This is a genomic window from Herbaspirillum autotrophicum, assembly GCF_001189915.1.
GTDB lineage: Bacteria > Pseudomonadota > Gammaproteobacteria > Burkholderiales > Burkholderiaceae_D > Herbaspirillum > Herbaspirillum autotrophicum.
This window is the reverse complement of the sequence record NZ_LFLS01000018.1, coordinates 1-56542: the sequence shown is the minus strand read 5'-3', so window position 1 is coordinate 56542 and position 56542 is coordinate 1. Positions and strand designations below refer to the sequence as shown.

The window sequence follows — 56542 nt, the reverse complement described above, 5'->3', positions numbered from 1 at the left end:
GCGAGCCGGAACAGAAAGATTTTGGTTGCGTGATGATGCTGAAACGATAATTTCCTCAGGGCATTCGGTGGTGCAGCAATAAATGGCGGACGCTCTTGCAATTCTCTGTATATACTCCACATACCATCTATATAGATGGTATGTGGATGTCATCAAGGGGATGACATTGTGCGCAGCAAGGGAAAACAGGGCATGTCAGTAACTGAACTCAAACCGCGTGTCGGCGACAGCGAAAAGATCACGATCAACCTCGGCGTGGTAGATCTCGGGCAAATCGATTTGCTGGTGCAGGAAGGTTTCTATGCCAACCGCACCGATCTGATTCGCACCGCGATTCGCAATCAACTGGCGATTCATGCCGAAGTGGTCAAGCACGTCATCATCCGCAAGAGTCTGGCGCTGGGGCTGGAAACCTATTCGCGGCAGCAACTGGAAGCGCTGCAAGTCAACGGTGAGCGGCTGCAGATTCAGGTGGTCGGCCTGGCCACGATTGCCGCTGACGTCACCCCGGAACTGGCGGCGGCAGTGATCGATTCAGTCACGGTGCTCGGCGCCTTTCACGCCAGTGCAGCAGTAAAAGCGGCGCTGGCCGGCCGCATCCATTAGCGAGCAGCTATTCAATCAAAGGAAATTCATGTCCAGGTTCGATGATTTACAGGCACGCATGGCGGAAATTACCCGCCAGCTCGGTTCGGATGGCGCCGGCAAAGCGACGCAAGCCATTCAGGATGCACTGGGTGCGGCCGGCTTGACCGGATCACCCGGCAACAGCAAGGCCGCATCCGCTGGCGCAAGCAGCGCCATGGCGCAACCGGCCTTCGTCAGCGAGTTGTTGTCGCGGCTCGGCGTGACATACAAAGATCCCGGCACACCGGCATCTGCTGCGGACCAGATGGATGCACCGGAGACGGACACGCAAGGCAGATTTGTTGCCGGTACTTATGGCAACGCCGCCGGCAGCCGTCGTTACAAGGTATACATCCCCGCCAGTTATCAGGGTCAGGCCATGCCGCTGATGGTCATGTTGCATGGCTGCACCCAGGATGCCGACGATTTCGCGCGCGGCACGCAAATGAACCTGCTGGCTGAAGAACAGGGTTTTCTGGTGGTGTATCCGACGCAGGACAGCGCCGCCAATACGTCAAAATGCTGGAACTGGTTCAAGGCCATCGATCAGACGCGCGGGCAAGGCGAGCCTTCGCTGATTGCCGGCATCACCAATGAAGTGATCGACCAATACGGACTCGACCGCGATGCCGTGTTTGTTGCCGGTTTGTCGGCCGGCGGCGCGATGGCGGTGATCATGGGCAGTACCTATCCCGATCTGTATCGCGCAGTGGGGGTGCACTCCGGTCTGCCTTATGCTGCGGCCAGCGACCTGTCGTCGGCATTGAGCGCCATGCGCGGTGCTGCGCGCCGGCCGGATGCCGGCAGACGGAATCCGAATGCGGCATTGCAAGCGATCCCGGTCATCGTGTTCCATGGTGATCGTGATACCACGGTCAGCCCGGCCAATGGCTCCCGGGTCATCGATGACTTCGTTGCCGACTTTCAGCACAGCGGCGAAGAAAATGGTGTGTCCGACGTCGTGACGACCGTCATTGAAGAAGGGAAAGCCGACAGCGGCCACGGATTTTCGCGCACCTCGCTGCATGCGGATGGCCGGCCGGTGCTGGCCGAACATTGGCTGATTCATGGCGCCGGACATGCATGGGCCGGCGGCAGTGCAAAGGGGTCTTGGACTGACGCCAAAGGGCCGGATGCTTCGCGGGAAATGCTGCGGTTTTTCAGCACGCAGAGGGCGGCCGGAAAATAGTCCCGGGATTGCGGCGGCAAACGATCGCATCACGGACAACGGACGCGCGTGCACCTGGCCGGCGTCCGTCTGCGTTCCGATTCGCTCACGGCAAATCGAATGGCATGATCATGCCCGTGCTTTCAACCAGCCGGCCGGTATCCCAGTTTTTCCCGGCAAGGATCATGCGGGTATGCAGCTCTTCGCGGGTCTGGTTGCTGACTTCCGGTCCCAGATAGGACAAGGTCTTGTCGCGCAAATCGACGTAGATCAATGCGTAGCGTTGACTCAGTGACTGCCATAAGGCGTGGGCGGCGGGTGACTGGCGGGCACCGCTGAGCAGGCAGTTGCCGGCATCCAGCCACCAGCGATAGATGGCGCTGGCGATGCCGCGCCGCTGATACGCCGGATCATATTTGGAATGCGGTGCGCGCAGGTAACGGTCTTGGCGCCGGTTCAGTTCAATCAGGCGATTGAAGACGGTGTAGCCGGCCAGACATTGGCGTTGCAGATCTTCGACATAGATATAGTGTTCGCCGTCCGCTTCGCGGTAACGAAATACCAGCCCGGGCAAATCGATATCCAGCAAAGGCAGGTCATACAAGATATCGCCGGGCTGCCGCAGCCGGCGATTGAGGGTATCGAGTTCTCGTTCCAGATCAGGCTGCGGCAGTTGGACATCAATGCGCAGTTCGAGAATGCGCAGCAGCCATGGCGGGAAAGTGAAGGGATTGATCAGGCTTGGGTACATCATCAGCTCCGGACAAATAGCAAACAGTGAGGGTTCAGGAATGGCAAGCGGCATGCGGCGGAAATACCGCCATCAGGCCAGGCAGGCACCACCCCACCAGCCGCTCATCAGACGTTCGGGTTTGGCGCGCGCGTACACCTGGGCACTGGCTTCCCAGGCATCAAACTGAACGATCAATCCGGCATAGACGCCATAACCTTCTCCGGCGTGGATTTCTTCCTGTGTCTGAATGCTTTCACCAGCCTTGATGGCGCCGTTGGCGACAATCGTCTGCTGCGCCTTGATGCCCCAATTTGCTTCCAGATGCTTTTCGCAAAAAATCTCGGCGCCCGATTCGATACCGTTGCCGGCACGGATGTCATCGTGGCCGGTGATCGAGGCACCGGCACGGATACTCTTGTCACATCGCAGAGCACCCTTGACCGTTATCTCTTGTCCGACGAAGGCATTGCCCGCCAGCGTCAGCGCGCCGCCGCACAACAGGTCCCATTCGCTGCGCAAATCACCGCCGCCGCGAATCGCGTCTTGTACTTCGATACCCCAGCCGACCTTGATATCGCCGCCGGCTTCCAGCGTGCCATCGCAACGGATATTGCCGCCGGCCCTGATCTCTTCGCCGGCAATGATCGATTGCCCGGCGCGTATGCCGCCACCGGCATGGATGGCGCGTCCGGCTCTGACTATCGAAGCGACTTCGATATTGCCCTGCACCTCCAGCGTGCCGGCAAACACGATTGCTTCGGCATCAATGGCGTCGACACGCAAGACGCCATCGGTAGGACCGAACTGGGTCAGCAACCAGCAGGCGTCATCGACCCGGCCGGCACTCACCAGGGCGTCGAGCAGCGGTTGATAATCGCTGCCGTCGGCGTGGTGTCGCAGAAACCAGCGGAAGCCATCGGCGCACGGACGCTTGTCCTTGACGAAACTTTTGGTCAGGTCCATGAGGACCTCGCGCCGGCAACCAAACCCGATTGATTGTTGTCAGCGGGCAGCGCCGTGTGGCGGTGGCCGAAAGCGGATGCTCGGACGTGCCCGTGCCCGGCAAGACTGTGCTTGCCGCAAATGATTGAATGCATGAAAAATCCCGAAGCGCAGCCATCACCCGCAGGGAGTCGGCCACTATCGCGCCTGGCTTAAGCCCGGCGATAAGTGAATTGCGCTAATGGAAAAAAGGATATCGCCGGGCTCAGGAATCTGCTGCCGGCTGGAGGGCGTGCTCAGCGCCCATCAACCTGAGCACGTGCGAAAACAGAACGGTCGCAGTGGACAGTCCGGTTGCTGCAGTGGCAAAGGAGGGAACGTGGATTGACATGGGCGTAAGTGTAGGCGATCTGCGGGGAGTGGTCAAACCTGAGCGGCCACGGCGAAGGAGTGGTTCACAATGGCTTGAGCAATGCGACCAGGAAATCAATCAATGCGCGCACCTTGGGATTGAATTGCGGGTCGGTCAGGAATACGGCGTGGACCCCGGCATCGGCACCAGCGTGTCGGGGAAGCAGGCGCACCAGCGATTTTTCTTCCAGTGCATCACGCACCATCACGGAAGACATGAACGCAATTCCACTGCCGGCTTTCGCGAACTCCAGCACCGCATCGCCGTTATTGGCGCGCAGCATACCTTTGGGTTTGACGGAAAAGTCCTTTTCCCCGGGATTGGCAAAGCGCCATTGTTCGCCGTCGCGATTGACGGTGAGGACAATGCAACTATGCTGTTTCAGTTCATCCAGCTTTTTGGGTGAGCCGCGCCGCGCGATGTAATCGGGACTGGCCACCAGAATCCGGCGATTGGACGCCAGTTTGCGTGCGCGCAAGGCCGAGTCTTCCAGCTTGCCAACGCGAATCGCGAGATCAATGCCAGCTTCGGCCAGATCGACGAAATCGTCGGTCATCATTAAATCCAGCGACAAGTTCGGATGCTGCTCCATGAACCGCGGCAAGGCCGGTGCGATGTAGCGCCGGCCGAACGACACCGGCGTGCTGATGCGCAACTCGCCGCGTATTTCATCGCGCATGCGCCCCAGTTCCTGACCTGCGACTTCGAGGCGATTGAAGGCTTCGCGGGCCGCCGCGAGATAGCTTGTCCCGGCTTGCGTGAGCGACATGGTGCGGGTAGTGCGAAAAAACAATTGCACGCCAAGGGTATGCTCAAGCAGCTTGATCTGGCGGCTCACGGCCGACGGCGTGACCCGTAAATCTTGCGCGGCGCGCGCAAAACTCTGGTGCGCAGCGACGCGCACAAACGCGTGTATCAGTTCAAATGGCAGATCGTTCATTCATTCCTCCAGAGAATGAGTGTAGTGCATTCATTCCGATCATCCAAGCATCTGCTCTGCCAGACTGCCTTACCTCAACCATTGGGATGACGCCATGACTGCACCGACACTGTTCCATGTGGATGCCTTTACGCGCACGCGGTTTCGCGGCAATCCGGCGGGCGTCGTGCTCGATGCCGATGGCATGTCGGCGAATGACATGCAAGATCTGGCGCGCGAACTAAAACATTCGGAAACCGCTTTCGTGCTGCGCGCCGATGCTGCCGACCATGATCTCCGCATACGCTATTTCACACCAACCACCGAAGTGCCGCTGTGCGGACATGCCACCATTGCCGCCCACTTCGCCCGCGCCGTTACCCTGCAGCTCGACGACCAGCGCTTGCGCCAGAAAACCGGTGCCGGCATTCAAGTCGTGCAGATAATGCGCAATGATGAAGACAGGTTGCGCATTCTGATGCATCAGGGACGGCCGGTTTTTGAAACGCCGTTTCACGGTGCGTTGCGTGAGCGCATCATTGCAGCGCTCGGTCTCGTCCACACCGACATTCCTGATGCATTGCCGTTACAGGTGGTATCGACCGGCCACAGCAAAGTGATGGTGCCGCTGAAACCAGAAGTTGCTCTGGATGGATTGCGGCCGGATATGTCGGCGCTGATTCGCCTGAGTCACGAAATTGGCTGTAATGGTTACTTTGTATTTCAACAGCCGGTTGCTGGTGTCGCCGTCACGGACGGGCGCATGTTTGCACCGGCAATCGGCATCGCGGAAGATCCGGTAACCGGTAATGCCAACGGCCCGCTCGGTGCCTATCTGGTTCGTCATCGCTTGCTGCCGCACGATGGTCGCAACTTGCGCTTTGAAGGCCGTCAGGGGCGGGCACTGCGGCGCGATGGCGTCGTGCATGTTGCAGTCGGGATCGACAATCATGCGCCGGCAACAGTATCGATTGCCGGTGATGCCTGTATTCTGTTTTCTGCCGTGTTGAACCGATAACGATTGTTGCTGACAGTTTGCGCTGCGGCCTGAGAGCAAGCGTGTCTATGCGAATGCAGGCACGGATCGGCATGGTCTGGCAACGGCATAGAGAGTACTGATTTGTGCGTTGTCGATTTCGAAGCTCAGTGTCAGCACAATTTGGCCGCGCCATGCCAGGGTGGCGCCCCAGCCGCCATTGATGCTTGCAGTAGTCACCGTTATTGCCGACAGATCCAGCGCAGCGATGGTATCGATAAAGCGGCCGGCTGCTTGCGTGACGCCGAGGCCGGCGACCGGTGCGCTGCGGCGGCCGCCGTCGCCAATGACCATGGCATCCGCCGCCAGCAAGCGCAGCATCGCCGGTTTGTCCTGGCTGCGTATTGCGCACAAAAAATCCTGCACCAGACGTTCACACACTTGTTCACCGGTGATGCGACGGGCAGGGCCGGATTGCACCCGCTCCTTGCCGCGCCGGACCAGTTGCCGGCAATGCGCCGGCGTTTTGTCGAGCGTGCGCGCGATTTCTTCGTATTGGCAATCGAACACTTCATGCAGCAGCAACGCCGCCCGTTCATCCGGATTCAGCCGCTCCAGCAATAACAACACGCCGTAAGAGAGATCGGACAGTCGCGACACCGTATCCTCTGCCGAAGGCGCGCAGTCATCCAGCCACGGTTCGGGCAACCAATGCGTATTCTCCACCAGACGCTCGCGTTGCAGTTGCCGCAAGCGGTCTATCGACAAGCGTGTGGCTACCGTGGTCAGCCATGCAACCGGTGTCTGCAATTGCCGGCAATCGGTTGCATGCCAGCGCATCCAGGTTTCCTGCACCACATCTTCGGCTTCCGACACACTGCCCAGCATGCGATAGGCAATCGATACCAGGCGACGTCGCGAGGCCTCGAACAGCGCGGTGGCGGCGGTGGGTGTGGTTGTCATTATTGCTCTCCTTGTCTGCCGCGATCCGGCGTTCAGTCCCTGATGCGAATAGTCTGGTGCGACCGCTCAAGTGCCGGTCGCCTTTGTGCCTGACGTTTGCGCAATGGCAAATGTGACAGAACACGAAAAATATTTTTCCGATGTCACAAGCGGACCGCACCCGGCGTCAAGTCCTGACTATGCCATCAGATAAAAGGATACCGACATGAATATATTCAACCCCCGCGCGCTGGATCTGATTCCGACCGTGGTCGAGCAATCCGGCCGCTCCGAGCGCGCTTACGACATTTACTCGCGGTTGCTGCGCGAACGCATCATCTTTCTGGTGGGGCCGGTCACTGACCAGTCAGCGAATCTGATTGTGGCGCAGCTGTTGTTTCTGGAATCCGAAAATCCTGACAAGGATATCTCGCTTTACATCAATTCGCCGGGCGGCTCGGTATATGCCGGCCTCGCCATTTACGACACCATGCAATTCATCCGGCCGCAGGTCGCCACCTTGTGCACCGGCTTCGCCGCCAGCATGGGATCTTTTCTGCTGGCCGCAGGAGCCATTGGCAAGCGCTCGGCGTTGCCGAATGCGCGCATCATGATTCACCAGCCGTCGGGTGGTTCGCAAGGCACGGCAGCCGATGTCGAGATTCAGGCGCGCGAAATCCTGTACCTGCGCGAACGCTTGAACGGGATTCTCGCCGAGTGCTCCGGTCAGCCGATAGAGCAGATCGCGAAAGACTCGGAGCGCGACAATTTCATGTCGGCGCAAGGCGCAAAAGAATACGGATTGATCGATGAAGTAGTGTCACGCAAGATGCGTGAAGATTGAGTGCGGCGGCCGCCGGCGAGGCAAACCGGCGATAATGCGCAATTGCCGTGCGGGCAGAGGCGTTGGGCTTGCAGACAATGCTGGCCCGGCACGACACCAATGATTCATAAATTCAAACTGACTTCATGATCAATCTGATTTACCGCAAGGCCGTGCCGGAAGACGCCGCCATGTGCATTGATATAAGAGGCCGTACCCGGGAAAACGCGTTTTCGGCAGAGGCGCTGCAGGAACTGGGAATCACGGTCGAATCCTGGGCCGAGGGCATTCGGGACGGCAGTTTTCCGGGATACGTCGCGCTCGCCGCTGGCCAGATGGCCGGCTATTGCTTTGGTGAGCGCGACAGCGGTGAAATCATCGTGCTGGCGATGCTGCCTGCGCATGAAGGAGCTGGCGCCGGCAAGGCATTGCTGCAACTGGTAGTCGACGATTTCAGGACGCGTGGTTTCACATCGCTGTTCCTCGGCTGTTCGACCGACCCGCAGGCACGCTCCTATGGTTTCTACCGGCACCTGGGCTGGACATCGACCGGCGCGCTCGAGGCCGGCGGCGATGAAATTCTTGCACTGACGCTGGGCTGAACCGCTCAGCCCGCGGCCGGTGCCTGCTGCGCCAGTATCGCGGCCAGCAAACCGGGAAAGCGGCTTTCGATGTCGGCCCGGCGCAGGGTGTTCATATGGATGGTGCCGGTATTTTCGGTTAACACCAGTCCCGATTCACGCAATACCTTGAAATGATGGGACACGGTGGACTTCGGCCGGCCGCCGTCCAGTTCGCCGCAACTGGCGGCTTCTACGCGTGCCAGATGGCGCACGATATCGAGCCGGATCGAGTCGCTCAGGGCATACAGGACGCGTTCGAGGGCCAATTCACTGGCAGCAGGGTGTTTATAGGGGCGCATGAGCAGCATCATACACCTTGGGTTATACTCGTCCCATTGTTCGAATATATTCGAACTAACGAATAACTCCCTTCATCTGCAAAAGGTCCCTCATGTCCGCTCTGTTCCAACCATTCAAACTGAAAGAAGTCACACTGCGCAACCGCATCGCGGTCCCGCCGATGTGCCAATACATGGCCGTCGACGGCCTGCCCAACGACTGGCATTTGTCGCACTACGCCAGCATGGCGCGCGGCGGTGCCGGCCTGGTCATCGTCGAAGCGACTGCCGTGGCACCTGAAGGACGCATCACACCGGGATGTACCGGAATCTGGAATGATGCCCAGGCGCAAGCATTCGTGCCTGTGGTCCAGGCGATCAAAGCTGCCGGGGCGGTGCCGGGAATCCAGATCGCGCATGCCGGCCGCAAGGCCAGCGCCAATCTGCCATGGGAAGGTGATGACCATATTGCAGCCGGTGATGCGCGCGGCTGGCAAACCATTGCGCCGTCGGCAATTGCTTACGGTGCCGGTTTGCCGAAGCAGCCCGAGGCGATGACGCTGGACGATATCGCCCGCGTGCGGCAAAACTTCGTCGATGCCGCCCGTCGTGCCAGCGAAGCTGGCTTCGAATGGCTGGAATTGCATTTCGCCCATGGCTATCTGGCACAGAGTTTCTTTTCCGCCCATTCCAACCAGCGCGACGACATGTACGGAGGCAGTCTGGAAAACCGCAGCCGTTTCCTGTTGGAAACCTTGCAGGCGGTGCGTGCGGTGTGGCCCGAACATCTGCCGCTGACGGTGCGCTTTGGCGTGATCGAGTACGACGGCCGCGACGAGCAGACACTGCTGGAATCGATTGGTCTGGTACGCGGTTTCAAGGCCGCCGGCATGGACATGATCAGCGTCAGCGTCGGTTTCACGATTCCCAAGACAGCGATTCCATGGGGCCCGGCCTTCCTTGGCCCGATCGCTGAACGGGTACGCCGCGAAGCCGACGTGCCGGTATCATCCGCATGGGGTTTCGGCACGCCGGCAATCGCCGAGCAGGTCGTCAGCGATCAGCAACTGGATGTGGTCATGGTAGGCAAGGCGCATCTGTCCAATCCGCACTGGAGTTACTTCGCCGCCCGGGAATTGGGTGTCGAGCGTGCATCGTGGACCATGCCGGCTCCCTACGCGCACTGGCTTGAGCGTTACTGATAGCAATCGTCATCGCAGGCACTCGCAACAGGTTGCTTGCCGGCAGCGCCGGGACCGATAATGCAATCCGTCCCGGTGCGATTTGGTGCATGTTGTCACCGGCGTTCCTCTGCGCCGGCACAGGCGTGACCAGATCTTATCAAGATCTGTTCTAATTGACGCGGGCATGTCTCGTCAGTCGTACCGTCGCCATCTGACGTTGCAGCGCCGTCACGCATCCGCACATCGTCATCGCCCGGTAACAATGCACCAGCATGATGTAATCGTTTACATAAACGACTGCAGTCGCCCCCGACATCGTGCCCTCCTCCATCAAACAAGTTGCCTTGCAAGCCGGTGTCTCCACCGCGACGGTATCGCGCTTGCTCAATACCCCGGAAGCGGTCAGCGCCGAGACCGCCGGCAAGATCAATCAGGCAATTGCCAAGCTCGGCTTTCGGCCCAATTTCAATGGCCGCAATTTGCGCGCCGGACATTCGCGCACCGTCGGCGTGGTGGTGCCGACGCTGTCCAACATCGTCTTTGCACAGTGTCTGCAAGGGATTGAACTGGCGGCCCGGGCGCTGGATTATTCCGTCATGTTCACGGCCACCGAATATTGCCAGGAAGATGAGGCGGCGGCGGTTGACCTGCTGCTCAGCCATCGCGTCGATGGCGTGATCCTGACCGTGGCCGATGCCAGCACCAGCGCCACGCTGGACGTGCTCGACAAGGAGCAGATTCCTTATGTGCTGACTTACAACCAACCGCAGCAAACTGCGCGCTTATCGGTGTCGGTCGATAACCGCGCCGCGGCGCGTGATGCCGTGACCCATCTGATTGCGCTGGGGCATACGCGGATTCAGATGCTGACCGGTTATTTCCACGCCTCGGACCGGGCCATTCAGCGTTATCACGGGTATCTCGACGCCATGCGCGCCCACGGCCTGACGCCGATGACGCCGATTGAAGTAGCGCGCCATACCGGCGTCGCCACCGATTATTTGCAATGTTTCGCCGATCTGCAACAGTTGCCGAGCGCCTTGTTCTGCTCCAACGACTTGCTCGCGCTGGCAGCCATGCGCGACTTGCGCGCACAGGGATTGCGCGTGCCGGACGATATTTCCGTGATGGGCTTCGACGGCATTCCGCTCGGTGAACTGATGTCGCCGGTGTTGGCCAGCGTCGTCCAGCCATCCGAACAAATCGGTGCTGTCGCTTTGCGCACCCTGGTTGCCGCCATCGGCCACGCACCGCAAGCCGATGCTGACGGCGGGCCTGCTTCCTGTGTTCTGGAACATGCCATTCGCCCCGGCGGATCGGTTCAAAAGCTGTCGCTTTGATGTTGTCTTCCCTCCCGAATCAACCCCGCTATTTGCATAGCAACTGAAAGGAAATCACATGCGTTTATCCCGCACCCTCCAGACGATGATGGCCGGCGCTGCTCTCGTGGCGTCGTTCGGCGTCGCCGCACAAAACGTGATCTGCTACAACTGTCCGCCGGAATGGGCCGACTGGGCGACCCAGATCAAGACCATCAAGGAAAAAACCGGCATCACGGTGCCGCCGGACAACAAGAACAGCGGCCAGGCGCTGGCCCAACTGATGGCAGAAAAGGCCAGCCCGGTGGCCGACTTCACCTATGTCGGCGTGACCTTCGGCATTGAAGCCAAGAAGAACGACATCATCACGCCCTACAAGCCAGCCGGCTGGAATGAGATACCGGCCGGTCTGAAAGATGCGGACGGTTACTGGACCACCATCCATTCCGGCACCATGGGTTTGATGGTCAATGTCGACGCACTGAAGGGCAAGCCGGTGCCGCATTCGTGGGCCGATTTGCTGAAGCCGGAATACAAGGGCCTGATCGGTTATCTCGATCCTGCCAGCGCATTCGTTGGCTATGTCGGTGCGGTCGCCGTCAATCAGGCATTGGGTGGCACGCTCGACAATTTCACGCCGGGCATCAACTACTTCAAGGCATTGCAAAAGAATCAGCCTATCGTGCCCAAGCAAACGTCCTACGCGCGTCTGATCTCGGGTGAAATCCCGATCCTGCTCGGTTACGACTTTGATGCTTACCGCGCCAAATACAAAGACAAGGCCAATGTCGCATTCGTGATCCCGGCCGAAGGCAGCGTCACCGTTCCCTATGTCGTCAGCCTCGTGAAGAATGGTCCGAATCAGGCCAATGCCAAGAAGGTGCTGGACTTCCTGTTGTCGAATGAAGGCCAGGCCATCTGGGCCAACGCTTACCTGCGTCCGGTACGGGCCTCGGCCATTTCGAAAGAAGCCGAAGCACGCTTCTTGCCCGCCGCAGATTACGCCCGCGCCAAACCGGTCGACTACGGCAAGATGGCGAATGCGCAGCGTCAGTTCAGCGAACGTTACCTGTCTGAAGTGAAATAAGCATGTCTGCTCCTGCGCCAATTCCAGATCGCCACGGCCGCGCTGGCCGCAACAGACCGGGCAGTCGCGTCTGGTTGTTTGCGGTGCCGGGCATGACGCTGTTCGCTGCATTCTGGTTGCTGCCGATGCTGCGTCTGGTCGGCGTCGGCGCCAGCGGTCCGAGCGGGGCGATGGCCTATCTGGCCGTCGTCACCAATCGTCACTATCTGTGGAGTCTGGTGTCGACATTGTTGTTGTCGGCGGCGGTCACGGTAGTGACGCTGGCGATTTCATCGCTGGTCGGCTTGTTCCTGCAACGCAACCGCTTTCCCGGAAAATCGCTGTTGCTGGCGATGCTGACATTTCCGCTGGCATTTCCGGGCGTGGTGGTCGGCTTCATGGTCATCATGCTGGCCGGCCGCCAAGGTCTGATTGGCGCGCTGACGGACAAGCTGTTCGGCGAGTCGCTGGTGTTTGCGTATTCGCTGGCCGGCTTGTTTCTGGGATATCTGTACTTCTCGATTCCACGCGTGATCCTGACGGTGATCGCGGCCGCTGAAAAACTCGATCCGGCACTGGAAGAAGCAGCGCGTTCGCTCGGCGCCAATCCGCTGCGGGTATTTTTCGACATCGTGGTGCCGGCGCTGACGCCGGCTCTGATTTCATCCGGGGCGATCTGCTTTGCCACCAGCATCGGTGCGTTCGGCACGGCATTTACGCTGGCCACCAATATCGATGTCTTGCCGATGGCGATTTACAACGAGTTCACCAGCTACGCCAATTTTGCGATGGCGGCATCCTTGTCCATCGTGCTCGGCATCATTACCTGGATCGCGCTGGCGCTGGCGCGTTCATTGTCGGGCAACAGCGTGCCGGCAACGGCATGAGAAGGGAGCCATCGTGAAGCAATCCATGCGTTTCCATTTGCAACTGGCATTCACCTTGCTGGTGTGCGCCTTCCTGATCGTGCCGGTGGTGCTGTCGATGCTGGCCGGTGTGACCGAGAATTTTTTCGTCGGTTTGTCCAGCGGTTTCACCTTGCGCTGGGTGCAGCAGGTGTGGGACACCTATCAGATGACCATCTGGCGCTCAATCATCATTGCGCTGGCATGTCTGCTGGTGACACTGCTGGTTGGTGTGCCGCTGGCGTACATGCTGGCACGCTACAAGGGGGGCAACAGCCGTCTGGCGCGGGTACTCGAAGAATTGCTGATGATGCCGGTGGCGGTGCCCGGTCTGGCTACGGCGCTGGCGCTGATCATGGCGTACGGGCAGTACCGGGCATTTCGCGGCAGCCTGTTGTTCATTCTGGTCGGACACGTCTTGTTTACCTTGCCATTCATGGTGCGGCCGGTGCTGGCAGTGATGCAATCGTCGCAACTGGCAGTGCTGGAAGAAGCCGCCGCCAGCCTTGGCGCCGGCATGTCGCAGCGCTTCTTCGGCGTGGTGATTCCGAATGTGATGTCCGGCATTCTCGCCGGCGCCTTGATGGTGGTGACGCTGTCCATCGGTGAATTCAACATTACCTGGATGCTGCATACACCACTGACCATGACCTTGCCGGTGGGTCTGGCCGACAGCTACGCCTCGATGCGTCTGGAAGTCGGTTCGGCCTACACCCTGATTTTTCTGTTCATGATTATTCCTCTGCTGATCGCCATGCAATGGGTGACACAGACCACCCGCACGCGAGTCCGCTTATGAGTTCTTCTTTCCCTTCTCCGACACCGCTGAAGCCGCTGTCGATCAAGCTGATGCAGTGCGCGAAAACCTTTGGCAGCGGTGCACCGGCGCTGGAACCGCTCGACCTCGAAATCCATCCCGGGGAAACGCTGGTGTTGCTGGGCCCCTCCGGCTGCGGCAAGACCACCACCTTGCGCTTGATTGCCGGCCTGGAATTTCCCGACGCCGGTGGCCGCGTCATGTTCGGCGATGAAGATGTCACCGACCTGCCGATTGAAAAACGCGGCGTCGGCATGGTATTTCAGAACTACGCCTTGTTCCCAAACATGACCGTCGGCGAGAACATCGCCTATGGCTTGAAGATTCGCAAGATGGCGCCGGCGCAGCGGCTGGCCAAGATCGACACCTTGCTGGAGATGGTGCATCTGCAAGGTTTGGGGCATCGGCGCATTGATCAATTGTCGGGCGGCCAGAAGCAGCGTGTCGCGTTGGCGCGGGCGCTGGCAGTGGAGCCCAGGGTGCTGCTGCTGGATGAACCTTTGACGGCGCTGGATGCCAAGCTGCGCGAAACGTTGCGCGCCGATCTCAACCAGTTGTTGCGCAAGCTTGGCATCACCGCCATCTATGTGACGCATGATCAGGGCGAGGCGCTGGCGCTCGGTGATCGCGTGGTGGTGATGGAGCGCGGCAAGATCGCGCAGATCGGCAGTCCGCAGGAAATTTACTATAATCCGGCCAATGCGTTTGTCGCAGATTTCATCGGCACCATGAACCGCGTGACAGGCATCGCGCACGGCGCGCAGATGCAATTCCCGGCAGGCACGCTGCCATTGACGACGACCCGCACCGGCCACACCGTGACGGCCATGTTTCGGCCGGAAGACGTCGAGATCGTGCCACTGGAAACTGCCGGCGCGGACTTGTCCGGTGAAGTCGTGGCAACATTTTTCATGGGCGACCGCACGCGGCTGCAAGTCGATATCGACGGTGACCTGCCGCTGATCGTCGAGACCCGCCGCCGTGGCGTCTGGCATGCCGGTGAACGGATTGGTTTGCGGGTGCCGGAACATGCGCTGATGCAGTCGCCGTCGCCATCGCCCGCGCAAAAGGGGGCCGCATGATTCTTTGTCAGATTTCCGATTTGCATATCAAGGCGGCCGGCAAGAAATCCTACAAGGTGGTCGATACCGCAGAAAGCCTGCGCCGTTGCATTGAACACGTGAATCGCCTCAGGCAACGTCCGGACGCCGTGGTGTTCACGGGCGATCTGGTCGATTTCGGCACGGCAGAAGAATATGCCATGTTGCGCACCTTGCTGGCACCGCTGACCATCCCGTACTACCTGCTGCCCGGCAATCACGATGAACGGCGGGCATTGCGCGCGGCATTTCCGGATCATCCGTATTTGCTGCAAAACGGCAACGACGATGCGCGTATCGAATATGTGATTGAAGATCACGCGTTGCGCATCGTCGCACTCGATACCGTGATTCCGCGCTCCAGTAACGGCGAACTGAGTGCCGCCAGCATGGTGTGGCTGGACCGGGTGCTGAGCGCGCAACCGCAGCGGCCGACAGTGATCGTGATGCATCATCCGCCGTTCAAGACGGCCATCGGACACATGGATGACATCGGCCTGATCAACCCGCAGTTGCTGGCGCCGGTGGTAACACGGCATCCCCAGGTAGAACGGGTATTGTGCGGCCATCTGCACCGTCCCATCCATGTCCGTTTCGGCGGCACGATTGCGTCAACCTGTCCGGGCGTATCGCATCAGGTCGCGCTCGATCTGGATCCGCAAGCGCCATCGCAATTCATGCTGGAGCCGCCGGGATTCCAGCTGCATCTGTGGGATGCGGACGCCGGACTGATCAGCCACACGGCTTATGTCGGTGAATTTGACGGACCGTACCCGTTTTATGAGGGCGACCAGCTTATCGACTGATCGACGGTGCCAACAAGTATGTCGTGATCAGAGAAAGCGGGCTGCCGAGAACGGTGCCAGCGTATTGGTATCGGGTTGTCCGCGCAGGGCGTCAGCGATCAGGCGACCGCTGTGCACTGAGCCGGTGAGGCCCAGGTGGCCATGGCCAAAAGCGCACCACAAGCCGGGATGACCGGGGGTCTCGCCGAGTACCGGCATCGAATCGGGCAGACAGGGACGGTGCCCCATCCAGATGGAAGGGGCACTGACATCCAGCGCCGGCAAGCCGGCCTTGATATGCGTGGCGAGCAGGTTGGCGCGCTGGTCATTGGGTGGCCGTTTCAAGCCGCCAAATTCAACCGTCCCGGCTGCACGCAAACCGGATTCCATTGGCGTGATGAACACCTTGCGATCCGCCAGAACCACCGTACGTGAAATGCTGACGGCAGGATTGGCAAACTGAGCGTGGTAGCCGCGCTGGCTTTCCAGCGGGATGTTGATGCCGAGGGGACGCAGCAATTGCGTCGACCATGCGCCTGCCGCGACCACGATATTGCCTGCCGCATGTGGACCGCTGGCGGTATGTACGGTCCATGCGTCGTTGGCGTCAGGACCCAGTCGCAGCACTTTCTCCCGCACAAATTCGACCCCTTGCTGGCGCAGGGAAACGGCAATCGCGCTGGCATAAAGAAACGGCTCGGCGACCCAACCCTGGTCAGGCAAGAAATAGCCATAGTCATATGCGCTGCTGACAGCGGGTTCCAGCTTGCGTATGTCGGCGCCGCCGACTGCCAGTGTTTCCAAACCGTACCGGCGTTTGAGATCCCAGCCGGCCTGGTCTTTTTGCAGTACTGCCTGATCGGGATACAAATGCAGCTGACCGGTACTTTTCAGCAGCCTGCTGCATCCGATTTCCTGTGCCAGCTCAGCATGCATTTTTCCTGAGTCATTCAGCAAGCCATGCAATGCGGAGGCGATTTCGACCACGCGTTGCGGCTTGGATGCCGCAATGAACTTCAGCAGCCAGGGTGCTGCCGCAAACAGATAACCGAGCGGAAGATGTAGCGGACCGGTGGTGTCCAGCAACATGCCGAACGCCGAATTCAGTGCGCCGGGCATCGCCAGCGGTGCCACCGAACCGGAAGAAATCGCACCGGCATTGCCGAAACTGCATTGCGATCCCGGTTCTTCCGGATCAATGACCTTGACGTCGAAACCGGCCTTGCGCGCGTAATGGGCGACGCACAGGCCGACGATACCGGCACCGATGACGACCACGGTTTCTGCTTGTACGCGATTGTTCTTGCTCATTGCCATTCCCAATGTTCAAACAAGGCATTATGGTCACACATCTTGCTGCGGTCAGACGGATTTAATGCGATTCGGCTCAACTGAACTGCAATCACAAGTCGCCTCATGTTCAGGCTTGATCTGTGATGAACCGGCTTGCGTGGTTAATCTTGCATCACGTTTTACATGCATGCGCCTGACTGCGCATCCATCAGTTTCCCACCGGAAATGCGACTGCTGTTGCCAATACGCCGATAGATTTTTTAAATCGCAAATAGAGAATATTATCTGTAAAATATTCTCATGTTGAGATTTTAACGGCGGAGCGCAATGGACTTTTCGAGCCTGGAAATATTTTGTACGGTTGCCGAAGAAGGCAGCGTTACGCGTGCTGCGCAGCGATTGAACCGGGTTCAATCGAATGTCACCACGCGGGTTCAGCAACTTGAGGAGCAACTGAACGTTGCGCTGTTTCAGCGCGAAGGCAAACGTATGGAACTGACCGCCGAAGGTCAGCGGTTCATCGATTATGCCCAGCGTCTGTTGTCATTGGCGCAAGAGGCGATGCAATCGGTCAACACCGCACAACCGATTGGTCAACTGAAAATCGGCGCCATGGAGGCAACTGCTGCCAGCCGTTTGCCGCTGCCGTTGGCGGCGTTTCATGCCAACTGGCCGGATGTTGTGCTGGAAATCTCTACCGGCACTTCCCGGCAACTTCTGGATGAGGTTGCGCATCATCGATTGGACTGCGCGCTGGTGGCAATCGCGCCGGGTGAGTTGCCGGCAACGCTGGCCGACAATCTGAGCGGGGTGGCGATCTGGAGCGAGCAACTGATGCTGCTGGAACCGAAAAATGCAGGCGGCGGAAAAGCTCTCAGTCTGGCGGCCTTCGGGCCGGGATGTACCTACCGGGCGGCAGGTGAAGAGTGGTTCCGGCAACAGGCGCCGAAAGGCGTGCAGGTCATCGAAGCACATTCTTACCACGCCATCATGGCCTGTGTTGCCACCGGTACCTGCGCCGCCGTCATGCCGCAGTCCGTGCTGGATTTGTACAAGAACATGAAAGCGCGCTTCAAGGCCAGCCCGTTGCAGAAGATGGATACCTGGCTGGTGTGGAGGGGGCAGTACAAATCGGCCGCACTCGATGCCCTGCGCGATGTATGTGCCGCGCACGGCTAACCAGACAAGAGATGAACATGGTCCCCGCAACGTCCGCCAAGATCAGCCACCGTGCATCCGGTGCCCGTCACCCTCTGCACAAAGAAGCCATTTATGCCGCGTTTGCGCTGGCAGCAGGCATGGGATTCGGCCGCTTTGCCTTCACCGGCATGGCACCGGTCATGTTGAGCGAAGGCCAGTTGAGCATCGCCGACGGCTCGCTGGCAGCATCGGCAAACTACATCGGCTATTTGATTGGTGCGCTGGTTGCCGGTGCTGTAAAACGGGAGCAATCGGCAATGTGGTGCCGCATCGCGTTGCTCGGCACGGTAGTGTGCACTGCGCTGCTGATCTTGCCGATGCGTCCATGGGAAATCATTGCCATCCGCATGATTGCCGGCGGCTTCAGTGCACTGGCGCTGGTGAGTGCCGCGATGTGGCTGTTCCATCAAATGAAACATGCCGCAGGAGCGCCGCTGCTGTTCGCCGGCGTCGGCGCCGGCATTCTGGTCTCGGCGGAAATCATCGCCATCGGCAAACACTATGAAATGCACAGTGCGCCGTTATGGGGCTGGATTGCCGTGGGGGCGCTGCTTTGCACGATCCCGGCCTGGTTTGCGATGCACCCGAAAAAAATCACGCTGCTTACCGCCGCCGCCACTGCGCACCGGCATCCGGCACGCGACCTCGGTGCCTGGCGTCTCATTTTCATCTATGGCCTGGCGGGATACGGCTACATCATTACCGCCACTTTTCTGCCGCTGCTGATGAAGAATTCTCTCGGCACGGTCGATCCGATTCAAGTGTGGGCCGCCTTCGGTCTTGGTGCCATTCCTTCATGCATTTACTGGAACAGGCTGCACCTGACGCACGGTGCCAACCGCGCCATGGCGGCCAACCTGTTGATGCAAGCCATTGGCGTGATATTGCCGGTCATCGCGCCCAACATTTACGGCTATCTGGGGAGCGCGCTGCTGGTCGGCGGCAGCTTCATGGGCACCGTCACGATTGCCATGCCGGCGGCACAACGGGTGGCGCACACGGTCCGTTTCAATTTGCTGGCGTTCCTGACCGCCGCCTATGGCGTGGGGCAAATTCTGGGGCCGGTGGTGTCGGGCATATTGGTGGGGCAGTTGCATTCATTCACAGTGCCATTGCTGAGCGCAACCGTGGCGTTGCTGATCGCCGTCGTTGCCTGCCTGATCTGAGCGGAAGACCGGCACAGGGCTGGCTTTCGGCCTGCCGGTGCGTGGCAGTACCATTTCCTTTGTTATCCTGCTAGTATACGATCCATATACGTTTCATATACATTTCATTCAGGCAGATATCCAATGGGAATCGTCAAAATCACTGAGCAGATGCATGCAAATCTGCGCCTCACCAGCGGCGCCATGAGCCGTTCAATCAACTCGCAAGCCGAGCACTGGCTGCGCGTCGGCATGATGGCAGAACTGAATCCCGGCCTTTGTTACAGCGAGATTTGTCAAAAGCTGATCGAAGCCGAACAGCAGGCCGGAAGCGTCAATCAGGAACTCACGCTGTCACTTGAAAAAGCATGATGAGCGCCGAAGTCGAGATCAAGTCGCCTGCCGATATCGCCATGCTGAGGACGTCCGGGGCGCTGGCGGCCAAGGTCCTGAACATGATTGGCGAGCATGTCAAACCAGGCATCACCACCAATGAACTGGACCGGCTGTGTCACGATTACATCGTCGATGTGCTGGAAGCGGTGCCAATCAATATCGGTTATCGCGGCTATCCCAAAACGGTTTGTACCTCGGTCAATCATGTCATTTGCCACGGCATACCGTCCGACAAGCCATTGAAGAACGGCGATATCGTCAACATCGATGTCGGCCTGACGAAGGATGGCTGGCATGGCGATACCAGCCGCATGTATTTTGTGGGGCCGCCGGACATCCTGGCCAGGCGCCTGGTGAATACGACATACGAAGCGATGCGCGCCGGAATTCTGGCCGTCAGGCCGGGCGCGACGTTTGGCGATATCGGTTACGCGATTCAATCGGTTGCGCACAGGGAAGGTTTCAGCGTGGTCCGTGAGTATTGCGGTCACGGCATCGGCAAGGTGTACCACGAGGAACTGCAGGTGCTGCACTACGGCCAGCCGGGCCAGGGCATGAAGCTGCAAACCGGGATGGTGTTCACGATCGAGCCAATGATCAACGCCGGCAAACGCCATTCAAAAGAAATGCCGGACGGCTGGACCGTCGTCACCAAGGACCACTCGCTGTCTGCGCAATGGGAGCACATGGTGGCAGTGACAGAAACCGGGTTTGAAGTACTGACGCTGTGGCCGGACGGCTTCGGAGAATATGCGCCGTTGGTGGTTTGATGTGAATGTCCGGAGGATGGCTATTTCTGTTTCTGGCCGGTTGCGGGCAATGTCATATATCCGCCGCACGTGATCTGTTTTTCCTGAGTTCTACCGCCATTAGTTCTGCTTTGAGGAGCCGTGCAGCAGTTTTCTTAGCTTTCAGCGTCGCATCCGCTTCCGCGGAATTTGGAAGCAGGCGATCCTTTAGGACCGTATGCCACGCGCCACGGTCAGGATCCGGACATCCACACACTGTTGTCCGTACTGGATGAGACGTGCCATTGCGTTTCTGAACCGCATTTGTCCGATATTGACTTCCGTTGCCGGGAGAGGCGCCATAGGCACTGATGCTGCATTAAAATGACGCTGAACTCGATTCATCGGACCGATTCAGCGTTTTTACACGGCCTCGGCCGAAAGCAGACGCCAACCTGACTTCCATCCGTGCGGAATCCGGCACCCATCATTCGATGCGGTACAGGCTGCCAAAGTCGCCTCCATTCACTGACGTGCCGTCATCGCCGCCTGGCATCGGCAGACCTTGTCGCCATCCGGCTGCCAAGACCTGCACGTCACGCACAGGATCGGACGCCTTGGCCCTCTCGTTGCGGATGCGACAGGTTTCAGAATCTGTGGCGAACAACCCGCGTGCGAAGACCCGGCCCTGTTCCGCCAGCCTTGCGGTTTTGGGGGTGCGAATTGTCGCAAACGCCTGGAATATCTCTTCCAAGCCTTCACTTGCACCATCCAGGCACCGCGCCAAATGCCACGCATCCTCCAGCGCCTGGCAGGCTCCTTGCCCCGACGTCGGCAACGGCGCGTGTGCGGCATCCCCGACCAACAGTACATTCGCCCGACTCCATGTATGCAGGGGCTCCAGGTCATGCACCGCAATCAGCCGGATTGCATTCTCGGGCGTGGCACGGATGATGCGTGAGACCGTTTCAGGCCATTCCGCGAACAGATTCTCGACCTCCTTGTGCATATCTGCGGTGGGCGTGGCCTCATTTAGGGGGCGTGCCTGCGCCGCAGCCCAATACACCAGTCCGGGTCGAATCGCCACGCAACCAAAGCGCTCGCCCACCCCCCAGAAGTCCTGAATCGAAATATCGTCCACCAGCGCATGCGGCGCCTGCGCCACGCCGACCCAGTTCACAAAGCCTTGATAGATTGGTGTGTTGTCACCCGCGACAAACTTGCGAGCTACTGACTCCATGCGGCCGTCGGCGCCAATGAGCAGATCCGGGCGGATGCTCGCACCATTTTCGAAATGGGCCACGGCTCTGCCATGAGCATCCAGCTCAATGGCCACCGCCCGGCGCCCGAACTCCACCGGAATCCCCGCCCGTGCCGCATGGTCCAGCAACACCTCCTGCAAGTGCCTGCGCAACACCGTGTAGGTTGGGTATCCCATGGTCCGGTCCAACAAACCAATATCGAGGCCCCCCAGTGCATTTCCCGCAGCATCCTGGCGACGCATTGTCAGCGGTCGACCGCCAATGGCCTCAATGTCTTGCTGCAGTCCCAGTTCTTTCAGCACAAAGCTGGCATTGGGCCAGAGCGTCACGCCGGCCCCCATGGTTGCCGGCACCGCACGGCGCTCATAGACCCGAGGGTTGTAACCCTGCTTGCGCAATGCCAGTGCCACGCTCAGGCCCGCAATGCCGCCGCCAAGTATTCCGATTTCCATGCTGAAGCTCTCCTTGTTCATATTGCGCCCGGTGCACGGCACACCGCGTCATATTGGGCAAAAGAACATCTTAAATTTCATCACTACAGAGAACTAGCATGCAAAAATGGGACATTTTCATACCTCAAACGGGATAATCAATGCGCGATGCACTCGATCTGAATACTGTCCGTGTCTATGTGGCAGTTGTTGATGAGCAGAGCTTTGCTGGCGCGTCGCGTCTATTGGCCATGCCTTCCTCCAACGTCAGCCGCCACGTCGCCGCACTGGAGCGCAGACTCGGTACACGTCTGCTGGAGCGAAGCACCCGCCACCTGCACATGACCGAAGCCGGTCGGCTGCTCTACGAACGAACCAAGCCCTTGCTCGACACCCTGCTCTCCACGCAGGAAGAGCTTAGTGCGGTACAGCGCGAACTGCGTGGTCCTCTGAAGATGTGCATGCCTGGGGAAGCACCAAGACTGCTGGCTCCCATCCTCGCCGAATTCTGTAGCCTCCATCCAGGCATCGAGCTCGAATGCGATACGCGGATGACCGGGTTGGAGGTACTTCGAGAGGACGTCGACCTTTCCATCGTCTTCCACCGGGGCCACCAGGAGGACAGTGCTTTCATCACCCGCGAACTCGCCACACTGCCCAGCATCGTGGTTGCCGCCCCCTCCTTGCTGGCAAGGACCGGCATGCCACGCCATGTGCGCGAACTGAAGTCTCTGCCTTGCATCACCACCCTCAGTGCGCTGAAGGGCCAGCCCTGGCAGTTTCAGGACGCCGCGGGAAAAATCGTCAAGGTGCCGGTCCGCAGCCGCTATCGCGTCAACAGCGGAGAACTGGCCGTGGCAGGCGCACGGCAAGGCATCGGCTTCGCAATTGTGGCGGCCTATCCCTGCCAGGAAGACCTTGCTATGGGCCGATTGCAGGAGGTGCCACTGGACCTGTGCCCCGCGCCACTGCAATTGCTGGGGGCATACAGCCATCGCCATTCCGTGACTGCGCGTGTCCGGGCGCTGCTGGAATTGATACAAGTGCGATTGGCTGAATCGTTTAACCCTCCCAAGGACCCCAGACCTTGTGGGGCGGTCTAGGATCGAAGTGGGGCGCTGGGCTTAAAGTGGAGCCCTTCGGAGCGCAAGCAGTCGTTCGGTATGCCTTTCTCAAAGTCAACGTTTGGCCGGAAACAGACTGTGAGTTGCTTTAACGTAAAGAGTGTAGTGGCCGCGTATCCGAATACTTGGCTACAAAGGCGTGTTGCGCGTCATCCGGCAAATTAATAAGGATTGTCGCGCTGCTATCCCAGCAAACAATTTCGAACAGTGCGCCTTCCAAATGAGGTGCAATGTCTGCTCCGCTCCAGTAATTCCGATTGTCTGACACCGATGGTGCGGCAAGACAGACAGGGCGAAAATCTTTGGGCAACGCACTGAAGACTGCATAGATAAATTGGATATCCCGTGCTTGTATGAGAGCTGCAAGTTCTTCACCGGACATCCATCGATCTTCAGGTGAAAATTCATCCGGTGTCAAATTGGTTTCGACATCGCTGATATACCAATCAAAATCCGAAACAAGGATTTCCGCCGCGAAAAATATTTCCCTCATATTTGTGAAGAATTGCACTTGATCGGTATTTTCCAGGATCAGATTCATGAATTGCATCCAAATGATTACGGAAATATATCGGTCCGCTTCTGGCCGAGGCCGTGTAAAAACGCTGAATCGGTCCGATGAATCGAGTTCAGCGTCATTTTAATGCAGCATCGCTGCCTATACCGCCTCTCCCGGCAACGGAGGCCAATGTTCGTGGATTGATGAGAAGACGGGCTTCCAACGTATTTTGGACGCTAAAATCGCCTATGCGCTCATCACTTTCATCAATGCCCCCACACCCAATATATTGATCATCCGTTTCATGTTGTAAGCCAGGACATGTAAGCTCATCTCGGTGCTCACTCGTGCCTTGGTTCTGGTCAGGAAGTGCGTAGCGCCCATCCAGGCCTTGATGTTGCCGAACGGATGTTCAACCGTCCTTCTGCGTATTCGCATCGCCTCCGGAGTTCGTTCCAACCGCTCCTGCATGGCGTCCAGTGCCTCTTCATGTTCCCAACGTGTCACGCGCCGTTGACAGAGGACGACGAACTGACGGCAGACATTGGAGATGGTACGACCGTTGTCTTTGCGGAAGTTGGCGATGGTCTTGAAGTCCGGCGTCAAATGTCCGGTCAGCCACCTCAGTTCAACATTACGCTGTGCTTCACGTTCCAGGCGACGGCTTGATTGAAGTCGATTGAGGTAGCGATAGATATAAATCTTGAGAAGCACTTCCGGATGATAAGCGGGACGTCCGGTTTGTGCAGGCATCGTCCCTTCGAAACCCATTTGCGCCAGATCCAGTTCATTGACGGAGACATCGACTACTCGAACCGGGTGACTGTCGGCGACGTAGTCCTCCAGTTGTTCGGGCAACAAGATACGTTGATGGCGATCCTGGCCTTCAATGAAGCGTTTCATAGGCACCTCGAACAGAATGATCTGTTCGTGTGACCTGAATCTCTGCAAATCGTTTACTTCAGATTAGAATTAAGGCTGCCGGCGTTTTTACACGGCCTCGGCCAATTGCGGCCGTAGCATCTCTATATTTTCTCTCGAGTCCATTGCTCCTTCTGTGACGTGCGTCGCGCGCACCATCCAAACGGAAGGTCAGCAAGCTCCACAATGGAGGAATCAATACCTTCCCGGAAAATCTGATATCTCACTTTGCGCATATGACAGTGTGAGGTAATTCCGTATTCTCCAGACGTCACGTTGCACTGCTGCGGCGAGAACCTCAATCTGGAGACAACAATGCCTATATTTCTCAACGAAGTCTGGCTTGGCGACATCAAGCCGCACTTGATCGAAGAAGCGATCACCTTCTTCGGCAATCTCAGCGCCGGCACCAAGCCGGACAACCTGCCACCGGATCTGCGCATGCTCGCCGGGCCCTGGCTCTCGGCGGAAGAGCCGAAGGTAATGTTCATCTTTGAAATCGACGACCCGTCCACGATGTTCGATGCCTATGCCGAGCGCGTGGTGAGCGGTCTGTTCGCCCGTCGCAAGCTGACTCTGCTGTCTGACTGGGACCAATTGAAGGCCTATACGGATCGCGTGACGAGCGTCTGAATCACATCAAGACAAGGAACAAAGAAAATGCCAAAATTTTTCAATGAGGTATGGTTGCGCGACATGTCGCCCAAGACGATGCAGGGCGTGGTGGATTTCCTGGGCAAATTGCGCGTGGGCGTGCGTCCGCACAATCTTCCCGGTGACCTGCAATTGCTCGCCGGTCCGTGGTTGTCCAACGAAGAGGCGAAAGTGTATTTCATCTTCGAGATCGACGATCCCACCGAAACGTTTGAGGCTTTCGCTGAACGCGTGGCGGACGGACTGTTCATCAAACGCCGGCTGACCCTCATTCAGGACTGGGATGGTGCCAGGAATTTTTCCAGATACCTCAGCAACAGATCGGTGAAAACGGCATAAAGCCGCGCCGCAAACAATAAAATCCACAGGAGACAAATGATGGAAAAGATAAACACGGGGCGCCGCCAGGCGCTCAGACAAGGTGTCGCGATGGCGGCGGTCGTCGCTCCGGGCATGATGTTCAGTTCATCCGCGCGGAGTGCGGAAAAGACCTACAACTACAAGCTTGGCATCGCGCTGGCGCCGACCCATCCCACCGCCGCCAATCTCATTGCGGCCACCGCCGAGATCGCGCGCGCCTCGAACGGACGCTTGAATATCCACGTGTTTCCCAACAGCCAGTTGGGCGGCGATACCGACATGATCTCCCAGGTTCGTTCCGGTGCCATCGACTTCGTCAGTACAGCGGGACTGATCTGGGGCACGCTGGTGCCTGCCGCCTCCATCAGCGGCATCGGTTTCGCTTTTCCCAGCTACGACCACGTCTGGAAAGCAATGGACGGTGAATTGGGCGCGCACATCCGGAGCGCCTTCTCGAAGATCAACCTGATGCCAATGCCCAAGATCTGGGATCACGGCTTTCGCCACGTCACCAGCAGCGACCGCCAGATCAATACGCCGCAAGACTTGAGCGGTTTCAAGATCCGGGTGCCGTTGAGCCCGGCGCTGACGTCACTGTTCAAGGCGTTTGGCGCGGCGCCGGCCGGCATCAATATGGCAGAAGTCTATACCTCACTGCAGACCAGGATCGTCAACGGGCAGGAAAACCCGCTGACCATCCTGTCAACGCAGAAGCTGTATGAAGTCCAGAAATATTGTTCGCTCACCTCGCATGTCTGGGACGGCTTCTGGCTGGTTGCCAACCTGCGCTCGTGGAACGCGTTGCCCGAGGATTTGCGACAACTTGCCAGCAAAGTATTTGATCAGTACGCCGTCAAACAGCGGCAGGACGTGAATGTATTGAATACGACCCTGCGCAAAGAGCTGGAGGGGCGCGGCATGGTCTTCAACCAACCCGACGTGAAAATCTTCCGCGAGCAACTGAGCAAGGTGGGATTCTACAAAGACTGGCAAAAGAAGTTTCCGGCGGAGACATGGCCGCTGCTTGAAAAGTACGCCGGTCAGCTCAGCTAGCAACGTTCGTCTTTCCCCCGTAATCGATTGATGGCGGGCGGCTTCGGGCCGCTGCCATGGATCCCCATATTCAAAAAAAACAGGAGACATCATGACTTACCTCAAGCGCCTCACTTCGCTCGTAATGCTGGGTTTCGCTTTCGCTTGCGTGGTCCCGCCCGGGAATGCCGTGCAGAACGCCCCGGCCAAGTACATGAAAACGCCCACCGGCTACCTGATGGTGCTGCGCCATGGCGACAACGTACTGCAAAACCTGGAACAACTGGCACAGGCGGAAAACATCCCCAGCGCCAGCTTCGTTGGTATCGGCTTCATGTCTGAGGCAACGTTCGGATTCTACGATTTCGGCCGCAAGCAATTCGATCCCAAGACCTTCCGCAACGTCGAGATGGCCAACATGACCGGCTCCATTGCCTGGAAAGAAGGAAAGCCGTCGATTCACGTGCATGGCGTGGTGACGGACGGCACCTTCAACGGCGCCGGCGGCCACGTCCTGGGGCTGACGGTAGGAACCGGATCCTGCGAGATCACCATCACCGTACATCCTGCACGGCTGGAACGTTTTGTCGATCCGGAGATTCAGGCCAACGTCCTTGGATTACCGCAACAATGACGGGAGCAGACCATGTCCATTCCTATCCAAAACGCCGATCTGCCTGTCATGATCCGGCCTTCTGAAGCTCTGCTCAAGGACGGCGCGTTCGGCCGGGCGCTGCGCTGGGCGGACAAGGTCTTGGGGCTCCTGACAGAGATCCCGGCGGCGCTGCTGGTACTCACCGAAATCGGTGTGCTGGCAAGCGGTGTCGTGAGTCGCTATGTGTTGCACACGCCCTTGATCTGGGTCGATGAATTTGCTTCGCTGCTGTTCGTCTGGCTCATCATGCTGGGATCGGCGATTGCGTTCCGGCGCGGTTCCCACATGCGCATGACGGCAATCGTGGATCTGGCCGGGGAAAAATGGCGCGGTGTCTTCGAGCTGGTTGCCACGGTTGCTGCTTTGACGTGGCTGGCCCTGATGGCGTATCCGGCATACGAATTTGCCAGCGAAGAAGTGCTGGTCTCGATGCCGGCGCTGGATATTTCCAATGCCTGGGGTGCGGCCGCATTGCCGGTCGGCATCGGCATCATCTTGTTGATCAGCATCGTGCGCCTGCTCTCCAATTCCAGCGTGCGCGCGGTAACGCTGGCCATCGCTGCATGCGTTTGCATCGTCGGCAGCCTGGTGGCATTGCAGCCGGTGCTGGAGGACTTGGGCAATATCAATCTGCTGCTGTTTTTCGTGGTCGGCGTGGGCTTGCTGGTCTTTGCCGGCGTTCCTATCGTGTTTTCCTTCGGCCTTGCCACGTTCGGCTATCTTTCTCTGACTACCTCCACACCCACCATCGTGGCGGTGGGACGGATGAACGAAGGAATGTCGCATTTGATCCTGCTGTCGGTACCGTTGTTCGTGTTCCTCGGCATTCTCATCGAGATGACGTCGATGGCCAAGGTGATGGTACAGTTCCTGGCCAATCTGCTGGGGCATGTCCGTGGCGGCCTGTCTTACGTGCTGATCGGCGCGATGTATCTGGTATCGGGCATCTCGGGATCCAAGGTGGCAGACATGGCCGCCATCGCGCCGGCCTTGTTCCCGGAGATGAAGAAGCACGGTGCCGAAGACGGCAATATGGTGGCGTTGCTGGCGGCTACCGGTGCCCAGACCGAGACCATTCCTCCCAGCCTGGTGCTCATCACCATCGGTTCGGTCACGGGCATTTCCATCTCGGCGCTGTTCAAGGGCGGCTTGCTGCCGGGCGTGGTACTGGCTGCGATGCTTGGCATCGTGGTCTGGTGGAAATCGCGCAAATCGAAGCATCCGGCCGGCGTCCGCGTCAGCGGGGCCGTGATCGGCAAGAGCTTCGCCGTGGCGCTGCCGGCACTGGCGTTGCCGTTCGTGATTCGTGCCGCAGTAGTGGAAGGCGTCGCCACCGCCACCGAGGTGTCCACCATCGGTATCGTCTATACGATTCTGGCGGGGCTGCTGGTGTACCGGAAGCTCGACCTCAAGAAAATCTGGCCGGCGCTGATCGACACGGCGGCATTGTCGGGAGCGATCCTGCTCATCATCGGCGCTGCCAGCGGCATGGCATGGTCGCTCACGCAATCCGGTTTTTCCGACAGTCTGGTTGCTGCCATGGCGGGGCTGCCGGGCGGTTCGGCAACGTTCATGGCGGTATCCATCGTGGTGTTCGTCTTGCTCGGCAGTGTGCTGGAAGGCATTCCCGCCATCGTCCTGTTCGGGCCACTGCTGTTCCCGATTGCACAACAACTCGGCATCCATGAGGTCCACTACGCCATGGTGGTGGTCTTGGCGATGGGCATCGGTCTGTTTGCACCGCCGTTCGGCGTTGGTTATTACTCTGCCTGCGCGATCAGTCGCGTCAATCCGAGCGAAGGGGTGCGCCATATCTGGGTCTACATGATCTCGCTGTTCATCGGTACGGCGCTGGTCGCTGCCATACCGTGGATTTCCATCGGCTTTCTCAACTAATCGAACTCATCATGAAATTCGCTGCTTTCGTCGAATACGCCAACGAGCCTGAGCGCCTCACCCAGCTCAGACCCCTGCACCGGGCTTATCTGCAAGATCTGCTGCAACAAGGACGATTGGTGATTGCCGGTCCGTTTTCGGATGGCACGGGGGCCTTGTTCGTCTACGAAGTTCCTAACGAAGGGGAGGCTGCCAAACTGTCGGAAAACGATCCGTATGCCAAAGCCGCCCTGTTCAAAAGTGTCGTCATGAAGCCCTGGAAGCTGGTCTTCTCCAGCGTCGACAATCTGAATCCTGCATTGTGAGGAGCATATGGAAATGAAAACAGCAACCCTTGAGCGGCTTGCCACCGCTCTTCGCAACGCTTCGGCGGAAGCTTGCCCGATTCCTCCGATCCGGGAGGAACTGGCCGCATTCGGCGTGGCCGGCGCCTATGCCGTGCAAGACATCAACACCCGTCATCACCTTGCCAGCGGGCGCCGGCTGACCGGACGCAAGATCGGCCTGACTTCGAAATCGGTACAGCAACAACTGGGTGTTGATGCGCCGGATTTTGGCATGCTGTTTGCCGACATGGAACTGACCCCTGACGAAGAGATTGCCGTCGGGCGCGTGCTCCAGCCCAAGGCCGAAGCTGAGATCGCGGTCGTCCTGGAGCGCGATCTTGACTTCGAACATGTGACACTGGCACAACTGATCTCCGCCATCGCCTATGTCCTTCCTGCGGTCGAGATCGTTGGCAGCCGGATCAGCAATTGGGACATCAAGTTGCTGGACACCGTGGCCGATAATGCATCGTCCGGTTTGTATGCATTGGGAATGCAGCCGAGGAAGCTGTCGGAAGTGGATCTTCGCCTGTGCGGGATGCTCATGGAACGCCAGGGCCAGATCGTGTCGCACGGGGTGGGGGCGGCTTGTCTGGGACATCCGCTGAACGCCGCATTATGGCTTGCCCGCAAAATGTCGGAAGTAGGGCGTCCGTTGCGCTGCGGAGATGTCATCATGACCGGAGCGCTGGGACCGATGGTTGCCGTTGCACCGGGTGACATTATTGAAACCACCATCGCCGGTCTGGGAGTCGTGAAGACGGTATTTGCCGCGCATTGAACAGACGCCTCCGCTGCCGGAAAATCAACATCACTTTCCGGGGCGGCGGCAACCCCGGCACCGGCCGCATGCGCCACATCATGCCGAATGGCCGGGCCCGATCCGGAGGTCCATTGTTGAAAGGCAATGACAAATCAGGTTGCAGGCGGTCAATTTTTCCTCTTGTCTGGCTGAGCGGCATGGTCATATGCCCGGTACGACCCTGTGAGCGCTGGCAGCGGCTTTCTTTTTCTGTACTATGGTGTCGTTTCGCTGCAATCTGCATGTCCGTGCCTTCGGGCGCAGGCTTGCCGATATCTGTTGCAGCGGGCTAAATCAATTGATGCGGACAAGCGATGGATATAAAGCACTTACAACTGTTGGCTGATATCGTCGATGCTGGCAGTCTCAGCAAAGTTTGCGCCTCGCGCGGCATGGCCCAGTCCGTGCTCAGCAAGCATATCGCCGCGCTGGAGAGCAAGTTTGGCGCCAAGTTGTTCTATCGCACCGGGCGCGGTGTCGTACTGACCGAGTTCGGGCAATCCATCATGCCGCGCGTGCGGCTGCTGCTGGGCGAGTTCGAGTGCCTGGAGTGTGAAATCCGGGATCGCTCCGACGAACCTAACGGCCCGGTCAGGCTGGCGTTGCAGTCATCCATTACGCAACGGATCGTCGGCCCGTTGTTCCAGCGCATGCGTGCCGATTTTCCCAGGATCGATCTGCGCCTGATGGAAGGTTTCGCGGGCCATATCGAAGAGTTGCTCGCCAACGGCCGCGCCGATGTGGGCGTCTTCTCCCGCTACGGAAACCACATACATAAAACCGACGAAACCCTCGCTACCGATGAACTCTATCTGATCGGACCGGCAGGCGCGCCGAATGTCCTCGGGCCAAGCTGCAAGTTCGCGGATGCCGCCAGATTGCCGCTGGTGTTGCCGGGTGCTCCCGACGGCTTTCACATGATGCTCATGGATGAGGCGAAGCGGGCCGGCGTGCATTTGAATGCCCAGATCGAAGTCTATTCCCTGACCGCCATGCGCGAGATCGTGGCCAACGGCGCCGCCTACACCATTCTGACCCGGCAAGCCGTAGATGTGGATATCAAACTGGGGCGCGTCCAGGCCAGTCGCATTACCGATCCGGTATTGACACGCACACTGGTGCTGGTGACCAGCACCCAGCGCCCCTTGACGCACGCCAGCCGGACCGTTATCGACCTCATCCGGAAGCTGACCCGGTAGCACCAGAACAATCCGTGCGGTGTAACGCCTTCGCCAAATGCCGGGCGGTGGATCAATCGGGGAGGGCCGATGCCGTGAGCATATCCGCTACAGACGGCGGCTTGCGGCAGGGTTTGAGCGGTTGCGGCGAACCGGACGATTTGGCGTCACGGCGCAAAAAAATTTGTTTTGCTGAATCTTATCGTTGATAATTGCCGCCATGACCGATACTCAAAACCGCCCCCCACTTCCTGATCGGCTTTCGATCGATCCTCGCAGCCCCTACTACAATGCGGCCATCTTTGAACATGACGTCGGTATCCGGCTCAATGATAAAGAGCGCAATGACGTCGACGAATATTGCATCAGCGAGGGCTGGGTCAAAGTCCCGGCCGGCAAGGCGCTGGACCGCAAGGGCCAGCCCTTGCTGACCAAGGTAAAAGGCAAGGTCGAAGCTTTCTACCGGCAGGACTAGTTCTTTGATTGCCTGCTCCGGCAGGTACATCAGCATTTTTCGATAGCGATTGTGCGGCCGCTGCCGGCCGATGACGGACACGCTCTGTGGCCGTCGGTTCGCTCGCCTGCATTACGTCCCGGCATTTCCGGGATCGCCTCTTTCCGTTTTCCCCCAACGATAATCAACGCCCGCCGGTGTTTTGCACGGCTGCAGCCCGTTGTCGCCTCGCTTTCCTGCCGATTATTTCAATTGAAATAAAAGCCCGCCGTTTTGCAATCAGCCGGTAACCGCGCCAGCACAAGATACAGCCATACCGAGTCGAACATGAAAGCCGAAGCACGCTGTTCAACCGGTTGTCAGCCGATCGATTCAACTATGAATGGAGAACACCATGCCCATCGTCCCAGCAATCGTTTATGCCACCGAAGCCATCCGGCAGCTCCTTGGATTCATGTAGGAGGGGTGCCGGCGCAAGAGGGCCGTAACAGAGGATGTTGCAAATCGGCCTTCTCGCAGCAGCGCGGTACCGATGGCAAGTTTCACTGGGTTTTGTCTCGCCGCCATCGCGTGTCAGTGATGACAACGATGAAAGCACATGTGTCGATTAACACTTGAACGGAGGATATGATGCGGATTACAACGATGATGTTTGGCATGATGCTGGCGCTCACCAGCCGGATCGCCGATGCCAGGGAAGTGGGTGACGGGGCTTTCATGTACCGTTTTGTAGACGGATTCAATTTCCTCATGGATCATTGGGTTTTCTGACGCAGCATTTTTATGACAAGAAGGAACCGAGATGCCAGGGGAGTGCCGTTGCTTCACCATCCAACACAAGAATGAATTGTCCTGCATAACAAACGCCATGCCCGGATGCGGCTTGACCGGCGTTCACCACGACACCCAGGGAACGGGTCTCGTGGTGAACGTCGTCGGCAAATCCGGTGTCCGTCAGCGTATTGGCCGGCGTCAATTTCATGACTGAATTTCACCCGTCCTCTCAGCCATCCCCGATTGACTGGCCGCGCACGCTGTTCGCGGCGGTGATCGCCGGCATTCTGTATTACATGCTGGCCAGTCCGGCTGCCAACATCGCGCAAAGCACCACGCTGGCGCCCATCGCCTGGCCGGCGCCGACCTTCATGATCGCGCTGTTGTGGCACAAGCCGGCGCGGGAATGGGCGCCTTATTTGCTGGCGGTATTCGTGGCGATGCTGTTCGTGGGCAACCTCGACTGGCTGCCGCTGCTGACCGACGCCGGCTTTGCGCTGCTCAATGTGGCCGAGATTGTGGCGTGCGTGCTGGTCGGACGCCGGTGGGTAGCGCGCGACGGACAGATCGATACGCTGCGCAAACTGACGCGCTTCCTGTTGCTGCTGCCGTTGGCAGTGACCGCACTGATTGCGGCGATTGGCGCGACGCTGGCGTCCTCCGCCATGCCCGGCGATTGGCTGAGCGAATGGCGCACGCTGCTGGTCGGCAACGGCCTGGCCGTGCTGGTGCTGGTACCGGCCTTGCTGGCCTGGTCGCAGCCGCCGCGCGAGCAAGACGCCATCAACGGGACGGCGCACGGCGTGCAGGTATCGCTGGCGGGCGTGGTGGTGGTGGTGTGCGCGCTGCTGGCCTGCGTGATGGTCGATCTGTCGGAGGCGACCCTGCGCGTGCTGTTGTCGCTGGCGCTGGTCGGCACCGCGTTGTACGGCGGTATGCGCAGTGCCTCGCTGACCATGAGTGTGGCAGCGGTGCTGGCGGTACTGATGACGCTGTACGACCTCGGTCCCTACCGGCAGGACGGTCTGGACAGCACCTGGCGTTTGCAAGTCGATCTGGTGGGCCTGGCGGTACTGGGTTTCTTCGTCGCAGTGGCAGTGCGCGAACGTCAGGCGTTGTCGGCCCGCATGGAACAGATGCGGCGTTTCGAATCGCTGGGGCTGATGGCCGGCGGCATCGCCCACGATTTCAATAATGTGCTGGGCGCTGCCGGCGGCTATGCCGAGCTGGCGCACGAGCGTATCGATCCGGCGTCGCCGGCGGCGGCGCCGCTCCACGAAGTGATGTCGGCGGTGGCACGCGGCCGCGACCTGACCGAACAGATTCTGCTGGCGGCACGGCGCGGTGATCGTCAGCGCGCTACGATTGATTTGCGCGAGGTAGTGGGCGAAGCAGTGCGACTGGCAAGACCGCTGTGCGGTCCCGACATCACCATCGGGTTCGATCAGCCGCCGCAAGCGCTGCTGGTGTATGCCAATTCCAGCCAACTGTTGCGTGTCGCCCTCAATCTGGTGCGCAACGCCAGTCAGGCGGCGCGCTCACGCGTGGTGGTCAGTCTGGCTGCCGGCAATGCCCCGGCCACCCTGCCGCTGATTGGCGAGTTGCCGGCGGAGCAGGCGCTGTGGCTGGACGTAGCCGATGACGGCGGCGGCATCGCACCGGCGCACATGTCACGCCTGTTCGAACCGTTCTTTTCGACCCGTAGCGGTGCCGGTGGCAAAGGCACTGGTCTGGGACTGGCGATTGTGGGCAGCATCGCGGTCGAACACGGCGGTGGTGTGGCGGTCAGCAGCAGCCCGGCCGGGACCGTGTTTCGGCTGCTGTTGCCGGCGCCGGCGGCCGGGGAAGTCACACCGGCGGTCAATCCGGCGACAGTGGCAGTGCCGGTCGCGCAAGAGGCACTGCCGGGCCATGGCGAATGCGTGTTCGTGGTGGACGACGATCATGCCCAGCTTGCCTTGTGTCAGGAATGGCTGACGGCGATGGGCTTTGAGCCGATCAGTTTTTCTGATCCGCTGGAAGCCATGGAAGAATTTGCGCTGGAGCCGCTGGCCGTGGATTTTCTGATAACCGATTTCGATATGCCGCAGCTGGCTGGCGATGCCCTGCTGGCGCAAGTACGCGCCTTGCGGCCGGACATGCCGCTACTGCTTTGTTCCGGGCGCACCCAGCTGGCACAACTGGCGGCCACCTTGCAGGTGCCGGCATTGAGCAAGCCGTTCGACGCAGCGGCATTGCAACGCGCTATCATATCGGCGCTGACGGCAAAACAAGGCAGCACAGGGGAGTCGCAAGCGGCGCCGTAAGCAGAGCCGTGCGGGACGAACGGGACAAACAACGGAAAACCAATGAGCACCACACAATCGCCAAAAATCCTGGTCGTGGATGACGACCAGGCCATGCGTCAGTTGCTGATCGAATACCTTGCCGGACATGGCATCACTGCCGACGGCACCGGCACCGTCGCCGAAGCCACTGCGGCCGTACAGGAAAAGAGCTACGATCTGGTCTTGCTGGATCTGGGTTTGCCCGACGGCGATGGTGCCGACCTGGCACGTCGCTGGCGGCAGGAAACGACGATGTCCATCATTTGCATCACCGGCCGCACCGAAGAAGCCGACATGGTGATGGGACTGGAGCTGGGCGCCGACGATTACGTCACCAAGCCGTTCTCGTTGCGCGAAATACTGGCCCGCATGCGCGCCGTGCTGCGCCGCGCCGGCCACAGCGTGCAGACCCCGGTCACGCGTGGCAAGCATCCGCGTGCCTACCAGTTCGGGGGCTGGAACCTGAACCTGAATACCCGCCGCCTGACTGCGCCGGATAGCCGCAACGTCAGTCTGACCAATGCCGAATTCAATCTGCTGGTGGTATTTCTTGGTACCCCGGGTCGCATCATTTCGCGCGAAAAACTGCTGGAGAGCACGCGTGCCTTTGATGATATCTACGACCGCGCCATCGATGTCCAGATTCTGCGGTTGCGCCGCAAGCTTGAAGTCGATCCCAAGAATCCCACGCTGCTGCGTACCGAGCGGGGCGCCGGCTATTTCCTCGATACCGAGATCGAAACACTGTGGGGCTGATGACACGGAGCCGGCGAATTGACCGGCAGAGCCGGAACACTGCACAGAAACAGCACCCGCCTCAATAAAACATGTTGCCGCCAGGCCGGCCATGGTCAATCCCGTTCAGTAACCACTGAGCAGCGTTTTCTTTGCGGTTGCCTGCGCTTTATTTCAATTGCAACGTCAACCTCCCGATTTGACATCGGCCTGCAATGCTGCGCGCGCAATCTGTGGCTGTGGGCAAACAAACAGGGAGAGCAATCATGAAAAGAGCTGCCGTGGCATGCATGTTGGCAGGGTTGTCGTTCGGCGCGGCAGCGGAATCGACACTCATGCTCAAGCAAGACAAGGCCGGTGACCTCGCCGTAGAAGTCGGTGTGGGTCGCATGCAGGCTGAGTCGCGCGAATATGTGTATGACGCAGCCAGCGGCAACAAGGTGAGCCAGCTGGACTGGAAGGCCAGCAATGTGCCGGTGCTCAAGGCCGCACTGTCGTGGTCGGTCAATCCCTGGTTGACGGTGGATGCGCGCGGTTGGACCGCGATCTCCTCCGGGGCCAATTCCATGCACGATTATGACTGGTTGATCGCCGGCCAAAGCGACTGGAGCCATATCTCTTACAGCCCCGATACGCGCTTGCACTCGGCGCATGAAATTGATTTGAGCGCGACCGCCTGGTTGCTGCGGCGGCCCGGATACAAGATCGGCATGGTGGCCGGTTACCAGCAGACGTATTTCAACTGGACCGCCTACGGGGGCAGCTACTCTTTCTGGAATGGCACCGCGCGCGGCGATTTTCCGGCTGGCCAGCCGATCATCAGCTATCGCCAGCTGTTCCGCGCACCTTATGTGGGAGTGCGGGGCCACTACTATCACCAGCAATGGGAATTCAATGCCTTGGTCAAGTTCAGCCCATGGGTCGGGATCGATGACTACGACACCCATCACCTGCGCAACACGGATTTCACCGAGCGCTCCGGCAACTCGCGCTACTACGGCATCAATCTGGATGCCGGCTACCACGTGACACCGGATGTGAAGTTGTTTGCCGCAGTCTCGTGGAACAAGTACCTGCAAGGACGCGGACCCACCACGCAGCGGGATATGAATACCGGCACCGTGTATTTCCATGAGGGTGATGCCGCCGGCATGGACAACAAGAACTACGCCGTCACGGTCGGCGTGAAGTATCGGTTCTGAATCGGGGAAGGAGCATGCCGGCAGATTTTGCAGGCAACTCTTGGTTCATCCCAACAGCATGAACATTGTCACCATCAAGTCAGCCGCATGCAGCCGGCCTGTTGGCTGGCTGCATTTCTTAAAGTTTGGTGGCCGGATGTTCGGCCAGCGGGATGAACGTGTTGTTGGTGGTATCGAGAGCGGCGATCGATCCGGTTTCGATATCGTAGACCCAGCCGTGGAGGGCCAGTCTGCCCTGGGCGAGCGCCAGCGCCACCGAGGGATGGGTGCGGATGTTGTTCAACTGGGCGATGACATTCTCGCGCACCATGCCGTCAATGCGCTCTTTTTCTGTCGCGTGGTTGCGGGACTCATTGATCATGCGGGCGGCATCGGTATGGCGCAGCCAGTTCTTGACTGCCGGCATGTGATCCAGACAGGCGCAGGTAGCGACTGCCGTCATCGCGCCGCAGTCGGAATGGCCGCAAATCACGATGTCCGTCACCTTCAACTGGGCCACTGCATATTCTACCGTGGCGCTGACGCCGCCGGGCTCGGGGCCGAACGATGGCACGATGTTGCCGGCGTTGCGAATGACGAACAAATCACCGGGTTCGCGTTGCGTGACGAGCTCGGGCACCATCCGGCTGTCGGAGCAGGAGATGAACAGCGCCTTCGGCGTTTGGCCGGTCGCCAGCGTCTTGAACAGTTCTTTGTGGGTTGGGTAGACTTCCTGCTGAAAGCGCAGAAAACCATTGATGATGTCGTGCATATTGGTGTTGGAAGCGGTTTTTGAGTTGTCATTATCGCTCAGATTTGCCCTCGGCCGTGTCCGCTTCAGCGTCGAATCAGTACAGCGCGGGACCACCGGACCCGGATAGTTTGCTGCCAGGCAACACAACTTCACGATCTGCCAAAAATAAAACAGCGCGAGTCATTGTGATTTCCAGGGCGTGTCAATATACTGTGTTTGCATACAGCACATCGAGATGTTTCAAACACGACAATAGTGTTGAACGTGCGTGAAAAAGGTGTTGTACGCACACGCGATCATTTCTGCCATTCATCGCAGACCATAACGTCCAGTACAAGCGCTGCACCATGCCTGCAATACCTCCGCATCAATTCTATTATCTGGAAAATTTCCAGCGCGTGCTCGATTGGATCGCCGGGCGCTACAGTGATTTACTGTCAGGCGAAGAGCGCGGCTTTATCGCTGCGTTTGCGACCTTGCCGCAATCTTCACGCGCATTGCTGACACGCATGGTCATGCGAAAAGGCGAACTGTTTCGTGCCACCAGGCTGTACTACGACGAGATCGGTTGTCCTGACGCGGCGGCCAAACCGCTGGCCGATGCGGGGTGGATCACGTGCAACCCGCCGCTGACCATCGCGCAATTGTTCGGATTGTTGCGCAAGGACGAAATTGTTGCTGCATTTCGCCTGTCGGCAGCCGGCAAGTTGAGCAAGAAAAGTGAATTGCTGGAACAACTGCAACATGAGTTCGCCGAGGCACGGCCGTTGACGCAATGGGTGTCCGATACCGATGAGCTGGTCTATGCAGTGAATGTGACGTCGTTATGTGAACGTTTGCGTCTGATGTTTTTCGGCAATCTCCATCAAGACTGGTCGGAGTTCGTTCTGTCCGACCTCGGCATTTACCGCTATGAACAGGTTGAGTTCTCGGCATCCTCGCGCGGCTTCCGTTCGCGCCAGGACATCGACGACTATCTGCACCTGCACCGATGCCGGGAACGCTTTGATGCCGGCGAGCCGCTGGATGATATCGTTCCGGCGGTTCCGGCCGTTCCTTACCAAAACGCCTGGCTGGAAGGCCGTCGCAACAAGCTGCTGTATCGCATCGCGTATCAGTACGAACGTTGTGGCGAGCTGCCGGCGGCGCTTGAGCTCTATCGCCATTGCCGTTATCCCGGCGCCAGATTGCGCACCATCCGGGTACTGGAAAAAAGCGACCAGGAAGCTGCCGCATTCACGTTATCAGAACAGGCGTTGCAGAGCCCGGAAAATGAAGCGGAGCAGCAGGCGTTGCTGCGCATCTTGCCGCGCCTGCGACGCAAGCTCGGGCATGCCAAAGTGCTGCGTCTGCCAGCGCCGGCAATCGAAGAGCAAACCCTGACGTTGCCATATCCGGGCTTGCCGTTGTCGGTTGAGCAGGTGGTGCAATTGCATCTTTCCGGCGACGACCAGCCGGTGTTCTACGTCGAGAATACGCTGATCAACTCGCTGTTCGGTTTGCTCTGCTGGCCGGCGATTTTCGCTGCATTGCCAGGTGCATTCTTTCATCCGTTTCATCACGGCCCGGCAGATTTGCATCATCCTGATTTCTTTCATCAGCGGCGCGACCTGTTTGCCGCGTGCTTGGCGCAGCTGGATGACGACAGCTACCGGCAGACCATCGTCCAGACCTTTCATGCCAAAGCTGGAATTCAATCGCCGTTTGTATTCTGGGGGGTACTCGATGAAGCATTGTTGATGCTGGCCCTGAAGTGCATTCCGGCAGTGCATTTGAAAAAATATTTTGAACGCATCTTGCGCGACATCCCGGCCAATCGTTCCGGCTTGCCCGATCTCATCCAGTTCTGGCCGCAGGATAAACGCTATCGCCTGCTGGAAGTAAAGGGGCCTGGCGATCGCTTGCAAGACAATCAGATGCGCTGGATCAACTACTGCATCGAACACCAGATGCCGGTAGCCGTGACTTATGTGCAGTGGCTGGAGCGGGCCGCGTGAGTTACGTCGTCGCCGTCCGTACCCTGTGCGAGTTTACCGCCAAGACCGGTGATCTCGATTTGCGCTTTACGCCGGCGCCGACAGCGCAGCAAGGTATTGCAGGACATGGCACGGTGGTGTCACGTCGCGGGAAATATTACGAATCCGAAGTGGCGTTGAGCGGCGTCTGCAAACAGTTGCAGGTACGCGGCCGGGCCGATGGTTACGATGCCGGCTTCAACCGGGTCGAGGAGATCAAGACGTTCCGTGGCGATCTCAAGGCGATGCCGGAAAATCATCGCCACCTGCATTGGGCACAGGCAAAGATATATGGCTGGCTGCTGTGTCAATCGCGCGGGTTGAAGGAGATCACCGTTGCGCTGATTTATTTCGACATCGGCAGTCAAAAAGAGACCATGTTGGCGGAGAAGTATTCAGCCGATGAACTGGAACTGTATTTCGATCAGCAATGTGAACGTTTCATCGCTTGGGCAGATCAGGAATCCGAACATCGCCTGGCGCGCGATGCCGCGTTGACCACATTGCCATTCCCGCACGCAGATTTTCGCCCCGGCCAGCGCCATCTGGCAGAATCGGTCTATAAGTCGGCCTTGTCGGGCCGTCATTTAATGGCGCAGGCGCCGACCGGCATCGGCAAAACCGTCGCCACCATTTTTCCTTTGTTGAAGGCCAGCCCCGGTCAGAAAATCGACAAGATATTCTTTCTCGCGGCGAAGACGCCCGGCCGGCGTCTGGCGCTGGGGTCGATTGAACTGATCAGCAAGGCCCAGAGGGAGGGCAAGCCGGCGCTTCCCTTGCGAGTGTTGGAACTGGTCGCGCGCGACAAGGCGTGTGAGCATCCTGATAAAGCTTGTCATGGCGAATCCTGTCCGTTGGCAAAAGGTTTTTATGACCGGGTCGCTGCCGCGCGTCAGGCGGCGGTCGGCGCGATCACGCTGGATCAGCAAACGCTGCGGGCAGTTGCACTTGAATATCAGGTTTGTCCGTATTACCTGAGTCAGGAATTGGTGCGGTGGAGCGACATCGTCGTCGGCGACTACAACTATTACTTCGATGTCAGTGCGATGCTCTACGGCCTCACCGTTGAAAACGAATGGCGCGCATCCATTCTGGTGGATGAGGCACACAACATGGTCGAGCGCGCACGCAAGATGTATTCCGCCGAACTGGATCAAGCCAGTTTCCGGTTCGCCCGGAAGTCGGCGCCGAAGTCGCTGAAAGGCGTGCTTGATCGCGTCAACCGGCAATGGAACGAGCTGTACCGACATCAGGAGAGTGCGTATCAGGTGCATCACGCGATTGGCGACAAATTCCTCTTTGCCTTGCAACAGGCCGGCACGGAAATCACTGACCTGATGGCAGAAGAACCGGTCAGCATGAATGCAGATCTGCAGCGCTTCTATTTCGATGCCATGCAGTTTTCAAAACTGGCAGAAGTATTCGGCGAACACTCCATGTTCGATATCACCAAAGACGGTCGCCCCGGCAACCGCACGAACGCAGTCCTGTGTCTGCGCAATATCGTCCCTGCGCCATTTCTCAAGCAGCGCTTTGCAACGGCACATTCGGTGACCTTGTTTTCCGCGACATTGGGGCCGCACCAGTTTTATGCCGACATGCTGGGTCTGCCGGATGACACTGCCTGGATCGACGTCGAATCGCCATTTCATGCACAACAGTTATCGGTGCGGATTGCGCGGAAGATTTCGACACGTTATCCGGACCGGGCCAACTCGCTTGCGCCCATCGCGACACTGGTGGCAGAACAATATGCAAGCGCGCCGGGAAATTACATGGCTTTTTTCAGCAGCTTTGACTATTTGAAGCAAGTCAGCGGGTTATTTGCGGAGCGCTATCCGGACATTCCGGTCTGGCAGCAGGCGCGAGGCATGACGGAAACTGAAAAGAATGAATTTCTGGAGCGCTTTGCCGACGGTGGCAAAGGCATCGGTTTTGCCGTTCTCGGCGGCGCCTTCGCGGAAGGCATTGACTTGCCCGGTGACCGGCTGATCGGCGCTTTTGTGGCAACGCTCGGATTGCCCCAGGTGAATCCCGTCAATGAAGAAATGCGGCAGCGCATGGACCTGATATTCGGCAAGGGCTACGACTACACCTACTTGTATCCCGGACTGCAAAAAGTCGTGCAGGCGGCGGGACGCGTCATTCGCACGCAACAAGATCGGGGCTTTATCCATTTGATCGATGACCGCTTTGGTCGCGCCGATGTGCGTGAGTTGTTGCCCGGATGGTGGCGCGTCAACTGACAAAAAAATGCGCGCGAACGGGTCTTCGGACATCGCGCTGCTGCCTGCATCGCCGATAAACAGAGCGTGACAAAAAAGCCGCAGGCAAGCGGTTTAACAGACACTTTCAAATCGGGTTGAACCATTCCGGATTTCCCCCTTCTATTCATACGTGCCCGTCGAAAAGCCTTACTGGTAGCGGTGTCCGGCGATGTCTGTCAGACATTGGAGGGTCCCCGCTGTCAGTGTGACGGAATATTGAAATCAAACAGAAGGAGATTCACATATGAAGACGCGTCAACTCATCATTACCGCTGCCATGCTGGCCGTTACTGGTGGCGCCATGGCCCAGACACAAGTACCTGCTTCGCCAGGCATGGTCGCTCCCGCGTCGACCGCCAATGGCGTATCGAATGATCCGTATGTGCAGAAGCGTCAGTCCGATGCCGATGCCAAGGCCGAGTACAAGGCGGACAAGAAGTCGATCAATCAGCAAAGCAAGGCTGACAAGAAGGCTGCCAAGCAAGAGATGAAGGCGCAAAAGAAAGCCGCGACCGCCGAGCGCAATGCTGAGCTCGCTCAGCCGCAACCCAAGACTGATATGAACAAGGGACACTAAGCGGCGTTGAACCGGGGATGGCCGGAATGTGGCATGAACGAAAAATCGTTCGTCCGGTATTCCCCGTTTTATGCATTTGTCTCAGTCAGGCCTGATCGTTGGCGGCGGTGCTGTCGACGTATCTCAAATTGGTCGCTGTCTCTTAGCGGACGCAAATGGGCAAGAGAAGGTGCTTCGCGTGTGTTCAACACCGAAGAGGGAAATTTCAAAGGAGGGAATGCCTGGCTGCGCAAGCGGAACAATTTTTCGCGCCCATCACGCTGTTTACTCTCTGCTGGTTTCATACATGAATATCGCCTGCGTTGCTGACCCCTTGATTGTTGAATTCTGTCGAAAGCCTTTGCTTTCGTCACGGCGCAAGTCCGGTCCGCCCTTGACCTGCGGCGGCCAATAGCCGCCGCACCGGGTGTTCGAAAAAAACAACTAAGGCTGCGCGCCCGTTGGCGCGAAGGCCGGCTGTTGATTATAATGAGAACCATTCTCATTACTTTTGCCGTCATGACCGACGCTGTTCACTCCCATTACCCAGACATGACTGGCCTCTACACCGGCCATCATCGCTGGCTGCTGGGCTGGCTGCGTCGCCGCACCGACAATCCGGAACTGGCGGCCGATCTGGCGCAGGACACTTTTGTCCGTATCATGGTGTCACGCCGCGAATTTTACCTGGATGAAGCGCGCGTGCTGCTGGCCACCATCGCCCGCGGCCTGGTGATTGATCACTTTCGTCGCTGCGCACTGGAAGCCGCCTTCCTCGAGATGCTGACGCAATTGCCACCGGAACACGTGCCGTCACCAGAGGCGCGGTTGCTCGTGCTGGAAACCCTCAATGAAATCGATGCCATGCTGGCCGCGTTGCCGGCCAAGGTGCGCAGCGCCTTTTTGTTGTCGCAACTGGACGGCCTCGGCTATGCCGAAATCGCCACGCGCCTCGACGTCTCGTTGAGTTCGGTGCAGCAATACATGAAGCGCGCCTTCGTGGCCTGTTACCGGGTCCAGTATGGCGACTGACAGCATTGCCCCGGGCGGCGAAATCGTGATGCTCGCCATCGACTGGATGGTGCGACTGCAATCCGGCACCGCCACCGAGCAAGAACGCGAAGCCTGTCGCCGCTGGCGCGCTGCGGAAGCGCGGCATGAACTGGCCTGGCAGCGGCTGCAATCGCTCAGTGAACGCGTCTCCACTTTGCCCAGCGCGCTGGCGCATGGCAGCATCGGCGACGGCGATACGCGCCATCGCAACAACCGCCGCTTCGCCGTCAAGACCCTGTGTGTGGCCATGGGTGTCGGTCTGGTGGCCGCCGGTAGCAGCGAAGCAGTGCCATGGCGGGCGCTGATGGCTGAATATTCGACCCGCGCCGGAGAACGCCGGCGCGTGGTATTGGCCGACGGTTCGGTGGTCGAACTCAATACCGCCACCGCCATCGACACAGCCTATGACGAACAGTGCCGCCTGGTGCGTCTGCATCGTGGTGAAGTACTGGTGACTACGGCGCATGAACGCGGTCGGGCATATCGTTCGCTGGTGGTGCATACCCGGCTCGGTCTGGCACGCGCGCTGGGCACCCGCTTTCAGGTGCGTGACAGCGAGGCCGGTATGCGGATCGCGGTGTTCGAAGGAGCGGTGGAATTTCATCCCGTCGCGACCTCGCGTGCGATTCGTCTCGATGCCGGGCGCCAGGCCTTGTTCGACCGGCGCGGACTGGTCGGCGATGTGTCGCCGGCCAAGGAAGAAACGGTGGCCTGGACCGATGGTGTCATCGTGGCCAATCACATGCCGCTCGGTGAACTGGTGGCTGAACTGGACCGCAACATGCCCGGCAAGCTGCGCTGCGACCCGGCCATCGCCAGCCTGCCGATCTCGGGCGTGTTCCCCATTGACCAGCCCGCGCGCATCCTGGCTGCGATTGCGCGGACCTTGCCGGTGCAAATCGATACCTTCACTTCCTACTGGATCACCTTGCGTCCACGCCCCGCTGCCTGAGGCCAAAAATAAAGCCAGAAATCTTTTTCAATTTTCTTCTGCAGGTTTTCGCGGCGCATTCGGTTTACTTGATAGCACCTTTGCAAATCACCGTACAAACCTATGAAAACCCTGCCTCGTTTCCCTTCCCGCCCGACCCTGGCCCGGCTGGCCGTACTGGCCGTCTTCGCGATGCCGATGGTCAGCCTGCAGGCGCAAGCCGTCGATAGCCAGCGCCAGGCCTATGACATTCCGGCCGGCCCGCTGGATCAGGTGCTGAACAGCTTCGCCCGGCGTGCCGGCGTCTTGCTGTCGTTCGATCCATCCATCACCCGTGAGCGCCAGACCGCAGGCCTTGCCGGCCGTTATACCGTGACCGAAGGTTTTTCTGCTTTATTGTCCGGCTCTGGCCTGCAAGCAGTGAAGAATGCCGACGGCAGCTACGCGCTGACCGCCATCGCCACCGCCGGCAGCAACAGCAATGCCGTGCTGCCCACCGTGACCATCACCGAAAGTGCCGATCCCACTGCGCCCTATGCAGGCGGCTTGCTGGCCCGCGGCGGCAGTCTGGGCGTACTCGGTACGGCCAGCGTGATGGACACACCGTTCAGCACCACCAACTACACCTCGCAAGGTATCGAAGACGTGCAGGCACGCGCGATTGGCGACGTCATCGCCAACGACGCCTCGGTACGCAATACCAATGGCAACGGCGGCTTCGGCGACAGCTATCAGATTCGCGGCTTCACGATGTCAGCCAACGATGTGGCGTTCAATGGCCTGTATGGAATGGTGCCGCTGACCCGCATGCCAATCGCGATGGTCGAGCGTATCGAAGTGCTGAAAGGGCCGGGTACCCTGATGTACGGCATGGGGCCGGCCGGCGGCATCGGCGGCGCGGTTAACTTGGTCGCCAAGCGCGCGCACGAAGAACCGATTTCCAGTGTGACGGCGACTTACCTGTCCAATTCCCAGTTCGGGCTGAAGGGCGACATCGGCCGTCGTTTCGGCGACAACCAGGAATGGGGCGTACGGGTCAACGCGCTGTACGCCGACGGCAATACCGGCCTGTCTGGCAGCAACCAGCAACAAAGCATGGGTTCGATCGGCCTGGACTACAACGGCAGCCGCGTGCGCTGGAGTCTGGATGCCTATACCCAGCACGAAGACGCCCGCAACTTCCGTCCGCAATTCAGTCTCGGTGCCGGTTTGACCAGCGTGCCTGAGGCACCGTCGGGCAAGACCAATCTGTATCCGGGCAACACCATGCAGTCGGACGACAAGGCAGTTGCCAGCCGTCTGGAATATGACATCAACGACACCCTGACCGCCTACGGCGCGGTGGGGTATCACGTGGCGCAGTCGGCGCAGAATTTTCCGCGTGCCACCATCACCACGGAGCAAGGCGCTACCAGCGTGACCAACGGCTACTACGACCAGAAGGTGACTTCCACCTCGGCCGACGTCGGTTTGCGCACGCGCTTCAACACCGGCGCCATCAAGCACACGCTGATCGCGGGCGCCAACATGCTGGATCAGCAGACCGATTTCTTCTATAAATTGTCGCAGACCAGCGTCACATCGAACCTGTATAACCCTGCGCCGCTGGGTGCCATCAGCTTTGCGCGCGGCACCGAAACCCCGCAAAATCAGGTGCGCCTGACCAGCTTCGCATTGACCGATACGGTGCAGATATTTGATGATCGCCTGCGCATCAGCGCCGGCTTGCGTCGCCAGCAAATCTATACCCACAGTCTGGTAAGCGCTTCGCAAACCTCCAACAAGACGGCCATTTCGCCGGTGCTGGCGGTGGTCGTCAAGCCGCTCGAGAATCTGTCACTGTACGCCAACTACACGGCAGCACTGACGTCGGGTGGTTTTGCCGCTGCCCAATACGCCAACGCGGGACAGGCGTTCGCGCCATCCAAGTCCAAGCAATATGAAACCGGTGCCAAGATCGACTGGGGCCGCGTGACAACCACGGCCGCATTGTTCCAGATCGAGCAAAAGAACGGCTCGACCGAGGTGATCAACGGATTGTCCTATGCCACCCAAGATGGCCGCGCGCGCATTCGCGGTCTGGAGCTGGCAGCGTACGGCGAAATCCAGCGCGGCCTGCGTTTCAATGCCAGCGGTACCTTCTTCGACACCCAGCAATCGCACACCGCCGGTGGCGCTACCGATGGCAAGGAAGTGGGCGCGGTGCCGAACCACAACTTCAACCTCGGCCTGGATTGGGATACTCCGTGGGTGACAGGACTGGCGCTGAATACCCGCATCGCGAAGACCGGTTCCATGTGGTACAACAACACCAATGCGCTGAAGGTACCCGGCTGGACCCGCGCTGACATCGGGGCGCGCTACATCAGCAAGGGCGCCGCTCAGGTCGTCACCTATCGCGCCAACATCGAGAACCTGTTCGACAAGAACTACTGGGTGATGCAGAACGGTTATGTCGGTACCGCTTCCGGCCGCACCTTTGTGCTGTCGGCGCAAGTCGATTTCTGATGCAGGCCGGGCTACGCATCACATCGTTGTGCGCAGCCAGCCTGATTGGGTATTTCTGCTGCCGGACCTGTGAAGGTGCCCCGGCGACGGATAGCCGGACACAACGATAGTCTGAAATACAAAACGTCTTTTACTGCCGGCACCTGCCGCCGCTGTCGCTAATCGAAAATCACATCGCCGCTGCCAGCGCGTTGCACATTGCGTTTGGGTGGCGATCCTTTGATGTGCGCATCGCCGGATCCGGCGATTTCTACCGTGGCGGATTGCGCGGCATAAGCGCGCACATCACCCGAACCGCGGATCCGGACGGCTGCGGACCTGGCCCGTATGCCGCCGATATCGACGTCCCCGGATCCCGTCACGACAACGTCGACCGTATCCACTGAACCCGACGCATTGATGTTTCCGGAGCCGGCAACCCGCAGTTGCAACGCCGCACCCGCAAGTCCGGCGCCGGTAAAGCTGCCTGAGCCGTCAATCCGGATGGCGGTTGGCGACGGCCCCGAGATCAAGGCGCGTATCGGGGCGCTGGTCGAGAACGCCCGCTTCGTTGCCAGAACCAACTCACCAGCCACGACGTCCACAGTGATCAGCGGCAAGATATTTTCCTGCGCCAACAGACGCACGGACGGCGTCGCCGAGACCGTGTAAGTGACATCGACCGGCCCCTCGATCTTGATCGCGTTAAAGCCGGTGACAGGTCTCACTGCTTCCTTGACCGGACCGTGACCGGTGACGCTGTCACCAGCGCCGGACACGTTTTTCCCGCCGCCGGTCACCACGCTGTAGCCATCACTCCCGGGCGCGCCGTTTGCTGCTGCGACCACATTGCTTGCGGCCTGGCATGACATGGTCATGGCGGCGAGCAGATTTCCGACCATCAATATCTTGTTCATTTCGGCCCTTTCTGAAGTGACCGCTAACCTTATTCATTCTGCGATATCGACTGCGGCAGGCTGCTTTGCGGGTGCCGTGCAGCGTAACCGAAATCCGGTATCGTGCCGGCCCGCAACATCCGGCCGGTTCCGTCAACCAAAGGCGGATCAGTGTCTGACAACGATCTGGCGTTGAAAACATCACCATACCTCTGTGCGGGTTCCGGATGGTGTAATTTTTTGTGTCTGATAAATGACGTCAGCATCACATCAGCGACGGCACCGGCCGAGACCTCGAATCCGAAAGGATCATCATCCTTTCACCGCATCTAGATTGAGATTCGGGCCAAGTGTTACATAAGTATCACGGCACGCATTGATTCCGCAGAGGTTTAAAAGAGGGATGGAATTTTTTCCTGCTGATGGCGTTGTTGTTTCTGCAATCTCGATGCCGACGGTTTGGAATGGGGGTGTCGATATCCCCATTTTCTACATACGGTGCAATCAACCAGGCGCTCCAGCCTCCAGGGAGATATAAATCCAGAAGCTGCCCGTGAAGCAACCTTTATCAAGTTGATGCCGGTGTCGGCAAATATGCTTTACACTGATATGTCAGATTGTCACGTCTAAAAATAAACTCAATGAACACCAGAACAGTAAACGGCATGCCGGTAAAAGTGGCACCAAATGCAGAAACGGTCTCGGATCAGGCCTACACGGCAATTGTTGATTTGATTCTCTCGCATCAGTTGCGGCCAGGGGAAAGAACCTCGGTCATTCAGCTTGCAGAACGCCTTGCAATGGGGCGCACGCCAGTCAAAGAGGCGATTACACGTCTTCAGGCCGAAGGTCTTCTGTCCGTTGCCGGAAGAAGCGGGACGACAGTCAATTCCATTGATGAGGATACTGCGAGGCAGATTTTCGCGCTGCGCCGTAACTTGGAGACCTTTGCCGTTAGCGACGCTGTAAAAAATGCGAAGGCAGAAGATATCAAGCTCTTGCGTAATTTATTGAGTGAGTTATCGAAATCATCGGTTTCTTCCAGGAATTTTGCGGAAGATGCATTGCGGTTTGTTAGCGCGAATGTGAAATTTCATGCGCTGATCGTGGGAAGCGCGGGGAATCCGACGCTTGATCGTCTGTATGGGCAAATTCAATTACAAGCGCAGATCGTTACGTACCTCTTTCACCGGGGAGTAAATCCGGATTCCTTCAAACATCGCCAGGATGAGCACGTAGCAATTGTCGACGCGTTGGAAGAGAGAGATGCCGCGCGATTGAAAAAACTGCTGGCGAGTCATGCGGAAACTACAGAGCGCAGTGTACTGGAGGCGCTGTCAAATATTGCGAGTACAAGCACAAAACGTCTTCAGCGCATCGGGGTTGCACAAAATGATAATGTATCCAAGAAAAAGCCAGTCACAAAGAAAGCCCGGCAACCCAAATAGATTGTTGTCCGGGCTTTGGCCGTATTGACGTCTACATCAATGCTTCGGCGATCGCCTTGCCGACATCGCTTGTAGAGGAAGATCCTCCCAAATCGGGAGTTCTGGGGCCGGAAGTGAGTACGGTTTCAATTGCCTTGACAATCGCTTCTGCCGCGGAAAATTCCCCCAGATGTTCCAGCATCATCGCGCCGGACCAAATTTGTCCAATGGGATTGGAAATCTTCTTGCCAAATATATCTGGCGCCGAGCCATGAACCGGCTCGAACATCGATGGATATTCGCGTTCGGGATTGATATTTCCTCCCGGGGCAATGGCAATAGTTCCGGCGCAGGCAGGCCCCAGATCTGAAAGAATATCTCCGAACAAATTGGATGCCACGATGACGTCGAACCTTTGCGGGTTCAAAACGAAATGGGCCGTTAGAATATCAATATGATATTGATCCGACTTTACCTGTGGATATTCTTGTGACATTGCGGCAAACCGTTCGTCCCAGTATGGCATTGTGATTGCAATGCCATTCGATTTCGTCGCAGATGTTACATGCCGGCGACGTTGTCCGGCGCGCTCAAATGCATAGCGCATGATGCGATCAACGCCGTTGCGCGTGAAAACACTTTCTTGCGTCACTTTTTCAGCACTGGTCCCTTCGTCGAACCTGTTGCCGACCGCCGAATACTCACCTTCCGTATTTTCCCGAACGATCAGCATGTCAATATCGGCAGGGCCTCTGCCTGCAAGCGGAGATTTGACTCCGGGCATCAATCGAACCGGGCGTACGTTGGCGTATTGCTGGAATTCTTTACGGATTGGAATTAATAAACCCCAAAGCGAAACATGATCCGGCACGCCAGGATACCCGACGGCGCCGAGATAGATGGCGTCGTGGTGACGGATTTTATCGAGCCCGTCATCCGGCATCATCTTTCCTGTATTTTTATAGTATTCACAGGACCAGGGATGCTCATCCCATTTCAATGAAAATCCATACTTGCTACCTGCTGCTTCGACTACACGAACTCCTTCAGGAACCACCTCGTGGCCGATGCCATCGCCAGGAATCAACGCGATCTGATAGTGACGTTTCATGGATCAACCCTCCGTCAGGCGATTTGTCGCCCGGCGAATTTCATAAGCCTTAAGCTGCATCCAGGTGAGCCGGTGGATAGACGCATCCAGTCCATGAGCGTCAGCCTTGTCTTTCATGAAGCCCAGGATATGCTCTCCCTCGATGGCGTTTTTTCGTTCGATATCGCGAAGAATTGAGGGCACATACTTGGAACTGACATCGTTGAATAACCTGGTGTATTCGGCGATGAAATCTGCGGAGATCGGGTATCCCTCGAGGCCTGCAATGGCGGCGTTGGTATTCAGAAAATGAAGCATCAACTCGGTGCCGCCGGGTACCTGCGCAATTTCTCCTACACTGGCACGCATCAAGCACGTTGCACCTGCTACGCTGGAAAGATGAACGATCTTTTCCCACATGTGCTGCATGATGTCTGGCACCGCCTTGGCTTTTACAGACTCCTCCGGAAAGGCAGACTGGAGATATTTGACGCGTGCACTCATCTCACCGTTCTGCTCTCCGAATGTAATGTAATTCCAATCATTCAAATGGGCGATTACGCCTTCAGCGGTCAGTGTCACCACGATTTTTGCCAAACCTCCCAATACACGCTCTTTCCCGAATTCCTTATTCAGGCGCTCAATATGAGCAATGCCGTTCAACAAGGGCAAAATTGCAGTGTCAGGTCCTACGGCAGGACGGATTGCCTCGATCGCAGAATCCAAATCAAAGGCCTTGCTGGTGAGCAAAATCAAATCCCAATCCGGCTTCAGCTGGTCTTGTGAAATGGTCTTTACCTGTCCGGAAAAATTCCCATAAGCGCTCGTAATAACCAGGCCATTTTGTTGTAATTGCGCGGCACGTCGGGGCCGCACCAGAAAGGTGACGTCCGCACCAGCTTGTGCCAATCGTCCACCGTAATATCCGCCGATTGAACCGGCACCTAGAACCAAAATCTTCATGAAAACTCCGTGGAGGGTTGAAAGTCAATTAAAGGTCTTATCACCACTTTGGTGAGCCTTCGAAACGAGTAACTGGCAGGTCATTCTGACATGTCAGTTTAAAAAAGAAAAGCTGAATTTTCAATTGACATTTTAAACTGACATGTCAATACTGAGTGTCAGGCACTTACTTTTTGACTAATCACGGAGTTTTTGAATGACCAATTCATCTGTTTCAAACGATTCCTTTCACACTGAGCGACGCCCTTTCATCGCGGCATGTGTGCAAGCATCACCGGTTAATTACGACGTTGCGAAAACACTGGAGAAAGTCGCCGACTTTACTGCGGATGCGGCTGCCAAAGGTGCAAAATTGGTCCTCTTTCCCGAGGCATTCATTTCCGCCTACCCGCGCGGCGCGGCGTTTGGAACGGTGATCGGTTCACGTTCCATGGATGGCAGAGAAGAATTTCGTCGTTATTACGAGTCTTCGATCGATGTTCCCGGACCGGCGGTAGACACCTTGGCTGCCATCTCTCATAAAAACAATACCGATATAGTGATTGGGGTGATCGAACGCGATGGTGGAACGCTGTACTGCACCGTGCTGTTCTTCAATGCAAGGCAGGGATATTTGGGAAAGCATCGGAAGCTGATGCCAACTGGTGGTGAGCGTCTGGTGTGGGGATTTGGCGATGGCTCGACAATGCCCGTATTTGATACCCCACTCGGCAGGTTGGGATCCGTTATTTGCTGGGAAAACTACATGCCGTTGATGCGATCTGCAATGTACGGACAAAAAATCGAAATTTACTGTGCTCCGACAGCTGATGCGCGCCCCACCTGGCTTCCAACCATGCAACACATTGCGCTTGAAGGGCGGTGTTTTGTTCTTTCCACAAACCAGTTCAGTCGCCGCAGCGACTTTCCTTCCGACTTTCCCGTTCACCTTCCGGAAAACCCGGACACGGTAGTTTGTCGCGGCGGCGCCTGCATCATCGATCCAATGGGAACGGTTCTTGCTGGTCCCCTGTGGGATCAAGAAGGTATCGTATCCGCAGAAGTGGATTTGAACATGATTACCAAAGCGATGTTCGACTTTGATCCGGTTGGGCATTACAGCAGGCCGGACGTCTTTACCTTGAATGTAGATGCCCGAAGCAAGCCGGCCGTGCGCTTTAACTACGAAGGAGAGTGAGCAATGTCATCAATGGTTCTCCGCTACACCTCGCTCTCTCCGTTTTCTCGCAAGGTGTTGTTGCTGGCGATTGAGCGAGGGTTGATGTCGCGTCTGGAGTTGAAAGCGACAGAGGTGGGAACGCATGTATCTCTGGCGACGCCGGCGCATGATGACTTGGCCCGGTGTGCTCCGTTGATGAAAATTCCTGTGCTGACTCTTGAAAACGGTACGTCGCTCTATGACTCCCGGGTCATTTGCGAGTATCTGGATACCCGGCATTCGCAGGCTTCGTTATTTCCGATCTCAGATGACATGCGGTGGATTGCATTGAGAATCCAATCGCTTGCAGATGGAATAATGGATGCATCACTTCTATGCCGCTTCGAGTCCGCTCGCGAAGAGTCGAAGCGCTCTGTCGAATGGATAGATGCTCAAACCAGGCGCATTCTTCAGGGGATCAACTTCCTCGACAAAGATGTTCACTACATGCAGGAGCCGCTTCATATCGGTGCTATTTCGGCAGCGTGTGCGCTTGGCTATCTTGACTTCCGATTTGCGCATTTGAACTGGCGGATCGGGCATGACGCACTTGCACAGTGGTTCGATGACTTCTCCCGGAGGCCATCAATGCAACGAACCAAGCCGGTTCCTATCGTTATCTAGCGAAAACTTTCGGTTACTCATCACGCTTTAACAGCGACATGGCCTTTACCGGCCAGGGTGTTGTGCAAGCATTTTTTCAAATTACTTTGACTAAGGGAGCAACAACATGGATACAACAAGGCGTTCGTTTTTAAAAACTGCAATTGGCACGGGGTCACTGGTTGCGGCAGGCGGCTTTGCCTTGCCGGCGCGGGCAGCTGAATTTCAGTACAAATTGGGGCACCCGTATCCTGAGAATCTTCCCGTGCATACGCACGCTCTGGCAGCAGCAGAAAAAATCTTGAAAGAGACAAACGGGCGGGTCGATATCAAGGTCTATGGCAACAGTGCCCTGGGCGGAGATACCCAAATGATCTCGCAAGTGCGCAGCGGCGCCTTGCAGTTCTATTCGGGCGCAGGCGTAATTGTATCCAGTCTCGTGCCAGTCGCCGCGATCAGTGGCGTCGGATTCGCATTTAACAACTACAAATCAATCTGGACGGCACTGGACGGAAATCTGGGGGCTCACATTCGCGGCGCCTTTGGTAAAGCCGGTCTCTTTGCATTTGATAAATGCTGGGATACGGGATTTCGTCAGGTCAGCAGTGGTACCAAGCCTGTCAAGACACCGGCAGACTTGAATGGTTTCAAGATTCGGGTCCCGGTCAGTCGTGCTTATACGTCATTGTTTTCAGCACTTGGCGCATCCCCCGCAAGCATCAATTTGGCGGAAGTCTATTCCGCGTTGCAGACAAAAATCGTAGACGGCCAGGAAAACTCTCTCGCGGTCTTTGCGGGTGCCAAATTCTTCGAGGTTCAAAAATACCTGTCTCTCACAAACCACCTCTGGGATGGATCGTGGTTGTTGGCAAATGGCGCTGCATGGAAAGCGTTGCCGCCTGAGCTCCAGACGATCGTTGCCAAAAATTTCAACGAAGCGGCGGTGGCACAGCGTATCGAGTCAGAAAAATTCAATCTGGATTGGCGCACCAGGCTCAAAGCACAATCAGTTGAGTTTAACGACGTCAATCCCGATGAGTTCAAGGCGGCTTTACGCAAGGCTGGCTATTACAAGGATTGGGCTGAACGTTATGGCCCTGAAGCATGGAGTTTGCTGGAGAAATATGCCGGAAAGCTTGCCTGACATATTACTTCAAGGGAAGTCGTTGGAGACCGCGACTTCATCTTCCAACAACCGTATGGCCGGAAAATAAAAATCCGCCGTATTAAGGATAGGAATTAAAAACATGATGCATTCGGCCAGCGAATCGGATGTTACGGAAATTGACAACTCAAGGCACGCAACCTGGTTCTTCCAGCGTTTAGCGGCCTCTCTTGAGAAATACATCGGCAATATTGTAGAAGGATTGGCTGCGATCTTGGTCGTTGCTGAGGTAATCATTTTGTTTGCAGGCGTGATATCCCGATACGCATTTCATAAGCCAATCGTCGCTGCGGACGAGATATCAGCGATTCTTTTCCTTTGGCTCTCGATGCTGGGTGCGGTAATTGCTTTCAGGCGCCGAAACCACATGCGAATGATGGCTGTGGTCAATAAGGTTTCAAAATCGAGGGAAAGAATCCTGAATGCGGTCGCGACCGCCGCTGCAATCGCTTTCTGCGTAATGTTGCTTACGCCCGCGCTTCACTATGCAATGGACGAGCAAATCATCCTGACGCCAGCGCTGGAAATATCTGCAATGTGGCGTGCTATCGCGCTGCCGATTGGTGTCGGTCTGATGGCGATACTGGGCATCTGCCACCTCCTGCGAGAGGAGCACTACGCCGCCACTTGCATTGCGGTTTCACTGACGTTGTCTGTCATGCTTGGCTTCTATCTGATTAGTCCTGCATTGCCTCAACTCGGCAACTACAATTTACTCATTTTCTTTGTGGGCTTTGTTGCCGTGACTGTTGCCTCCGGCATTCCCATTGCATTTTGCTTCGGGCTTGCGACCTTCGGATACTTGTCGCTCTCAACGACGGTTCCCTTGGAGGTTGTGGTCGGCACAATGGACGAAGGCATGTCTCATTTGATTTTGCTGTCAGTTCCGTTATTTGTTTTTCTGGGATTACTCATTGAGATGACTGGAATGGCCAAGTCCATGGTTGCGTTCTTGGCCAGTCTTGTCGGACATGTGAGAGGTGGTTTGAGTTATGTCTTGGTCGGTGCCATGTATCTTATCTCCGGCATTTCCGGCGCCAAGGCCGCAGACATGGCCGCCGTTGCACCTGTCTTGTTTCCGGAGATGAGGGAGCGCGGTGCCAAACCAGGAGATCTCGTCGCGCTGCTGGCCGCGACCGGGGCGCAAACTGAGTCGATTCCTCCGAGCCTCGTTTTAATCACCATCGGATCTGTTACCGGCGTCTCTATTGCAGCTTTATTCACAGGCGGGCTACTGCCGGCGGTCTTGTTGGGTTCGATGCTATGCATCGTGGTGTGGTATCGCTATCGCAATGAAGATCTGTCGCATGTTCGCAAGGCAACCGGAAAAACGATTCTCAAAACATTGCTGATTGCGTCGCCATCGTTAGCGCTGCCGTTCATTATCCGGGCGGCAGTTGTGGAAGGCGTTGCTACGGCAACCGAAGTGTCAACCATTGGTATTGTCTATTCCATCATCGTCGGCTTGTTGATTTATCGAAAATTTGATTGGTCACGGATACCTTCGATGCTGGTGGAGACCGCATCGTTATCAGGAGCGATTCTTTTGATTATTGGTGCCGCTACCGGTATGGCATGGTCATTGACACAATCGGGTTTCGCGCATGAACTGGCTTCCTTGATGGCTAACCTGCCGGGGGGGCGAGTCACGTTCCTGATCGTTTCCATGTTCGCATTCATTGTTTTGGGCAGTGTTTTGGAGGGCATTCCCGCCATTGTGTTGTTCGGACCTCTCCTGTTTCCAATTGCCAGGCAGATGGGAGTGCATGAGGTTCATTATTCGATGATTGTTATTCTTGCAATGGGTATTGGTTTGTTTGCGCCACCATTTGGCGTCGGTTATTACGCGGCCTGTGCTATCAGCAAGATTAATCCCGTCGAAGGCATGAAGCCAATCGTTGGATATTTGCTTGCTTTGATCGTCGGTTTGTTAATTGTCGTTGCAGTACCCTGGATATCAATCGGATTTTTGTAATCACAAAGGGCCTGGATGATTCAATGTGAAAATTGAATTGTCCTCGCTTGCCTGTGCAACAGCGAGAGAACATGAAAATAGGAATTCCAATCGAAAGTCGGGAGGGAGAACCGCGCGTCGCGGCGATCCCGGAAACGGTCAAGAAAATGATCGCCGCCAAACATGAAGTG

Annotated in this window: 55 protein-coding genes; 41 read left to right on the top strand and 14 right to left on the bottom strand. The window is 57.7% G+C overall.

Annotated features, from left to right (window positions below):
- Positions 1 to 192: 192 nt before the first annotated feature.
- Together AKL27_RS15060 and AKL27_RS15055 are read left to right on the top strand one after the other, a co-directional pair.
- Positions 193 to 606, top strand: a complete 414-nt coding sequence (locus AKL27_RS15060) for a CopG family transcriptional regulator (protein ID WP_050463670.1) — start codon at positions 193 to 195, stop codon at positions 604 to 606.
- Between the two features lie 28 nt (positions 607 to 634).
- Positions 635 to 1816 (top strand): extracellular catalytic domain type 1 short-chain-length polyhydroxyalkanoate depolymerase, encoded by a 1182-nt coding sequence (locus AKL27_RS15055; RefSeq protein WP_050463669.1) that lies wholly within the window; start codon positions 635 to 637, stop codon positions 1814 to 1816.
- An 85-nt stretch (positions 1817 to 1901) separates the two neighbouring features.
- On the opposite strand, the gene AKL27_RS15050 is transcribed toward AKL27_RS15055, so the two are convergent.
- The 3 genes from AKL27_RS15050 to AKL27_RS15040 form a co-directional block, all read right to left on the bottom strand.
- Positions 1902 to 2549, bottom strand: coding sequence for an N-acetyltransferase (locus AKL27_RS15050; RefSeq protein ID WP_083439069.1), 648 nt, complete (start codon positions 2547 to 2549; stop codon positions 1902 to 1904).
- Between the two features lie 69 nt (positions 2550 to 2618).
- On the bottom strand, positions 2619 to 3491 hold the full coding sequence (locus AKL27_RS15045) for a hypothetical protein (protein WP_050463668.1): 873 nt from the start codon (positions 3489 to 3491) through the stop codon (positions 2619 to 2621).
- Positions 3492 to 3925: 434 nt separating this feature from the next.
- Entirely contained in the window at positions 3926 to 4822 is an 897-nt protein-coding gene (locus tag AKL27_RS15040) for a LysR family transcriptional regulator (RefSeq protein WP_050463667.1), read from the bottom strand.
- A gap of 94 nt (positions 4823 to 4916) precedes the next feature.
- Here AKL27_RS15040 and AKL27_RS15035 point away from each other — a divergent pair, with 94 nt between their 5' ends.
- Positions 4917 to 5819, top strand: a complete 903-nt coding sequence (locus AKL27_RS15035) for a PhzF family isomerase (protein WP_050463666.1) — start codon at positions 4917 to 4919, stop codon at positions 5817 to 5819.
- 45 nt (positions 5820 to 5864) lie between these two features.
- Here the strand turns inward: AKL27_RS15035 and AKL27_RS15030 are convergent, their stop codons facing one another.
- The gene (locus AKL27_RS15030; protein WP_050463665.1) at positions 5865 to 6740 is read right to left on the bottom strand and encodes a sigma-70 family RNA polymerase sigma factor; all 876 of its coding nucleotides are present in this window, start codon (positions 6738 to 6740) and stop codon (positions 5865 to 5867) included.
- A 205-nt stretch (positions 6741 to 6945) separates the two neighbouring features.
- On the opposite strand from AKL27_RS15030, the gene clpP reads away from it, so the two are divergent.
- Positions 6946 to 7563, top strand: coding sequence for an ATP-dependent Clp endopeptidase proteolytic subunit ClpP (clpP, locus tag AKL27_RS15025; protein WP_050463664.1), 618 nt, complete (start codon positions 6946 to 6948; stop codon positions 7561 to 7563).
- A gap of 125 nt (positions 7564 to 7688) precedes the next feature.
- Complete coding sequence (locus AKL27_RS15020; protein ID WP_050463663.1) at positions 7689 to 8144, top strand: GNAT family N-acetyltransferase; 456 nt, start codon at positions 7689 to 7691, stop codon at positions 8142 to 8144.
- A 5-nt stretch (positions 8145 to 8149) separates the two neighbouring features.
- On the opposite strand, the gene AKL27_RS15015 is transcribed toward AKL27_RS15020, so the two are convergent.
- Positions 8150 to 8464, bottom strand: coding sequence for an ArsR/SmtB family transcription factor (locus tag AKL27_RS15015; protein ID WP_050463662.1), 315 nt, complete (start codon positions 8462 to 8464; stop codon positions 8150 to 8152).
- Positions 8465 to 8556: 92 nt separating this feature from the next.
- Between AKL27_RS15015 and AKL27_RS15010 the strand changes: the two genes are divergently transcribed.
- From AKL27_RS15010 to AKL27_RS14980, 7 genes are all read left to right on the top strand, one after another.
- Entirely contained in the window at positions 8557 to 9645 is a 1089-nt protein-coding gene (locus tag AKL27_RS15010; RefSeq protein WP_050463661.1) for an NADH:flavin oxidoreductase/NADH oxidase, read from the top strand.
- Positions 9646 to 9944: 299 nt separating this feature from the next.
- Positions 9945 to 10967: a LacI family DNA-binding transcriptional regulator gene (locus AKL27_RS15005; RefSeq protein WP_050463660.1), complete on the top strand. Its 1023-nt coding sequence runs from the start codon at positions 9945 to 9947 to the stop codon at positions 10965 to 10967.
- A 58-nt stretch (positions 10968 to 11025) separates the two neighbouring features.
- Positions 11026 to 12033, top strand: coding sequence for an ABC transporter substrate-binding protein (locus AKL27_RS15000; protein WP_050463659.1), 1008 nt, complete (start codon positions 11026 to 11028; stop codon positions 12031 to 12033).
- 2 nt (positions 12034 to 12035) lie between these two features.
- Positions 12036 to 12899 carry an ABC transporter permease gene (locus AKL27_RS14995; RefSeq protein WP_050463658.1) on the top strand — a complete coding sequence of 288 codons (864 nt, stop codon included), beginning with the start codon at positions 12036 to 12038 and terminating at the stop codon, positions 12897 to 12899.
- A gap of 25 nt (positions 12900 to 12924) precedes the next feature.
- A complete protein-coding gene (locus AKL27_RS14990) occupies positions 12925 to 13716 on the top strand; it encodes an ABC transporter permease (RefSeq protein ID WP_408609773.1) in 792 nt (263 codons plus the stop codon).
- Positions 13713 to 14816, top strand: coding sequence for an ABC transporter ATP-binding protein (locus AKL27_RS14985; RefSeq protein ID WP_050463656.1), 1104 nt, complete (start codon positions 13713 to 13715; stop codon positions 14814 to 14816). Before AKL27_RS14990 ends, AKL27_RS14985 begins: the two co-directional genes overlap by 4 nt.
- A complete protein-coding gene (locus AKL27_RS14980) occupies positions 14813 to 15640 on the top strand; it encodes a phosphodiesterase (protein WP_050463655.1) in 828 nt (275 codons plus the stop codon). Before AKL27_RS14985 ends, AKL27_RS14980 begins: the two co-directional genes overlap by 4 nt.
- Positions 15641 to 15667: 27 nt before the next feature.
- On the opposite strand, the gene AKL27_RS14975 is transcribed toward AKL27_RS14980, so the two are convergent.
- Complete coding sequence (locus AKL27_RS14975; protein ID WP_232310999.1) at positions 15668 to 16930, bottom strand: NAD(P)/FAD-dependent oxidoreductase; 1263 nt, start codon at positions 16928 to 16930, stop codon at positions 15668 to 15670.
- Between the two features lie 309 nt (positions 16931 to 17239).
- Here AKL27_RS14975 and AKL27_RS14970 point away from each other — a divergent pair, with 309 nt between their 5' ends.
- From AKL27_RS14970 to map, 4 genes are all read left to right on the top strand, one after another.
- Positions 17240 to 18091, top strand: coding sequence for a LysR family transcriptional regulator (locus AKL27_RS14970; protein ID WP_050463653.1), 852 nt, complete (start codon positions 17240 to 17242; stop codon positions 18089 to 18091).
- Positions 18092 to 18108: 17 nt separating this feature from the next.
- Entirely contained in the window at positions 18109 to 19278 is a 1170-nt protein-coding gene (locus AKL27_RS14965; protein ID WP_050463727.1) for a YbfB/YjiJ family MFS transporter, read from the top strand.
- A 123-nt stretch (positions 19279 to 19401) separates the two neighbouring features.
- Positions 19402 to 19629 (top strand): ParD-like family protein, encoded by a 228-nt coding sequence (locus tag AKL27_RS14960; RefSeq protein WP_050463652.1) that lies wholly within the window; start codon positions 19402 to 19404, stop codon positions 19627 to 19629.
- The gene (gene map, locus AKL27_RS14955; protein ID WP_050463651.1) at positions 19629 to 20423 is read left to right on the top strand and encodes a type I methionyl aminopeptidase; all 795 of its coding nucleotides are present in this window, start codon (positions 19629 to 19631) and stop codon (positions 20421 to 20423) included. The genes AKL27_RS14960 and map overlap by 1 nt, the downstream gene beginning before the upstream one ends.
- 445 nt (positions 20424 to 20868) lie before the next feature.
- On the opposite strand, the gene AKL27_RS14950 is transcribed toward map, so the two are convergent.
- The gene (locus AKL27_RS14950; RefSeq protein ID WP_050463726.1) at positions 20869 to 22095 is read right to left on the bottom strand and encodes an FAD-dependent monooxygenase; all 1227 of its coding nucleotides are present in this window, start codon (positions 22093 to 22095) and stop codon (positions 20869 to 20871) included.
- Positions 22096 to 22235: 140 nt separating this feature from the next.
- Between AKL27_RS14950 and AKL27_RS27210 the strand changes: the two genes are divergently transcribed.
- Complete coding sequence (locus AKL27_RS27210; RefSeq protein WP_083439068.1) at positions 22236 to 23177, top strand: LysR family transcriptional regulator; 942 nt, start codon at positions 22236 to 22238, stop codon at positions 23175 to 23177.
- A gap of 109 nt (positions 23178 to 23286) precedes the next feature.
- Here the strand turns inward: AKL27_RS27210 and AKL27_RS14940 are convergent, their stop codons facing one another.
- Positions 23287 to 23739 (bottom strand): hypothetical protein, encoded by a 453-nt coding sequence (locus tag AKL27_RS14940; protein ID WP_050463725.1) that lies wholly within the window; start codon positions 23737 to 23739, stop codon positions 23287 to 23289.
- A gap of 204 nt (positions 23740 to 23943) precedes the next feature.
- Complete coding sequence (locus AKL27_RS27205; RefSeq protein WP_083439076.1) at positions 23944 to 24600, bottom strand: transposase; 657 nt, start codon at positions 24598 to 24600, stop codon at positions 23944 to 23946.
- A 333-nt stretch (positions 24601 to 24933) separates the two neighbouring features.
- Here AKL27_RS27205 and AKL27_RS14925 point away from each other — a divergent pair, with 333 nt between their 5' ends.
- From AKL27_RS14925 to AKL27_RS27765, 10 genes are all read left to right on the top strand, one after another.
- On the top strand, positions 24934 to 25251 hold the full coding sequence (locus AKL27_RS14925) for a hypothetical protein (protein WP_050463648.1): 318 nt from the start codon (positions 24934 to 24936) through the stop codon (positions 25249 to 25251).
- Between the two features lie 27 nt (positions 25252 to 25278).
- The gene (locus AKL27_RS14920; RefSeq protein WP_050463647.1) at positions 25279 to 25611 is read left to right on the top strand and encodes a hypothetical protein; all 333 of its coding nucleotides are present in this window, start codon (positions 25279 to 25281) and stop codon (positions 25609 to 25611) included.
- Between the two features lie 39 nt (positions 25612 to 25650).
- Positions 25651 to 26685: a TRAP transporter substrate-binding protein gene (locus AKL27_RS14915; protein ID WP_050463646.1), complete on the top strand. Its 1035-nt coding sequence runs from the start codon at positions 25651 to 25653 to the stop codon at positions 26683 to 26685.
- Between the two features lie 91 nt (positions 26686 to 26776).
- Entirely contained in the window at positions 26777 to 27298 is a 522-nt protein-coding gene (locus AKL27_RS14910) for a PPC domain-containing DNA-binding protein (RefSeq protein WP_050463645.1), read from the top strand.
- Positions 27299 to 27346: 48 nt separating this feature from the next.
- The gene (locus tag AKL27_RS14905) at positions 27347 to 29215 is read left to right on the top strand and encodes a TRAP transporter large permease (RefSeq protein WP_157056943.1); all 1869 of its coding nucleotides are present in this window, start codon (positions 27347 to 27349) and stop codon (positions 29213 to 29215) included.
- 11 nt (positions 29216 to 29226) lie between these two features.
- Positions 29227 to 29520, top strand: a complete 294-nt coding sequence (locus AKL27_RS14900; RefSeq protein ID WP_050463644.1) for a YciI family protein — start codon at positions 29227 to 29229, stop codon at positions 29518 to 29520.
- A gap of 13 nt (positions 29521 to 29533) precedes the next feature.
- On the top strand, positions 29534 to 30322 hold the full coding sequence (mhpD, locus tag AKL27_RS14895; protein WP_408609772.1) for a 2-keto-4-pentenoate hydratase: 789 nt from the start codon (positions 29534 to 29536) through the stop codon (positions 30320 to 30322).
- Between the two features lie 335 nt (positions 30323 to 30657).
- Positions 30658 to 31542 (top strand): LysR family transcriptional regulator, encoded by an 885-nt coding sequence (locus tag AKL27_RS14890; protein WP_050463642.1) that lies wholly within the window; start codon positions 30658 to 30660, stop codon positions 31540 to 31542.
- A gap of 199 nt (positions 31543 to 31741) precedes the next feature.
- Positions 31742 to 31996, top strand: coding sequence for a DUF3297 family protein (locus AKL27_RS27200; RefSeq protein ID WP_083439067.1), 255 nt, complete (start codon positions 31742 to 31744; stop codon positions 31994 to 31996).
- 606 nt (positions 31997 to 32602) lie between these two features.
- Positions 32603 to 32746 carry a hypothetical protein gene (locus AKL27_RS27765; RefSeq protein ID WP_157056935.1) on the top strand — a complete coding sequence of 48 codons (144 nt, stop codon included), beginning with the start codon at positions 32603 to 32605 and terminating at the stop codon, positions 32744 to 32746.
- Between the two features lie 10 nt (positions 32747 to 32756).
- Here AKL27_RS27765 and AKL27_RS14880 read toward each other — a convergent pair whose 3' ends face one another.
- Entirely contained in the window at positions 32757 to 32957 is a 201-nt protein-coding gene (locus tag AKL27_RS14880) for a hypothetical protein (protein WP_050463640.1), read from the bottom strand.
- Between AKL27_RS14880 and AKL27_RS14875 the strand changes: the two genes are divergently transcribed.
- The 3 genes from AKL27_RS14875 to AKL27_RS14865 all read left to right on the top strand — a co-directional run bounded on the left by AKL27_RS14875 (position 32956) and on the right by AKL27_RS14865 (position 37013).
- Positions 32956 to 35055 (top strand): ATP-binding protein, encoded by a 2100-nt coding sequence (locus AKL27_RS14875; protein WP_050463639.1) that lies wholly within the window; start codon positions 32956 to 32958, stop codon positions 35053 to 35055. The genes AKL27_RS14880 and AKL27_RS14875 overlap by 2 nt on opposite strands.
- A 42-nt stretch (positions 35056 to 35097) precedes the next feature.
- Positions 35098 to 35832, top strand: coding sequence for a response regulator transcription factor (locus AKL27_RS14870; protein WP_050463638.1), 735 nt, complete (start codon positions 35098 to 35100; stop codon positions 35830 to 35832).
- Positions 35833 to 36077: 245 nt separating this feature from the next.
- Positions 36078 to 37013 (top strand): omptin family outer membrane protease, encoded by a 936-nt coding sequence (locus AKL27_RS14865; RefSeq protein ID WP_198155978.1) that lies wholly within the window; start codon positions 36078 to 36080, stop codon positions 37011 to 37013.
- A gap of 118 nt (positions 37014 to 37131) precedes the next feature.
- On the opposite strand, the gene AKL27_RS14860 is transcribed toward AKL27_RS14865, so the two are convergent.
- Positions 37132 to 37764 carry a carbonic anhydrase gene (locus AKL27_RS14860; protein ID WP_050463636.1) on the bottom strand — a complete coding sequence of 211 codons (633 nt, stop codon included), beginning with the start codon at positions 37762 to 37764 and terminating at the stop codon, positions 37132 to 37134.
- A gap of 329 nt (positions 37765 to 38093) precedes the next feature.
- On the opposite strand from AKL27_RS14860, the gene AKL27_RS14855 reads away from it, so the two are divergent.
- The 6 genes from AKL27_RS14855 to AKL27_RS14830 all read left to right on the top strand — a co-directional run bounded on the left by AKL27_RS14855 (position 38094) and on the right by AKL27_RS14830 (position 47076).
- Positions 38094 to 39743, top strand: coding sequence for a VRR-NUC domain-containing protein (locus tag AKL27_RS14855; protein WP_050463635.1), 1650 nt, complete (start codon positions 38094 to 38096; stop codon positions 39741 to 39743).
- Positions 39740 to 42007: an ATP-dependent DNA helicase gene (locus AKL27_RS14850; RefSeq protein WP_050463634.1), complete on the top strand. Its 2268-nt coding sequence runs from the start codon at positions 39740 to 39742 to the stop codon at positions 42005 to 42007. Before AKL27_RS14855 ends, AKL27_RS14850 begins: the two co-directional genes overlap by 4 nt.
- A 265-nt stretch (positions 42008 to 42272) precedes the next feature.
- Entirely contained in the window at positions 42273 to 42605 is a 333-nt protein-coding gene (locus AKL27_RS14845; RefSeq protein ID WP_050463633.1) for a hypothetical protein, read from the top strand.
- A 531-nt stretch (positions 42606 to 43136) separates the two neighbouring features.
- On the top strand, positions 43137 to 43616 hold the full coding sequence (locus AKL27_RS14840; RefSeq protein WP_157056942.1) for a sigma-70 family RNA polymerase sigma factor: 480 nt from the start codon (positions 43137 to 43139) through the stop codon (positions 43614 to 43616).
- Entirely contained in the window at positions 43606 to 44589 is a 984-nt protein-coding gene (locus tag AKL27_RS14835; RefSeq protein ID WP_050463631.1) for a FecR domain-containing protein, read from the top strand. The genes AKL27_RS14840 and AKL27_RS14835 overlap by 11 nt, the downstream gene beginning before the upstream one ends.
- Before the next feature lie 102 nt (positions 44590 to 44691).
- Complete coding sequence (locus AKL27_RS14830) at positions 44692 to 47076, top strand: TonB-dependent receptor (protein ID WP_050463630.1); 2385 nt, start codon at positions 44692 to 44694, stop codon at positions 47074 to 47076.
- Between the two features lie 158 nt (positions 47077 to 47234).
- Here the strand turns inward: AKL27_RS14830 and AKL27_RS14825 are convergent, their stop codons facing one another.
- Complete coding sequence (locus tag AKL27_RS14825) at positions 47235 to 47972, bottom strand: head GIN domain-containing protein (RefSeq protein ID WP_050463629.1); 738 nt, start codon at positions 47970 to 47972, stop codon at positions 47235 to 47237.
- Between the two features lie 620 nt (positions 47973 to 48592).
- On the opposite strand from AKL27_RS14825, the gene AKL27_RS14820 reads away from it, so the two are divergent.
- A complete protein-coding gene (locus AKL27_RS14820) occupies positions 48593 to 49399 on the top strand; it encodes a GntR family transcriptional regulator (protein ID WP_198155977.1) in 807 nt (268 codons plus the stop codon).
- 31 nt (positions 49400 to 49430) lie between these two features.
- Here AKL27_RS14820 and AKL27_RS14815 read toward each other — a convergent pair whose 3' ends face one another.
- Both AKL27_RS14815 and AKL27_RS14810 read right to left on the bottom strand, forming a co-directional pair.
- Positions 49431 to 50489 carry a tartrate dehydrogenase gene (locus AKL27_RS14815; protein WP_050463628.1) on the bottom strand — a complete coding sequence of 353 codons (1059 nt, stop codon included), beginning with the start codon at positions 50487 to 50489 and terminating at the stop codon, positions 49431 to 49433.
- A 3-nt stretch (positions 50490 to 50492) separates the two neighbouring features.
- A complete protein-coding gene (locus AKL27_RS14810) occupies positions 50493 to 51431 on the bottom strand; it encodes a ketopantoate reductase family protein (RefSeq protein ID WP_050463627.1) in 939 nt (312 codons plus the stop codon).
- 196 nt (positions 51432 to 51627) lie between these two features.
- Here AKL27_RS14810 and AKL27_RS14805 point away from each other — a divergent pair, with 196 nt between their 5' ends.
- The 4 genes from AKL27_RS14805 (at position 51628) to AKL27_RS14790 (ending at position 56372) form a co-directional block, all read left to right on the top strand.
- Positions 51628 to 52608 (top strand): nitrilase-related carbon-nitrogen hydrolase, encoded by a 981-nt coding sequence (locus tag AKL27_RS14805; RefSeq protein ID WP_050463626.1) that lies wholly within the window; start codon positions 51628 to 51630, stop codon positions 52606 to 52608.
- Between the two features lie 3 nt (positions 52609 to 52611).
- Positions 52612 to 53253 (top strand): glutathione S-transferase family protein, encoded by a 642-nt coding sequence (locus AKL27_RS14800; RefSeq protein ID WP_083439065.1) that lies wholly within the window; start codon positions 52612 to 52614, stop codon positions 53251 to 53253.
- A gap of 106 nt (positions 53254 to 53359) precedes the next feature.
- Positions 53360 to 54376 carry a TRAP transporter substrate-binding protein gene (locus AKL27_RS14795; RefSeq protein ID WP_050463624.1) on the top strand — a complete coding sequence of 339 codons (1017 nt, stop codon included), beginning with the start codon at positions 53360 to 53362 and terminating at the stop codon, positions 54374 to 54376.
- A gap of 103 nt (positions 54377 to 54479) precedes the next feature.
- Positions 54480 to 56372, top strand: a complete 1893-nt coding sequence (locus tag AKL27_RS14790; RefSeq protein WP_050463622.1) for a TRAP transporter large permease — start codon at positions 54480 to 54482, stop codon at positions 56370 to 56372.
- The last annotated feature ends 170 nt before the right edge of the window (positions 56373 to 56542 follow it).

Bases quoted from the DNA above. Each gene is read 5' to 3' on its own strand.
- AKL27_RS14925 (WP_050463648.1), top strand. From the start codon at position 24,934: ATGCCTATATTTCTCAACGAAGTCTGGCTTGGCGACATCAAGCCGCAC.
- AKL27_RS14815 (WP_050463628.1), bottom strand. From the start codon at position 50,489: ATGAAACGTCACTATCAGATCGCGTTGATTCCTGGCGATGGCATCGGC.
- AKL27_RS15050 (WP_083439069.1), bottom strand. From the start codon at position 2,549: ATGATGTACCCAAGCCTGATCAATCCCTTCACTTTCCCGCCATGGCTG.
- AKL27_RS15060 (WP_050463670.1), top strand. From the start codon at position 193: ATGTCAGTAACTGAACTCAAACCGCGTGTCGGCGACAGCGAAAAGATC.
- AKL27_RS15040 (WP_050463667.1), bottom strand. From the start codon at position 4,822: ATGAACGATCTGCCATTTGAACTGATACACGCGTTTGTGCGCGTCGCT.
- AKL27_RS14905 (WP_157056943.1), top strand. From the start codon at position 27,347: ATGATCCGGCCTTCTGAAGCTCTGCTCAAGGACGGCGCGTTCGGCCGG.
- AKL27_RS14845 (WP_050463633.1), top strand. From the start codon at position 42,273: ATGAAGACGCGTCAACTCATCATTACCGCTGCCATGCTGGCCGTTACT.
- AKL27_RS14900 (WP_050463644.1), top strand. From the start codon at position 29,227: ATGAAATTCGCTGCTTTCGTCGAATACGCCAACGAGCCTGAGCGCCTC.
- AKL27_RS15010 (WP_050463661.1), top strand. From the start codon at position 8,557: ATGTCCGCTCTGTTCCAACCATTCAAACTGAAAGAAGTCACACTGCGC.
- AKL27_RS14800 (WP_083439065.1), top strand. From the start codon at position 52,612: ATGTCATCAATGGTTCTCCGCTACACCTCGCTCTCTCCGTTTTCTCGC.
- AKL27_RS27765 (WP_157056935.1), top strand. From the start codon at position 32,603: ATGATGCGGATTACAACGATGATGTTTGGCATGATGCTGGCGCTCACC.
- mhpD (WP_408609772.1), top strand. From the start codon at position 29,534: ATGAAAACAGCAACCCTTGAGCGGCTTGCCACCGCTCTTCGCAACGCT.
- AKL27_RS14820 (WP_198155977.1), top strand. From the start codon at position 48,593: ATGAACACCAGAACAGTAAACGGCATGCCGGTAAAAGTGGCACCAAAT.
- AKL27_RS15020 (WP_050463663.1), top strand. From the start codon at position 7,689: ATGATCAATCTGATTTACCGCAAGGCCGTGCCGGAAGACGCCGCCATG.
- AKL27_RS27210 (WP_083439068.1), top strand. From the start codon at position 22,236: ATGCGCGATGCACTCGATCTGAATACTGTCCGTGTCTATGTGGCAGTT.
- AKL27_RS14855 (WP_050463635.1), top strand. From the start codon at position 38,094: ATGCCTGCAATACCTCCGCATCAATTCTATTATCTGGAAAATTTCCAG.
- AKL27_RS15000 (WP_050463659.1), top strand. From the start codon at position 11,026: ATGCGTTTATCCCGCACCCTCCAGACGATGATGGCCGGCGCTGCTCTC.
- AKL27_RS14835 (WP_050463631.1), top strand. From the start codon at position 43,606: ATGGCGACTGACAGCATTGCCCCGGGCGGCGAAATCGTGATGCTCGCC.
- AKL27_RS14975 (WP_232310999.1), bottom strand. From the start codon at position 16,930: ATGAGCAAGAACAATCGCGTACAAGCAGAAACCGTGGTCGTCATCGGT.
- AKL27_RS15030 (WP_050463665.1), bottom strand. From the start codon at position 6,740: ATGACAACCACACCCACCGCCGCCACCGCGCTGTTCGAGGCCTCGCGA.
- AKL27_RS14920 (WP_050463647.1), top strand. From the start codon at position 25,279: ATGCCAAAATTTTTCAATGAGGTATGGTTGCGCGACATGTCGCCCAAG.
- AKL27_RS15055 (WP_050463669.1), top strand. From the start codon at position 635: ATGTCCAGGTTCGATGATTTACAGGCACGCATGGCGGAAATTACCCGC.
- AKL27_RS14870 (WP_050463638.1), top strand. From the start codon at position 35,098: ATGAGCACCACACAATCGCCAAAAATCCTGGTCGTGGATGACGACCAG.
- AKL27_RS14950 (WP_050463726.1), bottom strand. From the start codon at position 22,095: ATGGAAATCGGAATACTTGGCGGCGGCATTGCGGGCCTGAGCGTGGCA.
- AKL27_RS14880 (WP_050463640.1), bottom strand. From the start codon at position 32,957: ATGAAATTGACGCCGGCCAATACGCTGACGGACACCGGATTTGCCGAC.
- AKL27_RS14860 (WP_050463636.1), bottom strand. From the start codon at position 37,764: ATGCACGACATCATCAATGGTTTTCTGCGCTTTCAGCAGGAAGTCTAC.
- AKL27_RS14940 (WP_050463725.1), bottom strand. From the start codon at position 23,739: ATGAATCTGATCCTGGAAAATACCGATCAAGTGCAATTCTTCACAAAT.
- clpP (WP_050463664.1), top strand. From the start codon at position 6,946: ATGAATATATTCAACCCCCGCGCGCTGGATCTGATTCCGACCGTGGTC.
- AKL27_RS14840 (WP_157056942.1), top strand. From the start codon at position 43,137: ATGACTGGCCTCTACACCGGCCATCATCGCTGGCTGCTGGGCTGGCTG.
- AKL27_RS14995 (WP_050463658.1), top strand. From the start codon at position 12,036: ATGTCTGCTCCTGCGCCAATTCCAGATCGCCACGGCCGCGCTGGCCGC.
- map (WP_050463651.1), top strand. From the start codon at position 19,629: ATGAGCGCCGAAGTCGAGATCAAGTCGCCTGCCGATATCGCCATGCTG.
- AKL27_RS27200 (WP_083439067.1), top strand. From the start codon at position 31,742: ATGACCGATACTCAAAACCGCCCCCCACTTCCTGATCGGCTTTCGATC.
- AKL27_RS14890 (WP_050463642.1), top strand. From the start codon at position 30,658: ATGGATATAAAGCACTTACAACTGTTGGCTGATATCGTCGATGCTGGC.
- AKL27_RS15045 (WP_050463668.1), bottom strand. From the start codon at position 3,491: ATGGACCTGACCAAAAGTTTCGTCAAGGACAAGCGTCCGTGCGCCGAT.
- AKL27_RS15035 (WP_050463666.1), top strand. From the start codon at position 4,917: ATGACTGCACCGACACTGTTCCATGTGGATGCCTTTACGCGCACGCGG.
- AKL27_RS14990 (WP_408609773.1), top strand. From the start codon at position 12,925: ATGCGTTTCCATTTGCAACTGGCATTCACCTTGCTGGTGTGCGCCTTC.
- AKL27_RS14910 (WP_050463645.1), top strand. From the start codon at position 26,777: ATGACTTACCTCAAGCGCCTCACTTCGCTCGTAATGCTGGGTTTCGCT.
- AKL27_RS14810 (WP_050463627.1), bottom strand. From the start codon at position 51,431: ATGAAGATTTTGGTTCTAGGTGCCGGTTCAATCGGCGGATATTACGGT.
- AKL27_RS14825 (WP_050463629.1), bottom strand. From the start codon at position 47,972: ATGAACAAGATATTGATGGTCGGAAATCTGCTCGCCGCCATGACCATG.
- AKL27_RS14985 (WP_050463656.1), top strand. From the start codon at position 13,713: ATGAGTTCTTCTTTCCCTTCTCCGACACCGCTGAAGCCGCTGTCGATC.
- AKL27_RS15015 (WP_050463662.1), bottom strand. From the start codon at position 8,464: ATGCGCCCCTATAAACACCCTGCTGCCAGTGAATTGGCCCTCGAACGC.
- AKL27_RS14960 (WP_050463652.1), top strand. From the start codon at position 19,402: ATGGGAATCGTCAAAATCACTGAGCAGATGCATGCAAATCTGCGCCTC.
- AKL27_RS14795 (WP_050463624.1), top strand. From the start codon at position 53,360: ATGGATACAACAAGGCGTTCGTTTTTAAAAACTGCAATTGGCACGGGG.
- AKL27_RS14970 (WP_050463653.1), top strand. From the start codon at position 17,240: ATGGACTTTTCGAGCCTGGAAATATTTTGTACGGTTGCCGAAGAAGGC.
- AKL27_RS14830 (WP_050463630.1), top strand. From the start codon at position 44,692: ATGAAAACCCTGCCTCGTTTCCCTTCCCGCCCGACCCTGGCCCGGCTG.
- AKL27_RS14875 (WP_050463639.1), top strand. From the start codon at position 32,956: ATGACTGAATTTCACCCGTCCTCTCAGCCATCCCCGATTGACTGGCCG.
- AKL27_RS14805 (WP_050463626.1), top strand. From the start codon at position 51,628: ATGACCAATTCATCTGTTTCAAACGATTCCTTTCACACTGAGCGACGC.
- AKL27_RS14915 (WP_050463646.1), top strand. From the start codon at position 25,651: ATGGAAAAGATAAACACGGGGCGCCGCCAGGCGCTCAGACAAGGTGTC.
- AKL27_RS14965 (WP_050463727.1), top strand. From the start codon at position 18,109: ATGGTCCCCGCAACGTCCGCCAAGATCAGCCACCGTGCATCCGGTGCC.
- AKL27_RS27205 (WP_083439076.1), bottom strand. From the start codon at position 24,600: ATGAAACGCTTCATTGAAGGCCAGGATCGCCATCAACGTATCTTGTTG.
- AKL27_RS14790 (WP_050463622.1), top strand. From the start codon at position 54,480: ATGATGCATTCGGCCAGCGAATCGGATGTTACGGAAATTGACAACTCA.
- AKL27_RS14980 (WP_050463655.1), top strand. From the start codon at position 14,813: ATGATTCTTTGTCAGATTTCCGATTTGCATATCAAGGCGGCCGGCAAG.
- AKL27_RS14865 (WP_198155978.1), top strand. From the start codon at position 36,078: ATGAAAAGAGCTGCCGTGGCATGCATGTTGGCAGGGTTGTCGTTCGGC.